Origin of the sequence: Planomicrobium soli (assembly GCF_003014655.1) — a bacterium.
GTDB lineage: Bacteria > Bacillota > Bacilli > Bacillales_A > Planococcaceae > Planococcus > Planococcus soli_B.
Map to the genome: position 1 here is coordinate 57,672 of NZ_PYAT01000008.1, position 57,671 is coordinate 115,342.

55 protein-coding genes, 1 tRNA gene, 1 pseudogene, 1 riboswitch and 2 other annotated features (1 of these 60 only partly in view) are annotated in these 57,671 nt (G+C 44.8%); of the genes and pseudogenes, 6 read left to right on the forward strand and 51 right to left on the reverse strand.

The features are described from left to right. The 3 genes from B0H99_RS11555 to B0H99_RS11565 all read left to right on the forward strand — a co-directional run. Positions 1–617, forward strand: the 3' portion of a protein-coding gene (locus B0H99_RS11555) for an ATP-grasp domain-containing protein (RefSeq protein WP_106533838.1). The gene continues 247 nt to the left of window position 1, outside the view; only the last 617 of its 864 coding nucleotides appear in the window; the start codon falls outside the window, past its left edge; it ends in the stop codon at positions 615–617. Next, on the forward strand, positions 614–1,405 hold the full coding sequence (locus tag B0H99_RS11560) for an ATP-grasp domain-containing protein (protein WP_106533839.1): 792 nt from the start codon (positions 614–616) through the stop codon (positions 1,403–1,405). Before B0H99_RS11555 ends, B0H99_RS11560 begins: the two co-directional genes overlap by 4 nt. Before the next feature lie 251 nt (positions 1,406–1,656). After that, positions 1,657–2,748: an NAD(P)-dependent alcohol dehydrogenase gene (locus B0H99_RS11565; protein ID WP_106533840.1), complete on the forward strand. Its 1,092-nt coding sequence runs from the start codon at positions 1,657–1,659 to the stop codon at positions 2,746–2,748. A 39-nt stretch (positions 2,749–2,787) separates the two neighbouring features. Here B0H99_RS11565 and B0H99_RS11570 read toward each other — a convergent pair whose 3' ends face one another. The 17 genes from B0H99_RS11570 to B0H99_RS11650 form a co-directional block, all read right to left on the reverse strand. Continuing rightward, the gene (locus B0H99_RS11570) at positions 2,788–3,102 is read right to left on the reverse strand and encodes a DMT family transporter (RefSeq protein WP_106533841.1); all 315 of its coding nucleotides are present in this window, start codon (positions 3,100–3,102) and stop codon (positions 2,788–2,790) included. Next, positions 3,103–3,444 carry a DMT family transporter gene (locus tag B0H99_RS11575; protein ID WP_106533842.1) on the reverse strand — a complete coding sequence of 114 codons (342 nt, stop codon included), beginning with the start codon at positions 3,442–3,444 and terminating at the stop codon, positions 3,103–3,105. A 22-nt stretch (positions 3,445–3,466) separates the two neighbouring features. Then, positions 3,467–4,048: a TetR/AcrR family transcriptional regulator gene (locus tag B0H99_RS11580; RefSeq protein ID WP_106533843.1), complete on the reverse strand. Its 582-nt coding sequence runs from the start codon at positions 4,046–4,048 to the stop codon at positions 3,467–3,469. A 241-nt stretch (positions 4,049–4,289) separates the two neighbouring features. After that, entirely contained in the window at positions 4,290–6,926 is a 2,637-nt protein-coding gene (locus B0H99_RS11585) for a valine--tRNA ligase (protein ID WP_106533844.1), read from the reverse strand. A 94-nt stretch (positions 6,927–7,020) separates the two neighbouring features. Beyond that, positions 7,021–7,245, reverse strand: a binding site (T-box leader). Between the two features lie 21 nt (positions 7,246–7,266). Then, positions 7,267–8,316: an AbrB family transcriptional regulator gene (locus B0H99_RS11590; protein ID WP_106533845.1), complete on the reverse strand. Its 1,050-nt coding sequence runs from the start codon at positions 8,314–8,316 to the stop codon at positions 7,267–7,269. Between the two features lie 158 nt (positions 8,317–8,474). Beyond that, on the reverse strand, positions 8,475–9,761 hold the full coding sequence (gene hemL / locus B0H99_RS11595; protein WP_106533846.1) for a glutamate-1-semialdehyde 2,1-aminomutase: 1,287 nt from the start codon (positions 9,759–9,761) through the stop codon (positions 8,475–8,477). After that, positions 9,762–10,742 (reverse strand): porphobilinogen synthase, encoded by a 981-nt coding sequence (gene hemB, locus B0H99_RS11600; protein ID WP_106533847.1) that lies wholly within the window; start codon positions 10,740–10,742, stop codon positions 9,762–9,764. It lies immediately after the preceding gene. Continuing rightward, positions 10,735–11,439 (reverse strand): uroporphyrinogen-III synthase, encoded by a 705-nt coding sequence (locus tag B0H99_RS11605; RefSeq protein ID WP_106533848.1) that lies wholly within the window; start codon positions 11,437–11,439, stop codon positions 10,735–10,737. The genes hemB and B0H99_RS11605 overlap by 8 nt, the downstream gene beginning before the upstream one ends. After that, on the reverse strand, positions 11,432–12,361 hold the full coding sequence (gene hemC / locus B0H99_RS11610; RefSeq protein ID WP_106533849.1) for a hydroxymethylbilane synthase: 930 nt from the start codon (positions 12,359–12,361) through the stop codon (positions 11,432–11,434). Before hemC ends, B0H99_RS11605 begins: the two co-directional genes overlap by 8 nt. Positions 12,362–12,378: 17 nt before the next feature. Then, positions 12,379–13,209 (reverse strand): cytochrome c biogenesis protein CcsA, encoded by an 831-nt coding sequence (ccsA, locus tag B0H99_RS11615; protein ID WP_106533850.1) that lies wholly within the window; start codon positions 13,207–13,209, stop codon positions 12,379–12,381. Positions 13,210–13,293: 84 nt separating this feature from the next. Beyond that, positions 13,294–14,667: a glutamyl-tRNA reductase gene (gene hemA / locus B0H99_RS11620; RefSeq protein ID WP_106533851.1), complete on the reverse strand. Its 1,374-nt coding sequence runs from the start codon at positions 14,665–14,667 to the stop codon at positions 13,294–13,296. A 493-nt stretch (positions 14,668–15,160) separates the two neighbouring features. Continuing rightward, entirely contained in the window at positions 15,161–15,742 is a 582-nt protein-coding gene (yihA, locus tag B0H99_RS11625) for a ribosome biogenesis GTP-binding protein YihA/YsxC (RefSeq protein ID WP_106533852.1), read from the reverse strand. Next, entirely contained in the window at positions 15,739–18,066 is a 2,328-nt protein-coding gene (gene lon, locus B0H99_RS11630; RefSeq protein ID WP_106533853.1) for an endopeptidase La, read from the reverse strand. Before lon ends, yihA begins: the two co-directional genes overlap by 4 nt. Before the next feature lie 377 nt (positions 18,067–18,443). Continuing rightward, positions 18,444–19,715, reverse strand: coding sequence for an ATP-dependent protease ATP-binding subunit ClpX (gene clpX / locus B0H99_RS11635; RefSeq protein ID WP_106533854.1), 1,272 nt, complete (start codon positions 19,713–19,715; stop codon positions 18,444–18,446). Positions 19,716–19,887: 172 nt separating this feature from the next. Continuing rightward, entirely contained in the window at positions 19,888–21,207 is a 1,320-nt protein-coding gene (tig, locus tag B0H99_RS11640; protein ID WP_106533855.1) for a trigger factor, read from the reverse strand. A 102-nt stretch (positions 21,208–21,309) separates the two neighbouring features. Then, positions 21,310–22,290: a tetratricopeptide repeat protein gene (locus B0H99_RS11645; protein WP_106533856.1), complete on the reverse strand. Its 981-nt coding sequence runs from the start codon at positions 22,288–22,290 to the stop codon at positions 21,310–21,312. A 184-nt stretch (positions 22,291–22,474) separates the two neighbouring features. Next, positions 22,475–22,870 (reverse strand): hypothetical protein, encoded by a 396-nt coding sequence (locus tag B0H99_RS11650; RefSeq protein ID WP_106533857.1) that lies wholly within the window; start codon positions 22,868–22,870, stop codon positions 22,475–22,477. A 143-nt stretch (positions 22,871–23,013) separates the two neighbouring features. Here B0H99_RS11650 and B0H99_RS11655 point away from each other — a divergent pair, with 143 nt between their 5' ends. Further along, the gene (locus tag B0H99_RS11655; RefSeq protein ID WP_106533858.1) at positions 23,014–23,691 is read left to right on the forward strand and encodes a hypothetical protein; all 678 of its coding nucleotides are present in this window, start codon (positions 23,014–23,016) and stop codon (positions 23,689–23,691) included. A gap of 40 nt (positions 23,692–23,731) precedes the next feature. Here the strand turns inward: B0H99_RS11655 and B0H99_RS11660 are convergent, their stop codons facing one another. From B0H99_RS11660 to B0H99_RS11710, 11 genes are all read right to left on the reverse strand, one after another. Continuing rightward, on the reverse strand, positions 23,732–24,289 hold the full coding sequence (locus B0H99_RS11660) for a class I SAM-dependent methyltransferase (RefSeq protein WP_106533859.1): 558 nt from the start codon (positions 24,287–24,289) through the stop codon (positions 23,732–23,734). 247 nt (positions 24,290–24,536) lie between these two features. Next, a complete protein-coding gene (locus B0H99_RS11665) occupies positions 24,537–25,133 on the reverse strand; it encodes a DsbA family oxidoreductase (RefSeq protein WP_281258873.1) in 597 nt (198 codons plus the stop codon). 208 nt (positions 25,134–25,341) lie between these two features. Beyond that, a tRNA-Arg gene (locus tag B0H99_RS11670) sits at positions 25,342–25,415 on the reverse strand. Between the two features lie 99 nt (positions 25,416–25,514). Then, a complete protein-coding gene (locus B0H99_RS11675) occupies positions 25,515–26,120 on the reverse strand; it encodes an XTP/dITP diphosphatase (protein ID WP_106533860.1) in 606 nt (201 codons plus the stop codon). Continuing rightward, complete coding sequence (gene rph, locus B0H99_RS11680) at positions 26,117–26,866, reverse strand: ribonuclease PH (protein WP_106533861.1); 750 nt, start codon at positions 26,864–26,866, stop codon at positions 26,117–26,119. The genes B0H99_RS11675 and rph overlap by 4 nt, the downstream gene beginning before the upstream one ends. A gap of 142 nt (positions 26,867–27,008) precedes the next feature. After that, positions 27,009–27,812: a glutamate racemase gene (gene racE, locus B0H99_RS11685; protein ID WP_106533862.1), complete on the reverse strand. Its 804-nt coding sequence runs from the start codon at positions 27,810–27,812 to the stop codon at positions 27,009–27,011. A gap of 17 nt (positions 27,813–27,829) precedes the next feature. Beyond that, entirely contained in the window at positions 27,830–28,282 is a 453-nt protein-coding gene (locus tag B0H99_RS11690; protein WP_106533863.1) for a MarR family winged helix-turn-helix transcriptional regulator, read from the reverse strand. A 72-nt stretch (positions 28,283–28,354) separates the two neighbouring features. Next, on the reverse strand, positions 28,355–28,822 hold the full coding sequence (locus tag B0H99_RS11695) for an acyl-CoA thioesterase (RefSeq protein ID WP_106533864.1): 468 nt from the start codon (positions 28,820–28,822) through the stop codon (positions 28,355–28,357). Positions 28,823–28,940: 118 nt separating this feature from the next. Next, the gene (sdhB, locus tag B0H99_RS11700; protein ID WP_106533865.1) at positions 28,941–29,711 is read right to left on the reverse strand and encodes a succinate dehydrogenase iron-sulfur subunit; all 771 of its coding nucleotides are present in this window, start codon (positions 29,709–29,711) and stop codon (positions 28,941–28,943) included. 18 nt (positions 29,712–29,729) lie between these two features. Further along, positions 29,730–31,478 (reverse strand): succinate dehydrogenase flavoprotein subunit, encoded by a 1,749-nt coding sequence (sdhA, locus tag B0H99_RS11705; protein WP_106533866.1) that lies wholly within the window; start codon positions 31,476–31,478, stop codon positions 29,730–29,732. Between the two features lie 45 nt (positions 31,479–31,523). Continuing rightward, entirely contained in the window at positions 31,524–32,132 is a 609-nt protein-coding gene (locus tag B0H99_RS11710) for a succinate dehydrogenase cytochrome b558 subunit (RefSeq protein ID WP_181313657.1), read from the reverse strand. 202 nt (positions 32,133–32,334) lie between these two features. On the opposite strand from B0H99_RS11710, the gene B0H99_RS11715 reads away from it, so the two are divergent. Next, positions 32,335–32,736, forward strand: a complete 402-nt coding sequence (locus B0H99_RS11715) for a YslB family protein (RefSeq protein WP_106533868.1) — start codon at positions 32,335–32,337, stop codon at positions 32,734–32,736. A 107-nt stretch (positions 32,737–32,843) separates the two neighbouring features. Here B0H99_RS11715 and B0H99_RS11720 read toward each other — a convergent pair whose 3' ends face one another. From B0H99_RS11720 to zapA, 13 genes are all read right to left on the reverse strand, one after another. Then, positions 32,844–34,058 carry an aspartate kinase gene (locus B0H99_RS11720; RefSeq protein ID WP_106533921.1) on the reverse strand — a complete coding sequence of 405 codons (1,215 nt, stop codon included), beginning with the start codon at positions 34,056–34,058 and terminating at the stop codon, positions 32,844–32,846. 100 nt (positions 34,059–34,158) lie between these two features. Further along, positions 34,159–34,333, reverse strand: a riboswitch (Lysine riboswitch). A gap of 41 nt (positions 34,334–34,374) precedes the next feature. Continuing rightward, positions 34,375–36,168, reverse strand: a complete 1,794-nt coding sequence (uvrC, locus tag B0H99_RS11725; protein ID WP_106533869.1) for an excinuclease ABC subunit UvrC — start codon at positions 36,166–36,168, stop codon at positions 34,375–34,377. Between the two features lie 52 nt (positions 36,169–36,220). Next, positions 36,221–36,535 (reverse strand): thioredoxin, encoded by a 315-nt coding sequence (gene trxA / locus B0H99_RS11730; protein WP_106533870.1) that lies wholly within the window; start codon positions 36,533–36,535, stop codon positions 36,221–36,223. Between the two features lie 619 nt (positions 36,536–37,154). Further along, positions 37,155–38,120 (reverse strand): electron transfer flavoprotein subunit alpha/FixB family protein, encoded by a 966-nt coding sequence (locus B0H99_RS11735; RefSeq protein ID WP_106533871.1) that lies wholly within the window; start codon positions 38,118–38,120, stop codon positions 37,155–37,157. Between the two features lie 211 nt (positions 38,121–38,331). Beyond that, positions 38,332–39,105: an electron transfer flavoprotein subunit beta/FixA family protein gene (locus B0H99_RS11740; protein WP_106533872.1), complete on the reverse strand. Its 774-nt coding sequence runs from the start codon at positions 39,103–39,105 to the stop codon at positions 38,332–38,334. 20 nt (positions 39,106–39,125) lie between these two features. Then, the gene (locus B0H99_RS11745) at positions 39,126–39,899 is read right to left on the reverse strand and encodes an enoyl-CoA hydratase (protein ID WP_106533873.1); all 774 of its coding nucleotides are present in this window, start codon (positions 39,897–39,899) and stop codon (positions 39,126–39,128) included. Between the two features lie 16 nt (positions 39,900–39,915). Beyond that, a complete protein-coding gene (locus tag B0H99_RS11750) occupies positions 39,916–40,500 on the reverse strand; it encodes a fatty acid metabolism transcriptional regulator FadR (RefSeq protein WP_106533922.1) in 585 nt (194 codons plus the stop codon). 131 nt (positions 40,501–40,631) lie between these two features. Next, positions 40,632–42,323, reverse strand: coding sequence for an AMP-binding protein (locus B0H99_RS11755; RefSeq protein ID WP_106533874.1), 1,692 nt, complete (start codon positions 42,321–42,323; stop codon positions 40,632–40,634). A gap of 284 nt (positions 42,324–42,607) precedes the next feature. Next, complete coding sequence (locus B0H99_RS11760) at positions 42,608–43,021, reverse strand: DUF350 domain-containing protein (protein WP_106533875.1); 414 nt, start codon at positions 43,019–43,021, stop codon at positions 42,608–42,610. A 23-nt stretch (positions 43,022–43,044) separates the two neighbouring features. Continuing rightward, on the reverse strand, positions 43,045–45,405 hold the full coding sequence (locus B0H99_RS11765) for an endonuclease MutS2 (RefSeq protein WP_106533876.1): 2,361 nt from the start codon (positions 45,403–45,405) through the stop codon (positions 43,045–43,047). Between the two features lie 12 nt (positions 45,406–45,417). Continuing rightward, complete coding sequence (gene polX / locus B0H99_RS11770) at positions 45,418–47,121, reverse strand: DNA polymerase/3'-5' exonuclease PolX (protein WP_106533877.1); 1,704 nt, start codon at positions 47,119–47,121, stop codon at positions 45,418–45,420. Between the two features lie 60 nt (positions 47,122–47,181). Further along, positions 47,182–47,718, reverse strand: coding sequence for a CvpA family protein (locus tag B0H99_RS11775; protein WP_106533923.1), 537 nt, complete (start codon positions 47,716–47,718; stop codon positions 47,182–47,184). Between the two features lie 10 nt (positions 47,719–47,728). Next, complete coding sequence (zapA, locus tag B0H99_RS11780; protein ID WP_106533878.1) at positions 47,729–47,989, reverse strand: cell division protein ZapA; 261 nt, start codon at positions 47,987–47,989, stop codon at positions 47,729–47,731. Between the two features lie 83 nt (positions 47,990–48,072). Here zapA and rnhC point away from each other — a divergent pair, with 83 nt between their 5' ends. Then, complete coding sequence (rnhC, locus tag B0H99_RS11785) at positions 48,073–49,008, forward strand: ribonuclease HIII (protein WP_106533879.1); 936 nt, start codon at positions 48,073–48,075, stop codon at positions 49,006–49,008. 56 nt (positions 49,009–49,064) lie between these two features. On the opposite strand, the gene B0H99_RS11790 is transcribed toward rnhC, so the two are convergent. The 10 genes and pseudogenes from B0H99_RS11790 to B0H99_RS11830 form a co-directional block, all read right to left on the reverse strand. Continuing rightward, positions 49,065–50,432: a hypothetical protein gene (locus tag B0H99_RS11790; protein ID WP_106533880.1), complete on the reverse strand. Its 1,368-nt coding sequence runs from the start codon at positions 50,430–50,432 to the stop codon at positions 49,065–49,067. After that, on the reverse strand, positions 50,429–50,830 hold the full coding sequence (locus tag B0H99_RS11795) for a hypothetical protein (RefSeq protein ID WP_245894517.1): 402 nt from the start codon (positions 50,828–50,830) through the stop codon (positions 50,429–50,431). Before B0H99_RS11795 ends, B0H99_RS11790 begins: the two co-directional genes overlap by 4 nt. A gap of 9 nt (positions 50,831–50,839) precedes the next feature. Continuing rightward, positions 50,840–50,956 (reverse strand): annotated as a pseudogene (locus B0H99_RS18225) (prepilin-type N-terminal cleavage/methylation domain-containing protein); the annotation flags it as partial. After that, complete coding sequence (locus tag B0H99_RS11800; RefSeq protein WP_106533881.1) at positions 50,947–51,411, reverse strand: type IV pilus modification PilV family protein; 465 nt, start codon at positions 51,409–51,411, stop codon at positions 50,947–50,949. The gene B0H99_RS11800 and the pseudogene B0H99_RS18225, both read right to left, overlap by 10 nt. Before the next feature lie 213 nt (positions 51,412–51,624). After that, positions 51,625–54,024, reverse strand: coding sequence for a phenylalanine--tRNA ligase subunit beta (pheT, locus tag B0H99_RS11805; protein ID WP_106533882.1), 2,400 nt, complete (start codon positions 54,022–54,024; stop codon positions 51,625–51,627). Positions 54,025–54,036: 12 nt separating this feature from the next. Continuing rightward, a complete protein-coding gene (pheS, locus tag B0H99_RS11810; RefSeq protein ID WP_106533883.1) occupies positions 54,037–55,074 on the reverse strand; it encodes a phenylalanine--tRNA ligase subunit alpha in 1,038 nt (345 codons plus the stop codon). A gap of 39 nt (positions 55,075–55,113) precedes the next feature. Further along, positions 55,114–55,341, reverse strand: a binding site (T-box leader). A 44-nt stretch (positions 55,342–55,385) separates the two neighbouring features. Continuing rightward, a complete protein-coding gene (locus tag B0H99_RS11815) occupies positions 55,386–56,153 on the reverse strand; it encodes a TrmH family RNA methyltransferase (RefSeq protein ID WP_106533884.1) in 768 nt (255 codons plus the stop codon). 174 nt (positions 56,154–56,327) lie between these two features. Beyond that, a complete protein-coding gene (locus B0H99_RS11820) occupies positions 56,328–56,777 on the reverse strand; it encodes a small multi-drug export protein (RefSeq protein WP_106533885.1) in 450 nt (149 codons plus the stop codon). Then, a complete protein-coding gene (locus B0H99_RS11825; protein ID WP_106533886.1) occupies positions 56,774–57,274 on the reverse strand; it encodes a hypothetical protein in 501 nt (166 codons plus the stop codon). Before B0H99_RS11825 ends, B0H99_RS11820 begins: the two co-directional genes overlap by 4 nt. After that, positions 57,264–57,479, reverse strand: a complete 216-nt coding sequence (locus B0H99_RS11830) for a helix-turn-helix transcriptional regulator (protein ID WP_106533887.1) — start codon at positions 57,477–57,479, stop codon at positions 57,264–57,266. The genes B0H99_RS11825 and B0H99_RS11830 overlap by 11 nt, the downstream gene beginning before the upstream one ends. Between the last annotated feature and the right edge of the window lie 192 nt (positions 57,480–57,671).

A 57,671-nucleotide genomic window follows, 5' to 3' on the forward strand; every position in this document is an offset into this window, starting at 1 on the left:
TCATCGATCTTTGCGATAATAAGGCAACGCAGTATATCCGGTTGGCATCCCTTGGCTTGCCGATGCCGAAGACCATTATCGCGCCAAAAGTTTATCCGAATTTCTCCATATTGGAATCCGGCTATTTTGAACAGGTTATCGAGCAGCTGGGCTTCCCGTTGATTATTAAGGAAGGCCATGGCTCGTTCGGTATGAAAGTATATTTGATAGAAGATGAAGCTGCTTTTTACAAAAAAGTCGAAGAGCTGCGAGGCATTGATTTTGTTTTCCAGGAATTTATTCATACGAGCCGCGGACGCGATGTAAGGGTGAACATTGTCGGGGGCAAAATCGTAGCTGCCATGTACCGCCATTCAGAAACGGATTTCCGCGCAAACATCACAAACGGCGGCAAGGCCTCCCCTATTGATCTGACCGAGGCACAGAAAAAGCTGGCCTTGCAAGCTGCAGAAGCAGTTGGGGCAATTTTTGCGGGTGTTGACTTACTTTTCGGTGAGGATGAAGAACCTCTTGTCTGCGAAGTGAACGCTGCAGCCCACATCCGCAACATTTTGAACGTTACAGGCGTTAATGTAGCGGATGCGATGATTGCGTATATATTGGAGGACTTGGCATGATCTTGTTGTATGAAGCAGCGGACGCTAAACGCAACATCGGATTTATCGAAGAGTTGCAGAAGTTTGCCGGTTTCGAACTTATTGTATGGGACGACTGGTCGGATTCCGGCTTGGTGCAGCTTGCAGAAAAGTTAGCAGACTCTCTAGTAGTGTTCCGCGTGCGCCGTCCAAAAGCAGCAAGGTTTCTAGAGGACCAGGGCATCCGCTTGGTAAACCGGGCAGAAGTTAACCGCATCGCCAATGACAAATGGCAAGCTCATCAACTGTTTCTGATGTTAGGGGTTCCTGCAATACCAACGTTTCGTGAAGCACCGGAGTTTCCGTGCATTGTAAAAACCGTTGATGGCCATGGCGGCGGTGAAGTGGAAATGGTACGGTCCCGCGAAGAGATGCCACTCTTTAGATCGGAAGTGATTTTTCAGCCTGTTGTCGATCATGAAGCCGACGTACGGGTTTACGTGATTGGTAATGAAATTGTCGGCGCAGTCAAGCGCAGTTCCGTGGAATCGTTTAAAACCAACTTTTCGCTTGGCGGTTCAGCCGAACGGTTTAGCGTTTCGGGTGCGCAGGCAGACGATGTATTGCGAATCGCACGGGCTTTGAACAGTGATTATGTCGGCATCGACTTTTTATTGCTTCAGGACGGCCGGCATTTATTCAATGAAATCGAAGACCCTGTCGGCGCACGGTCGTTTTTCGAGACACATGAGGAGAACATAGCGGAATTGCTGGTCCGGCATTTGGTGGAACTAGAAAAAAGCGCTCCTTTCCGGAAAAAGGATATTTAAAAAAGCAGTTCGCCTTTGGCGTGCTGCTTTTTTATGTAGAAAGTGTGGGAGTGCCGGATGAAAGCTGGATAGTTTATGTAGAAAGTATATTCATGCATGAAGGAATGCCAATAGTTCATGTTAAAACTTAAAAACTTCATGAAGAAAATATTTCCAGGCTTTCACTACTTGTTTCCTAACCTACAAACCAAGCGCATACTCCACCGAAAAGGGGGTACTTTATGAGAATGAAACCAATTAGGAGGGATCAGATGAAAATTCAAGCAGCTGTTACCCATGCCCAAGGTGAAGATTTTAAATTCGAAGAAGTGGAATTAGCAGAACCGAATGCCCATGAGGTATTGGTGAAAATTGTAGCTTCCGGTGTGTGCCACACCGATGCTGTCGCGCGGGATTTGGGATTGTCGCCGTTCCCTGTTGTTCTTGGCCATGAAGGGTCGGGAATCGTCGAGAAAGTCGGGTCGGCGGTAACATCGATCCAAGAAGGCGACCATGTTGTATTGTCATTTGCTTACTGCGGACATTGCGAGAATTGTTTGACCGGTCACCCTACCGTTTGCTTGCGCTTTAACGATTTGAATTTCGGCGGACAAATGCAGGACGGTACAAACCGGATTCATCATCATGATCATGCGGTTTCCACCTTTTTTGGCCAATCGTCGTTCGGAACGTATGCGGTGGCAAATGAGCGGAACGTTGTCAAAGTGGATAAGGAAGTCGACTTGGCGCTTTTAGGGCCGCTTGGCTGTGGAATCCAGACAGGAGCCGGTACGGTGCTGAACCGCTTCAAGCCGGAATTCGGTTCTTCTATTGCGGTATATGGCAGCGGTGCAGTAGGGCTGAGTGCCGTCATGGCAGCAAAAATTGCCGGCTGCTTGAATATCATAGCTGTTGATATCCATGATAACCGCCTGGAACTGGCGAAAGAGCTCGGTGCCACCCATGCGCTAAATGGAAAGAATGTCGATGTCGTAAAAGAAATCAAAGCGATTACAGGCGGAGGAACGCATTATGCAGTCGAAACAACTGGCGTTCCTCCTGTCGTCAAACAATCCATCCACGCACTCCGGCCGCTCGGAGCTTGCGCTATTGTCGGGGTGACCCCTGAAATCACGTTTGATGTCCACAATGACATCATGGCAGAAGGCAAAACGGTAATGGGCGTTATTGAAGGCGATTCGATTCCGCAAGTGTTTATCCCGCAGCTGGTGGATTATTTCAAACGCGGCATGTTCCCATTCGATAAACTGATTAAAGTTTACGATTTTGAACAAATCAATGAAGCGTTCGAAGACTCGAAAAAAGGAACAACGATCAAACCAATTGTAAAAATTGCAGAATAAAAAAGCGCTCCTGATTTTTTCAGGAGCGCTTCTTATTTGTTACGATGTCAGCTTAAGCCCGACAACCGCAGCCAGGATCATTCCGATGAAAGCGAGCCGCTTCCAGTCTTTCGATTCTCCGTATATAAACATGCCGACGAGAGTTCCTCCTACGGTCCCGATGCCAGTCCAGACCGCGTAAGATATGCCCATTGGCAAAGTTTTCATAGCTAACGCTAGTAAGCTGAAACTGATAACAAATCCTCCGACCAAAACGACGTAAGATTGAATGGTCTTGTATTTGATGACCCGGTTCATGCCAATTACGCCTAGCACCTCAAAACAGCCTGCTAAAATCAAGTATACCCAAGCCATTTAAATCGCCTCTTCTTTCTCAGCAGGATCAACCGTGACCAGTTTCAAGCCGATGACCCCAGCCATCAACAATGCGATGAAAAACAGTTTCATGAGTCCCAGCGGTTCGCCGAATATCACGGTTTCGACAAGGACCGTCCCTGCAGTTCCGATGCCCGTAAAAACTGCATAGGCGGTTGCAACCGGCACTTTCTCCAGCGCCTTGAGCAGCACCACAAACGAAATATAAATAAGCAGCGCAATGCCCATCCATACAAATATGCTAGAAGCATGCTTTAAACCCGTCGCCCATAAAATTTCGATCATCCCTGCAACGATCACATACATCCAATGTGTGTTCATGTTCTTCACTCTGCTTTCCTAATTAATCTTTTGAAACTCCACGCCAGTAAAAATGCCAAGACGCGTCTAATCTTTTTTCTAAACGCTCCGGGCCGCCATAAAGCATTTCCACAAAAACGCTGTCCAGTACTCCTAAAAAAGCAACAGTTGCTCTTTTTGTGTTGATATTGGCACTCAATACTCCTTCTTCTACCGCTTTTCGAAGAATTGGTTGAATCAATTTCTCCAGTTCATCCAAGTATGTATAAACTTTTTCCATAACTTCATCATACAAATGGGCGGGCGGAAAAAACGAAATGCGCAGCCAAAACTTGGTGTCCGTGTTTTGCTCAAAGCGGTCTTTATGATGCATTAGAAACTCATATAAAAACTTGTCGACCGGCAGCGATTGATGGCTTTCGATAAATTCTTTTGCAGAAGCCCATTCGTTAGCCGCTACATTGCCGAACACTTCCAGAAACAGTTCATCTTTGCCTTTGAAATACGTGTAGATGGATTGCTTTTTGATGCCGACATCTTCTGCAATATGCGCCATCGATGTTCCGTCATAGCCATGTTCTGCAAAACGGTTTTGTGCAGCTTTTTTTAATTGAACCAGCGTCATATTTTCACCCTTCCGAACGTTCGTCAGCTAACTATAACAAATAGGATTTTTCTTGTCAATTTCTTCTGCTTTCTTGTAAAAACGCTGTAACTAAACTTAGGAATTTTCTCTATGCTTGTAGAAAACTTGAACTTTCATGAAAGGCTGCTAATAGTTCATGTAAAAACCGGAAAACTTCATGAAGCAAATTTTTCCACCTATAAAAAACCCGCTTTCCATTTCTGGAAAGCGGGTTTGCTTTTTACAATGCTTTTAATTCTTCCATGCGTTTTTCTACTGTTGAATGTTTTTCCAAGTAATCGGCTTCTTTTTTGCGCTCTTCAGCTACAACCGCTTCCGGCGCTTTGGAAACAAAGCGTTCGTTCGACAGTTTGCCTTGAACGAGCTTTACTTCTTTTGCCCATTTCTCGAGTTCTTTCGACAGGCGCGCTAGTTCCGCGTCCACGTCGATCAAGCCTTCAAGCGGCATGAACAGTTCCGCACCGGATACAACAGCTGACATCGATTTTTCTGGCGCTTCGATGTTCTCGCCGATCGTCAACGTTTCCGGGTTGCAGAAGCGTTCGATGTATGCAGCATTCGCTTCTAGAACCGCGTGTGTGTTGGCATCTTTTGCTAGGATCGTCAACGGCACTTTTTTGCTCATCGGCGACTGTACTTCCGCGCGGATCGTGCGAACCGAACGGATAATGTCCACCAACAGCTTCATGCTTGTCGCCTCTTCCTGATTTGTCAGCGACTCGTCGACAGTCGGCCAAGCGGCTACTGTGATCGATTCGCCTTCGTGCGGCAAGTTCTGCCAGATTTCTTCGGTAATGAACGGCATGAATGGATGCAGTAAGCGCATCGTGTTATCGAGAACGTATGCTAGAACTGAACGCGTCGTTTTCTTCGCTTCTTCGTCTTCGCCGTATAATGGCAATTTCGCCATTTCGATGTACCAGTCACAGAAATCATCCCAGATGAAGTTATAAAGCAGCCGTCCCACTTCGCCGAACTCATAGCGTTCAGCCAGAGATGTTACTTGTTCGATCGTTTCGTTCAAGCGCGTTAAGATCCATGAATCGGCTACCGAGCGTTTGCCGGAAAGATCGATTTCTTCATACGTCATGCCTTCCATGTTCATCAAGGCAAAGCGTGAAGCGTTCCAGATTTTATTGGCAAAGTTCCAAACCGACTCCACTTTCTCCATCGAGAAGCGCAGGTCCTGCCCTGGAGATGATGCGGTTGCCAGGAAGTAGCGCAGCGAATCCGCACCGTACTGCTCGATAACATCCATCGGGTCAACGCCATTGCCAAGCGACTTCGACATCTTGCGTCCTTCCGCGTCACGTACCAAGCCGTGAATCAATACATCGTCGAAAGGTTTTTCTCCAGTAAATTCAAGTGCTTGGAAAATCATGCGCGATACCCAGAAGTTGATGATGTCATAACCTGTTACCAGCGCGTCTGTCGGGTAATAGCGTTTCAGCTCTTCATTGTCCGCATCCGGCCAGCCAAGCGTTGAGAACGGCCATAGGGCTGATGAGAACCACGTATCCAGAACGTCTTCGTCCTGCGTCCAGTTTTCTGCATCTTCCGGCGCTGTGCGGCCTACATAGATTTCGCCAGTTTCGTTATGGTACCAAGCCGGGATTTGGTGGCCCCACCACAATTGGCGCGAAATGCACCAGTCGCGGATATTTTCCATCCAGTGAAGGTAGGTTTTTTCAAAGCGTTCCGGCACAAAGTTGACGCCGTCTTCTCCCTTTTGCAACTTCACCGATTCGGCAGCTAACGGCTGCATGTCAACGAACCACTGGGTTGACAGATACGGTTCAACTACTGCCCCGCTGCGTTCCGAGTGCCCAACAGAATGCAAGTGCTCTTCGATTTTGAAGAGAACATCCATTTCTTGCAGGTCTTTAACGATTTCTTTCCGGCATTCGAAGCGGTCAAGCCCTTCGTATTTGCCGGCGTTCTCGTTCATCGTGCCGTCTTCGTGCATGACCAAGACACGCTCCAAGTTGTGGCGATTGCCGATTTCAAAGTCGTTCGGGTCATGTGCCGGCGTGATTTTCACCGCTCCGCTTCCGAATTCCATGTCTACGTAATCATCCGCGACAATTTTCATTTCCCGGCCGATGATTGGCAACGTAACCGTTTTGCCGATCAAGTGCTGATAACGCTCGTCTTTCGGATGAACCGCTACCGCAGTATCCCCAAGCATTGTTTCCGGACGCGTCGTCGCAACCTCAATATGGCCTGATCCATCCGTCAGCGGATAGCGCATGTGGTAAAACGCGCCTTGTACATCTTTATAAATAACTTCGATATCGGAAATCGCCGTTTTTGTTGCCGGATCCCAGTTGATGATGTATTTGCCGCGGTAGATAAGCTTTTTCTCATATAGTCTTACGAAAACTTCTTGAACCGCATCGGATAAACCTTTATCAAGTGTAAAACGCTCACGCGAGTAGTCTAGGCCAAGGCCAAGCTTTGACCATTGCTGGCGGATAAAACCGGCATAATCCTCTTTCCATTTCCATGATTCTTCAAGAAACGCTTCGCGCCCTAAATCATAGCGGGATTTTCCTTCTTCGCGAAGCTTCCCTTCAACTTTTGCCTGAGTTGCAATCCCGGCATGGTCCATGCCCGGCAGCCACAAAGCATCAAAGCCTTGCATGCGCTTCATCCGTGTCAGGATGTCCTGCAACGTTGTATCCCAAGCATGCCCCAGGTGTAATTTGCCTGTTACGTTTGGCGGCGGAATCACAATGGTATAAGGCTTCTTGCCGCTTTCGGGTTTGGCTTCGAAGAATTTGCCTTCGAGCCACCATTCATAGCGGCCTTTTTCAATTGCTTGCGGATCGTACTTGGTTGACATTTGTTCAGTCATTGAAAATTCCTCCTTTTAGTGGTTTGCGACGCTAATACCGGCTCTACTAGGCTATAATACCTAGTTCGACCAAATAAAAAAACTCCTGTCGTCTTTAAAGGACGAAGGAGTTTGTTCGCGGTACCACCTTTATACACAGACCTAAAAAAGCATCTGGCTCTCAAGTTCGATAACGGATTTCACATCCGGTTTCCGCTACTCGAATTTCACGGAAACTGCTCAGAGGTGACATTCAAATGCTTGTCCATGAAAGCCTTTCACCATACAGCCTTCTCTCTAAAATGTACGCACATTCTACTATCCTCTTCAACGCATCAGTATAGAATTAAATCCATTGTACTCAATGACCCGTTTTAGCGTCAAGTTTTTTTACCACAAAGGCAATGATTGGTGATGCCAGAAGAAGAATGAAGAATAAACGGAACAGATGAAAGCTTGTAATAAGCGCCACATCCCCACCAGAAGCCAGTGCCGTAATCGCCATTTCCGCCATCCCTCCTGGTGCCGCACTCAAAAAGAAATCCAGAAAGAGGTATTCCGGCAGCCAAATGGCCAGCAAATAAGCAATCAACACCGAGAAGCCGATCAGCAAAATGTTGTTTACTACAATTGCCATGCCCATGCGCAAGTTCATTTTTTCCCGCAGCTGCTCCATCTGCAAGCCGAGATTTGCGCCGATAAACACTTGCGCAAGCGCCACAAGCCAATAAGGCAATTCAATCAGATGATGGCCGGTAAGGGACTGGACGAGCGCCATCGTAAAAATAGGCGACAGCACCTCAGCAGCTGGAAAATGCACTTTTTTCATAAGCCAATAAACGGACAATCCAATCCCGAGGGCAGCGAGAAAAGGCGGCCACGAAAATACGAACGCTTCTGGAACCAATTCGCTCGCATTCCTGCCGGCAAGAAAAACTGTCAGAAACGGCACGATTGAGATGACCATAAAAATGCGGACCGTTTGCATCATTGTCACAACAGTTACGTTGGCCGATTCGACTTCTTCTGCAATGACAACCATCTGCGACAATCCGCCAGGAATGGAACCTAATAAGCTCGTCGCCAGACTTTCATTCGCCATTCGCCGAAACAACAGGCCCAGGCCTAAGGAAAGTCCGACAATCGCCAGCGTCATGAAAGCCATATACGGCAAATCGAACCACATGAGTGCGACGGTATCTTTTGTGAACGAAGAGCCGATTTGGACACCGAGCAGAACAAGCCCTGCTGTCCGCAACACCTTTGGCCAATAAAATTTGATCGTTGTAAATTGGTTCAGCAGCAATAGGACGAACATTGGCCCAAGCAGCCAAGGCAAAAACATGCCTACTTCAAAGAAAATCCAGCCTGATAAAAATGCAATCAAAGCGGTTATTAAAAATGGGTTCAAAGGAATTCCAACTTTCGCTTTACGAAATATCTTATATGAATAGTTTACAGGAAAAAGAATCGATTATCAGCCTTTTAATATCGGTCTTAATAAAACTTAAATCAAAAAAATAAAAACCGGAACGCCCACATAAGGACGTTCCGGTTTTTTACTCTTTATTAACGTGCCAATTTAGCGAAGACAGTATGGAATGCTTCGACGGTCTTGGCAATGTGCTCTTCTGTATGGGCGGTTGACAGGAACATACCCTCGAACTGGGAAGGCGGCAAGAAAATGCCTTCTTCCGCCATCAAGCGGTAGTAATCAGCAAAGAGTGCCGTGTCGGACGTTTTTGCTGAAGCAAAATCGACAACCTCATCATTTGTAAAGAAAAAGCCGATCATCGAACCTGCACGGTTTACCGTGTGCGGAATGTTGTATGTCTCAGCCGCTTCACGGAAGCCTTTTTCCAGCTGGTCGCCGCGCTCGATGAATGTCTCGTAAGAACTTTCGTCCAAGCGGGACAAGGTTTCAAATCCTGCTGTCATGGCAAGCGGATTGCCGGACAAAGTGCCAGCTTGATAAATCGAGCCGCTTGGCGCTACTTGTTCCATGATTTCGCGCTTGCCGCCGAATGCACCGACTGGCAGCCCTCCGCCGATTACTTTGCCAAGGCATGTCATGTCAGGCGTTACTCCAAAATGCCCTTGGGCGCAGTTATAACCTACGCGGAAACCGGTCATGACTTCATCAAAGATCAACACCGTGCCATTTTCAGTCGTCAAGTTGCGCAGTTCTTGTAAAAATCCTGGTTGAGGCGGGACAACGCCCATATTTCCGGCAACCGGTTCAACGATAACTGCCGCAATATCCTCACCGAATTCCTGGAACGCCAAACGGACGCTTTCAAGGTCATTATACGGAACCGTAATTGTGTTTTGTGCCACCGATTCTGGCACACCCGGAGAGTCCGGCAAGCCAAGTGTCGCGACACCTGAACCGGCTTTGATCAGAAGGCTATCAGCATGGCCATGGTAGCAGCCTTCGAATTTCAGAATTTTGCTGCGGCCAGTGTAGCCTCTTGCTACACGCAGCGCACTCATCGTCGCTTCCGTACCGGAAGAAACCATGCGGACCATTTCAATCGACGGCACGCGTTCCATCACGAGTTTCGCCAATTCATTTTCAAGCAATGTCGGTGCTCCGAACGAAGTGCCGGATACAGCCACTTGCTGGATCGCTTTGACCACTTCAGGATGTGTATGGCCAAGGATCAGCGGCCCCCATGACAATACATAATCGATGTATGTATTGCCGTCGATGTCAGTGATCGTTGCGCCGCTTCCGGACGCCATGAAAATCGGATCCATATTGACCGATTTGAATGCGCGGACCGGTGAGTTGACACCGCCAGGCATTAATGTTTTCGCTTCTGCAAATGCTGCAATCGATTTTTCGTAGCCCATTTATTTCTCCTCCAACCAGCGTGCGGCATCTTTTGCATGATATGTCATAACAATATCTGCGCCTGCGCGCTTCATGCTTAATAGCGTTTCGAGTACCATTTTCTTCTCATCCACCCAACCGTTGATCGCTGCCGCTTTGACCATGGCGTATTCGCCTGATACGTTATAAGCGACGATCGGCAAATCGTAGTTGTCGCGCACTTCACGGATGATGTCCAAATACGAAAGAGCGGGTTTGACGATCATGAAGTCAGCGCCTTCTTCGATATCAGAAGCTGCTTCGCGAAGTGCTTCCAATCGGTTTGCCGGATCCATCTGATAAGTTTTGCGGTCGCCGAATTGCGGTGTTGAGTGAGCAGCTTCACGGAACGGGCCATAATAAGCGGACGCGTATTTCACGCCATAAGACATAATCGGCACATTTTCGAATCCTGCCTGGTCGAGTCCGAAACGGATTGCTGCCACAAAACCGTCCATCATATTCGATGGTGCGATAATGTCAGCACCTGCTTTTGCTTGGGACACAGCTGTACGAGCCAAAAGATCAAGCGATTCATCATTCAGGATAACGCCGTTCTCGATTACGCCGCAGTGGCCGTGGTCTGTGTATTGGCATAAGCATGTATCTGCAATCACCACAAGTTCCGGATGGCGGGCTTTGGCAAAACGAATTGCTTCTTGTGTAATGCCGTGGTCATGGTAAGCCTGCGTTCCGATTGCGTCTTTTTCATTTGGCACGCCGAAGAAAATGACAGAAGGAATGCCAAGTGCCACGACTTCATCCAATTCTTCCCCTAAACGGTCCAATGAAAAATGGAACACGCCCGGCATTGAAGAAATTTCTTCTTTAATGTTTTCGCCTTCCACCACAAACAACGGATAAATGAAATCCTCTTTATGCAGGCTTGTTTCGCGGACCATCGAACGAAGATTTGCTGAACCGCGCAAACGGCGGTGGCGGTTGAAATTCAATTCATTCATCTAAACAACTTCCCTTCACAATTTCATTAAGTGCATCAAGTATCGTGTATTTTTCAGGAATAAAATCAACATGGCCTCTATTTTGAAGAATGGCGTCACGTGTAACATGACCGATAGCGGCTACTTTGATGCCTTGCCAATCGCCTCCTGCTTCCCGGTAAGCCGAAACAGCAGAGGGACTGGCAAATAGGACGACTGCATTTTTTATAGCAGCCAGTTTTTTTGCGTTATCGATATTCAGCGTCGTTTCGTAAATCACCCATTCGTCGACGGGCATGTCCATTGACGCGATCGTATTTTTGGCAAGCGATCCTTTGATAAACAAACAAGGTGCCTTGCCGGCCGCTCTTGGAAACTCTTCTATAAACCGGTCGGCGCTATAGACACTCGGCATAAAATCGACGCGGCAGCCATGTTGCTCCAGCACTTCAGCTGTTTTTTCCCCAACAGCTGCAATTTTGCTGTTGACCGGAACATCAAGCATGCAAAACGCTTCCGCACTGTTGCGGCTAGTGAAAATGAGCCATTCATAGGCAGTGAAATCCGGCAGTTCCGATTGGCGGATCGCAGTTGCAATCAGGGGCAAATAAATCGCAGTGCCGCCTAGATTCCTGACTCGGTCCATCGCTTCCAACGGCTCTTTCGAACCCGTGAAAATGACGGTTTCTTGCAGCAGCGGCAAGCTCTCTTTAGACATGGTTCTCGGCTTTGACTTTTTGGATCAAATCATAACCGCCTTGTGAGCTAATGCGTTCTGCAACAATCCGGCCAGTTTCAATCGGATCTTGGCCGACGATAGATTCTTTATACACTTCCAGAGAATCAGGGGAAGATATCAAACCAGTAAACGAGATATCGCCATTCGAAACAGTCGCATACCCCGCGATTGGCACTTGGCAGCTGCCGTCCATATCTCGCAAGAATTTGCGTTCTGCTGTTACGGCAAGCGCTGTGTTCTCATCATTGACTTTCGCAAGTTCAGCAAGCAATTCTGTATCGCCTTCACGGCACTCGATAGCAAGTGCACCTTGCCCGATTGCCGGCAAGCATTCTTCCACTTCAAGGAATTCCGTCACGATTTCATCTTTCCAGCCCATGCGCTTTAAACCGGCAGCCGCTAAAATAATGGCATCATATTCACCGGACTCCAATTTCTCCAATCGTGTGTCGATGTTTCCGCGGATCCACTGGATATCCAGATCCGGGCGCATTAGGAGCAATTGGGAACTGCGGCGCAGGGAACTTGTTCCAACAACCGCTCCGACAGGAAGGTCCAGAAATTTTACATGGTTGTTCGAAATAAATGCATCACGGGGATCTTCACGTTCCGGAATACAGCCAATGACCAAGCCTTCCGGCAAAACGGACGGCATATCTTTCATGCTATGGACAGCAAAGTCGATTTCATTGTCGTAAAGCGCTTGTTCAATTTCTTTAACAAACAACCCTTTGCCGCCGACTTTCGATAATGTTACGTCTAAGATGCGGTCGCCTTTTGTAACAATTTCTTTGACTTCGAACTCAAACGGCGCTCCTGCCGCTTTCAGCTTATCGATAAACTGGCCAGTCTGCGTCAATGCCAACTTGCTTCTTCTTGAACCTACAATAATTTTTCTCAAGTAAATCCTACCTTTCCCTAATACCAAAAATGAAAATCAGATAGCCGGCTTCCTAAAAAGAAATTGACCAGCAACAGTAAAAATGCGTAAATATGGGCTCTCGCATAGTTCATTCCGTTCAGCGAGCCGCCTCTGTGGCGGAATAGCAACCAACTGTAGACAACCAGCAGAATGAACGAACCGACAATTTTTAGATCGAGCAACGAAAATTCTTCGAGGGAGATATAGGCCCATTGAAGGCCAAGGATAAGCGAGACGAACAGAAGCGTAATGCCAACCAGGATGGAAATGGTCATACCTTGCTCGGTTTGGCCGAGCGACGGCATATTGCTCAGTTGTTTTGTCCATTTTTTCTTTTTCAGCAGCCTATATAGGATCATATGGAGCGCCGAAAAAACAAACGCTAACGACAAGGCCGCATAGGACAAAATCGCAAATGTGATATGGATCAGTAAAAGTTCCGACACAAGCGCTTCCCCTATCGGTGAACGTTCGATCTGCACAGGCGCAAACGTATGGATCGTCATAAAAATAAAACCTATAATATTGATAAAAAAGACAGCAAAATCAAATTTATAAAAAATGCGCAAGATGATCGACAGCGTCACTAGAAGCCAAGCGTAAAAATAAATGCCTTCAAATAAGGTCAAGATTGGAAACCTCTGTGTTTCAATAATATAGAACACAAGAAAGGCTGTCTGCATGGCCCAAACAACCCCCAGCAGAACCATGGCAATCCGGCTTGCCCTATTTTCTTTATATAAATAATCGATAAAATAAAAAACAAGGCTGACTGCATATAGAATAACCATAGCTTCGTGCAGCCTTGCCATTGTTATGTCAGCCATCCTATTCCCCTTCGTTTCCATAGTTAAAGGCGTTCCGTCTCTACATTTTAACATATAGATTCGAAAACGCCTCTTTTAGAAAGCTTAAAATGAATATCTGGGAGTTTCTTGTGTAGAATGTTTTTTCTCTTCAGCAGCTGCTTCGGCTTTTGCCTGAACAGCCTTTGTTTGTTTTTCAAATTCCGCTTCAACTTCATCTTCGATTCCAAAGATCTGCTGGAAAAGCTCCAACTGCTCGCGGGATTTCGGCGCACCGGCCAATTCCTTCGCTTGCAGGATCGGGTCTTTCAACAATTGGTTGATAATCGATTTTGTATGCTTATTCAGGATTTTCTTTTCACGGTCTGTCAAATCCGGCATTTTGTTTTCAATGCTGGCCATTGTCTCTTCTTGGATCGTCAACGCTTTTTTGCGAAGTGCGGAAATCACCGGCACTACACCAAGCGTAGTCAACCAGTCGTTAAACTGTTCCGATTCCTGATCGATCATTGCCATGATTTCATTGGCTGCACGTTCACGTTCCGCTAAGTTCGCTTCAACAATCCCTTGCATATCATCAATATCGTACAAGAAAACATTCGCCAAATCACCGACAGCCGGATCGATATCCCGAGGCACGGCAATGTCCACCATAAACAACGGCTTGCCTTTACGGATTTTCTCGATATGCTGCATCAATTCAAGATCGATGACGAAATCTGTTGCTCCTGTAGATGAGATTAAAATGTCAGCATCCAACAATGCACATTGCAATTCGTTCATCGATTTGGCGCGCCCACCAAACTTGTCAGCCAATGTTTCAGCTTTTTCGAATGTACGGTTAATAACCGTCACCTGGTCGGCTCCGCTTCCTTGCAAGTTCTTAATCGCAAGTTCGCCCATTTTGCCCGCACCTAAAATAACGACATGTTTGTTTTTCAGGGAACCAAAAATCTTCTTGCCAAGTTCAACCGCTGCATACGAAACCGATACGGCGTTCTCACCAATCGCTGTCTCCGAATGCGCTTTTTTAGCAAGCGTAATCGCTTGTTTGAACAATTGGTTAAATACCGTACCGGTTGTGCCGTTTTCCTGGCCGGCAAGAAAACTGTTTCTTACCTGTCCAAGGATTTGGGTTTCGCCAAGCACCATCGAGTCGATGCCTGCAGTCACACGGAATAAATGCTCAACCGCCTCGTCTTTTTCGTGCACAAATAAATACTGAGAAAAGTCCTCTTGCGGAATGTCAAACCAGTTCGCCAAGAATTGCTTCACGTAATAACGCCCAGTGTGAAGCTGGTCGACCACCGCATAGATCTCAGTCCGGTTACACGTTGAGACAATAACATTTTCCAATATGCTTTTTTGTTCTTTTAGCGCTTGCATCGCATTCGGGAGTTCGGTTTCAATAAATGAAAGCTTTTCCCGGATCCCTACGGGTGCAGAGCGATAGTTTACCCCGACTACTAGTGTATGCATGGGTCAAAACACCTTTCACGTTCCATATTTCATATCTATTATTATACCACTTTAACTGGTTTATAAGCCTTTTAATTGTGAACAAGCGATGAAAATCCGCTTCTTTATAATTATTATAATGTAATTTTACCAAAGCTTTTCTTGAACAACAAGGATATTGCTCTTATTCGAAATTGTGAGAGAACTTGGGGATTTTCTGCTTTTGAAGGTGCTTCTATGGAAAGAAATTTTGTTATTGTAGCCTTATTTATATGGTTCTAGATGCTTAAATAGAACTTCTATGGCTTGTTATTTCGCTATACAGGAATTCCGCAAAACAACTTCGATTTTGCCCACCAGCCGCCTAGCCTCTTCACCGTTTTGAAAAAATCATTCGCCTGCATCGTCAGAAACCATCCGCCTGAAGCAATTTCTTTAACCCTTTTTTGAATACAGTGAAATAAAAAACTGCAGATCCTCTCGTCTTACAAGAGGATCTGCAGTTTCTATACACTTACATTCTTTTTTCGATTTCTGCCCAAGCGGCATCTTTTCCAAGGCCGGTCTCGGATGAAAAGACGATCAATGGATCGTTCTTATCCATATCCAGCGTTTCACGGACGATCTTTTTATGCTTGTCCCATTTGCCTTTAGGAATTTTATCCGCTTTAGTCGCAATGATGATGCACGGAATATCGTAATGCTTCATGAAATCGTACATATTGACGTCGTCGCGGCTCGGCGGATGGCGAAGGTCGACAATCTGGATCACCGCTTTAAGCTCTTCGCGGCCAGTGATATAGCGTTCGATCATTTTGCCCCAGGCCTCGCGCTCCGACTTGGACACTTTTGCGTAGCCATAGCCCGGAACGTCGACGTAAAACAATTTTTCTTCGATCTTATAGAAATTCAAGGTTTGTGTTTTCCCCGGTTTTGAGGAAATGCGTGCCATGCTCTTGCGGCCGATCATTTTGTTGATGAACGAAGATTTTCCGACGTTCGAGCGGCCGGCCAGTGCGAATTCCGGCAAGCCGTCTTCCGGGTATTGTTCCGGACGGACAGCACTTATAACAAGTTCTACATTATGGACTATCATTGAGTTTCTCCTTCTAATGCGATTTCTAATGCTTCATCCGCCTGAGAAACAAGTTTGAATGTCAGTTCTTCTCGGACGGTTTCCGGAATATCTTCAATATCCCGTTCGTTGTCGATTGGCAGGATGATGGTTGTTAGCCCGGCGCGGTGAGCACTGAGCGTTTTCTCTTTTACTCCGCCAATCGGCAGCACGCGTCCGCGAAGAGTAATTTCACCCGTCATGCCGACTTCACGCCGGATCGGGCGTTTTGACAATGCCGATACGAGTGCAGTGGCAATCGTGATGCCGGCTGAAGGGCCATCTTTTGGCACAGCGCCTTCAGGCACGTGAATGTGAATATCTTGGGATTCATGGAAATTCGGGTCGATTCCAAGAGATTCGGCTTTTGCTCTTACGAACGACAAAGCGGTTTGTGCCGATTCTTTCATGACATCCCCAAGTTTACCGGTCAACTGCAGTTTTCCTGAACCTGGCGATAACGATACTTCAATTTGAAGTGTATCGCCGCCTACCGTCGTATAGGCAAGCCCGGTTGCGACGCCGACCTGGTTTACAGTTTCGGCCATGCCATAGCGGAATTTGCGTTTGCCCAAGTACTCTTCGACTGCCTCTTCTTCTACAAGCACATGTTCTTTCTCACCGGAGACAATCTGTTTTGTCACTTTCCGGCAAATCGAAGCAATCTGGCGTTCCAGTCCACGAACTCCCGCTTCCCGTGTGTAGTAACGGACAACCGCAAGAAGCGCAGCATCGTCAAATTGCAATTGCTCTTCGGTCAAACCATGTTCTTTCAGCTGTTTCGGAGCCAAATGGTTTTTCGCGATTTTCTGCTTTTCGGCTTCTGTATAGCCGGCAATCGTAATAACTTCCATCCGGTCGCGCAACGGACCTGGAATCGAGCTCAAATCGTTTGCTGTCGCAATGAACAATGTGTTCGATAGATCGTAAGGTTCTTCTATATAATGGTCGCTGAACGTGTTGTTTTGTTCGGGATCAAGAACTTCCAGCATGGCCGATGATGGGTCTCCCCGGAAATCATTGGACATTTTATCGATTTCGTCGAGCAAGAAGACCGGATTGACTGTCCCTGCCCGTTTCATGCCCTGGATAATCCGGCCTGGCATAGCACCGATATACGTACGCCGATGACCACGGATTTCAGATTCGTCACGTACGCCGCCAAGTGATACGCGGACAAAGTTGCGGTCGAGCGACTCGGCAATCGACTTCGCCAGCGATGTTTTTCCTACGCCCGGAGGTCCGACTAAACAAAGGATCGGGCCTCTAAGCGACTGGGTCATCTGCTGGACCGCTAAATATTCCAAGACGCGCTCTTTGACACTTTCTAAACCATCGTGATCGCGGTCGAGAACTTCTTCCGCATATTTGATGTCCAAGCGGTCTTCAGTTGATTGCGACCAAGGAATCGTGACGAGCCATTCAATATATGTGCGGATAATGCCGCTTTCTGCAGAAGCTGATGGCAATTTTTCATAACGATCCAACTCTTTCAATGCAGCTTTTTGGGCGGATTCTGGCATACCGGCATCTTCAATGCGTTTTTTCAAATCGACAATTTCACCTGATTTGCCGTCTTTGTCGCCAAGTTCCGTTTGGATGGCCTTCATCTGCTCACGCAAGTAAAACTCCTTTTGCGTTTGCTCCATTGCTTTTTTAACGCGCTGATTGATGCGTTTTTCCAGGTCGATAACTTCTTGTTCATTGTGCAAGCGGCTGATAAGCATTTCCAACCGCTGGCTGACATCGAATGTTTCCAGAATTTCCTGTTTGCCTGCCAATTTCAACGGCAAATGAGAAGCGACCATGTCAGCCAAGCGGCCTGGTTCTTCAATGTCCGCCACTGTATTGTATGTTTCAGTCGTCACTTTCTTCGACGCTTTGGCGTATTTCTCAAAATGCTCGAGCAGCAAACGCATTAATGCATCTTGTTCAGCGTCGCGTTCATCTTCATCAGGGAAAGAAGTTACTTCAACAAGCGAAAAAGTTTCTTCTTCCTCGTAAGTTTTCCATTGGCCGCGTTCTAAACCTTCCACAAGCACACGGATTGTACCGTTTGGCAGTTTGAGCATTTGTTTTACATAAGCAAGCGTTCCGACTTTCTGAAGGTCGTCCTTGCCTGGCTCTTCAGTACCCATTTCTTTTTGTGTTGCCAAAAATACGATGTTGTCTTCAAGCAAAGCATGTTCCAGTGCAGCTACCGACCGTTCCCGGCCAACGTCAATATGCAATACCATCGTCGGGAACACGAGGAGCCCGCGCAACGGTAAAAGCGGCACACGTTTTGTCACTTTTCTTTTAGCCATGGTGAAAGCCACCTCCGTAAGATTTAATTATTGCTTCTATTAGTTAAAGGCAAACAACTATGTTTTTCGGTGTCCAGTCATTAGCAGCCAGCTTTTCGTACTTTCAAGCCGCTCGACTATACTTTCTAAACAAGCCGCTTTATCAGCATGTCATATCCCTTCTGAGAAACAGAAGGATGCCTCACCTTTTCTTTAAAAAAAGGCTGACTTTTGAACGCACGGATGTGCACGATCAAAGTCAGCCCGTATCATCCTTTTTCCCGCTTTTACGGTCAGAAAATTTCTGCTTTAATTATATCAGTAAAGCACTACTGCCCGAAAAGCCTGAATTTCTCGCTGCTAACCAAGAGAAATTCTATCCCATGGTTAGCGCTGCATTAAGCGGATGTTTTTTCGTTATTATCACCAATGTATTCCGAACCGTCTTTTAAGATCAATTTCGGCTGTACGTTATTGGCAACTGTCTCTTTTGTAATGATGCATTCGACGATGTCTTCACGAGACGGCAAGTCGAACATAACTTCAAGCATGATATTCTCAATGATTGAACGAAGTCCACGTGCGCCTGTTTTGCGTTCAATTGCCAATTTGGCAATTTCCACAAGAGCGGCGTTTTCGAACGTCAATTCAACATCATCCAGTTCCATCATTTTTTGATATTGTTTGATCAGCGCATTTTTTGGTTCAGTCAAAATCTGAACCAACGCATTTTCATCCAATTGCTCAAGGCTCGCCAATACCGGCAGACGGCCGATGAATTCAGGAATCAGACCGAATTTTAGCAAGTCTTCAGGAATCAACTGGCTAAGCAGTGATTTTTCATCCAGCTCTTCTTTGTTCGGATCCGCTCCGAAGCCGATCACTTTATTGCCAAGACGGCGTTTGATGATTTGGTCAACTCCGTCAAAAGCTCCACCAACGATGAACAAGACGTTTGTCGTATCGATTTGGATGAATTCCTGGTGAGGATGCTTGCGTCCGCCTTGCGGTGGCACGCTTGCAGTTGTGCCTTCCAAGATTTTCAGCAAAGCTTGCTGCACGCCTTCGCCTGAAACGTCGCGTGTAATGGATGGGTTCTCGGATTTCCGGGCAACTTTATCGATTTCATCGATATAGATGATCCCTTTCTCAGCGCGTTCCACATCATAGTCTGCAGCTTGGATCAATTTTAACAGAATGTTTTCAACGTCTTCGCCGACATATCCAGCTTCTGTTAACGAAGTGGCATCAGCAATTGCAAACGGCACATTCAGTATGCGTGCCAACGTCTGAGCAAGCAAAGTTTTCCCGCTGCCTGTTGGTCCGATCAAAACAATATTGGACTTCGACAACTCGACGTCATCGATTTTGCTATTTGAGTTAACGCGTTTATAGTGGTTGTAGACCGCAACAGCGAGCGATTTTTTCGCTTTTTCCTGCCCGATTACATAACCGTTAAGAATGTTTAATATCTCTTTCGGCTTTGGCACTTCCTTGAATTCCACTTCTTCTTCTGTACCAAGCTCTTCTTCTACGATTTCCGTACACAGCTCAATACATTCGTCACAAATATAAACACCTGGCCCTGCAACCAGTTTACGAACCTGCTCTTGTGGTTTGCCACAGAACGAACATTTTAAATGGTCTTTTTCGTCATTGAATTTGAACAATGTATTCACCCCTATTCAAGCCATTATCTTACAAGATTCTATTCAATTCAGCAACTAATAAGATTTGGGCTAAAGTTATATTGCTATGCACTAATAGTACCTTATTCTATGTAGAGTAAAACAAGGCGCGTCTCCGCGCCTTGTTTATAGGTCTTGCTTATGTGGGGCTATTTTATTCAGCGTCTGCGTCTGCAGCTGCGCTTTCGTTCTCAACGAATTTTGCGTTTTCAAGCAAGAATTCAACTGTGTTTTGCATACGGATATCGTTTTCAAGCATTTCAGTGCCGCCTAGAGCAGTTTTGATCGCTTCGATGTGCATGTTGAACTGGCCAGCCATTTTCTCAAGTTCGTTGTTGATGTCTTCAGAAGTTACTTCAATGTTCTCAGCAGCAGCGATTGCTTCAAGCGTCAACGAAATACGTACGCGCGTTTCAGCATCTCCGTGCATTTGGCCGCGAAGAGCTTCTTCGTCCTGGCCAGAGAATTGGTAGTAAAGGTCAAGGTTCATGCCTTGTTGAGTCAAACGTTGTTCGAAGTCCTGCATCATGCGGTCCATTTCAGTGTGGATCATTGCATGCGGAAGATCGATTGTTGCATTAGCAGCAGCTTTTTGCACAAGCTCATCGCGAAGAGTCGTTTCAGCAGCTTGTGTTTTTTCTGCAGTTAGGTTTTCTTTCATTTTCGTGCGCAATTCTTCAAGGCTTGCTACTTCCGGATCGATTTCTTTAGCTAACTCGTCGTTTAGCTCAGGAAGCTCTTTGCCTTTTACTTCGTTTACTTTCACTTTGAATGTTGCAGCTTTTCCTGCAAGTTCAGCAGCGTGGTATTCTTCAGGGAAAGTAACTTCCACTTCTTTTTCTTCTCCGGATTTTACGCCGACCAATTGGTCTTCAAATCCAGGAATGAAAGAGTTAGAGCCGATTTCAAGAGAATAATCTTCTCCTTTACCGCCTTCGAATGCTTCTCCGTCAACAAAACCTTCAAAGTCGATAACAGCTGTGTCGCCTTGAGCGATTGCTTCGTCTTCTTTTACAACCAGTTCAGCAAAACGGTCTTGGTTTTCTTTTAATTGGTTTTCGATTTCTTCGTCAGTTACTTCAGTATCTTGTTTTGATACTTCAAGGCCTTTGTATTCGCCAAGCTGAACTTCCGGTTTAACCGTCACTTTAGCTGTAAATACAAGCGGTTGGCCTTTTTCTAATGTCGTGATGTCGATTTCAGGACGGTCAACAGGGTTGATTCCTGCTTCTTCAACAGCATTTGCATAAGCATCTGGCAAGATGAAGTCTAAAGCATCTTGGTAAAGAGATTCTACACCAAAGCGTTTTTCGAACATTTGGCGAGGCATTTTCCCTTTGCGGAAACCTGGTACGTTGATTTCTTTTACAACTTTTTTAAACGCTTTGTCTAGTCCTGCGTTTACTTGTTCTGCAGGCACTTCAACTGTTAAAGTTCCTGTGTTACCTTCTTGCTTTTCCCATTTTGCTGACATATATAAGCCCTCCAAACATTTTCTACAAAGTCGTATCACGTTTTTATACGGTTTTTGACAACCTCCATATTATAGCATAGATGTCGTCAGGTTCAACTATTTCTATCCATTCCGCCATTCGAACCATTGTTCGGCCGTTATGATAAGGTTCGCCAAGTTTTCGTCACCTGTAAAGGTTTCTTCTCCAGTGAACAACAAATCCAAATAACTTAAATACGCTTCTGCGATTTCAAACGGCTCGTAACCTTCCCACTGGAATGGGTAAAACAAGTAAATATGCCGTTCGAACAGTTCCTGTGCCATCCCCAAACGTGTCGGGTCTTGCACCAATGCATCTTCTAAATTTCGTTTAACCGCATTCAAACGGTTATTATTGATTGGATCTGGCAATGCCGCAATGGAAAACGATCCTTCGAAATGGAATTTTTGAATATGCACAGAGCCACGTATTTTTTTCTGGTGCAGCATGAACAATATGTATGTTTTTGTTAACATGTCGACATTCGGATGCTCGACAATCTTAATCAAATAATCCTTCATCGCCTTATAGGATTCGAGCGGCAAGTCCATGATGAGCCGTTCTTGTTCTATAGGTGTTAAGGTCAAGAAGTGGTCCAGCGAATAAAGTGAAGTCGCCACTTTTTCAATTGGCGCACTGGATACGATTCGTTCGTTAAGATCACGGAGTTGCCGGAACTGCTCGAGCCGTTCTTCCGGCAGCACTTTTTCTTCTATTAATATTTCAATCATTTGTTCCGCTTCTTTATATTCCCGGACTTGCATCAATATGCTTATGTATAATTCCATCGTCTCCAAATAATGAATCGGCCCAATTTTTAAGAGCTCCCTGCAAACATCCAGCGCTTCTTCGTAATCGCCAAGCTCAAATAAACTGTATGCATACGCCCCAAGAGCCGCTGCATTATCCGGTTCATAGGAAAGCACCTGATACAATTTGTCTCTGGCTTCATCGTAATTTTCGTTTTTCAAAAAATTCATGCCGTCTGTCAGCAGGCGATTGATCGTTGTCGGAAAAACAATCACATTGCCTTTGCGCTTCAAATCCCTGTATTTTTTACGCATCTACCCACCTCATTTGTACAAACTATCATATCATATCGGCATTTTCCGGGAAAATAATAGCCGATTTTTCCACCATGTTTTTGCTCGGAAAATTCTATGCGTATAAATGTTCCTTACTAGGGGAAATAAACTTAAGCGTAATAAAAAGCCTTCAATAAAGTAATGCGAAGGCCACGTGTCTCAGTTATTCGATTATTGTTGCAGTTATTTTTGGAGAACCGGATTCCGTTTTGCCATCAAATGATCCATAGACTGTAATTTCTTGGCCGTCCTGAATTTTCACAGTGCTGTTGTTGCTGACCACATATGTCCCTTCACCTTCAGAGTCTTGTGTCGTCAATAGGAATTCATCGCCAATATCTGTACCAGTGATCGGTGAAGCAATTCCTTCCGCTTTTACAACAGTTCCTGCCGGTATCGAATCATCATTGGCAGCCACAAAGTCAACTTCCACCGCTTCTTCCTTCAGCCCTTCTTCCGTTTCCTTCTCCACATCAGAAGACCGTCCGCCTTCCGCTTGTTCTCCGCCACAAGCTCCCAGCAGCAAGGAAACGGCTAACAAAAGACTCGCTTTCTTCATATTGCCACCTCCACTTTCCGCCCAGCAAATGATTTTATTGATAAGGCACCTTATATATTTTTTGTATACCCGCATAATGCGGTTAAAAACAGATATACGATGAATCTAAATTCTTATATACTGTTTAAAAAAGGAGAATAAACGTGAAAATTAAGACTAAATTATTTCTTTTTTTGTTTGTTTTTCTCCTCGCCTCATGTGGCATAGGTCAGGAAACAAAAGAAGAAGATAATAGAACTGCAGAAAAGGTGTCCGCTAAAACCGCTGAAGAAGCGCCATCTGCCGAATCGGAATTTAGCGCCGCTGATCCAGGAGAATGGCAAAAGTCGAGCAATGGAGAATTTCGGTTGGCAAGCTACGGGTTGAACGAGGAAATAGCCTTGGATTTTTCTGAGACCCCTTTTATTCCAGTAGAAATGGGGGCAATGAACGTAAGCGTGCAAGATGTATCAGTAATAGATTACAAACCTGGTGAAGCACAGAAAAGGGTCGTTTTTGGCGATACAGACATAGTCCGTGTAATTTCTGCATACATGGTCATTAATAATTATTCGGATATGGATATCCTTTTCGACCCGGATGAGGCATCACTCCTTACAAATACCGGAGAAACTCTTCACCCTTTGAAGCATTGGACGTGGACAATTGACGGCAATTTCACTGCCGGTGCTACGAAAGCAGTAAGTATCGCTTGGGCGCTGGAAGACACGGAAAGCGAACTAACTTCAGTGCGGATCGCCTTTGCTCCTCCCGTTTCCAAAACAACAAATGAGGAACTTTCAGGCCCTCTTGAAATCGAAATTGAAATTGTGCCCTACTAATAAAAAAACGATCCGCAGCCATAAAGCTGCGGATCGTTTTTTATCTTGTGCATTTAAACACAAATGCTGGCGGCATGTTGAGGGTAACTTTATTGACTTCTATACCACTAAAAAAGGTATTGAAATATTTCTGTTTGAATTTCGTGTATTGGAAGGTGATAAACTCACCTTCAACAGCCAGCACGTTTTGTGTTTCTTTAAGAATATTGGCAGATACGGTTTTAGGCAAGCTGGCAAACGGCAAACCCGAGATAATATAGTCAGCTTTTTCAATAGAGTGTTTTTTCAAATAATCACTTACTTTTTCAGCGGAATCATTTAAAATGTAGACATTTTTAAGACTTCCGTATTTCAGTTTCAACAAGCGATAAAATTTTTCATTTGTTTCAAATACCAATAATTTAGTATCAGGCCTTTTTTTCTGGATGATCTGTTCTGTAAACACCCCTGTGCCAGGACCATATTCAACAATGCATTCTGCATGTTCAAATTTGATGGGAGCTATCATTTGTCGAGCAAGCAATTTGGAACTCGGCACCAAGGCTCCAACTGATCGGGGGTTTTTCACGTATTGGCTTAGAAATTGCATTGGGATCATAAGCTTCCTCTTTCCTTAGTAAGAATCAACTAAACTGACAACTCTTTTTTCAAGGACATTTGTTTTAAAGGTTAAATTCAGAAAACTTTTAATCGCTTTTTAAATATACCACGTTTCTTTTCAGTCTCCAAGAAAATCAGAGCATATTACTAGGATTTATTTAGAAGAAAAAAATCCCGGCCTACTTGGCCAGGATTTCGATTGCTTTTAAATTTACCGATAAAAAGAAAAATCGAACCTTCGGCAATTAACCTGTGGCTTCATCTTCTGCAATAACTTGTTCTAATGCCTGGACAAAAAGTTCAGTCGGTTGAGCTCCTGTCAACGCATATTTCTTATTGATCAAATAATAAGGCACTCCTGTTACGCCGTACTGGGCGGCAGTCCGTTCGTCTGCACGAACTTCATCAGCCATTTCATCACTCGCCAGCATTTTTGAGACAGCTTCCTTATCCAAGCCTACTTCCCCTGCGAGCTCTGCCAATACTGCATGATCTCCGATATGTTTGGACTCCGTGAAATAAGCCAGCAGAATCCGCTCGGTCATTTCTTTCATCAATCCTTGCGCTTTTGCAAACAGCGTTAACCGGTGAGCGTCAAAGGTATTTGTCAAAATCAATGTGTCCATTTGATAATCGAGCCCTAATTCGTTTGCCATCCGGACCATATTTTCTGTATTCGCTTTGGCTTGTTCGATGCTCATGCCGTATTTTTTCGCAAGCATTTCGTACATGTTCTCTTTTATGTCCCGGCCGATTGTCGGGTCCAGTTCAAAACTTCTATAAGTTACTTCAATGGGATGATCAATCTTCTTAATGGCGTCTTCCAGACGCCGTTTGCCAATATAGCAAAACGGTCAAGCAAAGTCAGTCCACATTTCGATATGCATAGTTATCCCTCCCATATATGGTTCCTTTTAAGGATAGAGGATCTTTTTGGATTTTTCACGCGATATGTTTCGGTATCGATTCTTCCCTGATACAAAACAGGAAATCTTCAAAAACATAAAAACACCTGACATAAAGGTCAGGTGTTTTTATGTACGCTGTAGATGTCCCAGGAGGGATTCGAACCCCCGACCGACGCCTTAGAAGGGCGTTGCTCTATCCAGCTGAGCTACTGAGACGATACTTTCTTTAACGAAAGACAATTCTTATTATAGAAATCATTTCAAGAAAAGTCAACGCTATTTCAAAAAAATATTAAAGAAAGTTTTTCCAAAGTTTCATTCCATGTCGCCCATCCATTTTGGCATAGCCCTTTTTAGTTCCCGAAGGGCATTCCCGCGATGTGAAATTGCTGCTTTTTCTTCAGGGGAAAGTTCGGCCATAGACTTGTTGATAGTCGGCACAAAAAAAATCGGATCATACCCAAAGCCATTTTCGCCGCGGCGCTCATGCAGAATGTGGCCTTCGCACGAACCGGAAAAGGTGATGGTCTTTTGCCCCGGAGCTGCGACAGCCAAAACACACCGGAACCGTGCCGTGCGCTCTTCATCTAAAACGCCGTCCAGCTTTGACAGAACTTTATCGATGTTGGCGTAGTCGCTTTTTTCACCGCCTGCATAACGCGCTGAATAAACGCCTGGTTCGCCGTTTAACGCATCGATTTCAAGTCCGCTGTCATCCGCTATCACAGTTGTTTGAAGAGCCTCAGCGACCGCCTCCGCTTTAATAATCGCATTTTCCTCGAAGGTTATGCCTGTCTCTTCGACGTCCATCTCTTCAGCAATGTCGCGAAGCGTCAACACTTTATAACCAAGCGGCGAAAGCAGCGTTTCAAAGTCTTTTGCTTTGCCTTTGTTTTGGGTAGCAATAATCACCCGTTTCATAAATTCGATTCCACCTCTTCGCCGATGCGTTTTGCAACATCACCCAATACTTGTTTTTGCAAGGCGATCAACTGCTGAATGCCCGCTTCTCCAAGGTCAAGCAATTCGTTCAGTTGAGCACGCGTAAACGTCGACTCTTCCCCAGTGCCTTGCAGCTCAACAAAGTTGCCAGCTCCTGTCATGACAAGATTCATATCAACTTCAGCAGATGAATCTTCTACGTAATTCAAATCCAAAACAGCTCCAATTTCAGGAACGATGCCGACGCTCGTTGCCGCTAAAAAGTCTGTGACCGGAAATGCTGTTAGATTCAGTTTGCCAATTGCCATGGTCATTGCTACAAATGCACCTGTTATCGAAGCCGTGCGTGTACCGCCGTCCGCCTGGATTACGTCGCAATCAATCCAAAGCGTGCGCTCTCCCAACTTCTCCAAATCCACGACTGCGCGCAGCGCACGACCGATCAAGCGCTGAATTTCCATAGTCCGTCCACCGATTTTGCCGCGGGACGCTTCCCGCTGATTGCGGCTATTGGTCGCACGCGGCAACATGGAATACTCTGCCGTAATCCACCCTTTGCCCTGCCCTCTTAAAAACCCGGGAACTCTGTCTTCAATCGTTGCCGTACAAATCACTTTTGTTTGGCCGACTGTAATCAATACCGAGCCCTCCGGATGAATCAAATAGTCCACATCCATCTGCACCGGGCGCAGTTCATTTACGTTTCTTTCGTTTATTCGTGTCATGGAAAATCCTCCTTATGTTTGCCCAAATAGCGTACCATATTTGAAGATGAACAACAAAAGCCTGGCAGTTGCTCTGTTATGCTTCTGCATCGTTTTGTTATCAAAAAAAGTGCTCAACAAGCAAAAAACCCGACTGTACCAGTCAGGTTTTTGGAAAGCGGATAGAATGGATGATCGGTTCTTCGATTTCCAGCCATTTCTGTATGATTGCAGTAAATATCGGAGTTGAACCGGACGTATAAAAATGATGAACAGGCGGCTTTGTCCGTGTAGCGCATTGGTTAAGATATTCTAAATGCCTTTCGACGTCTTTAGCAGTTTCCTCTGCTGAAGAAAGCACATGGACGCCTTTGCCGAACGCTTCTTCAATAAACGTTTGAAGCAAAGGGTAATGGGTGCAGCCGAGTATGGCCGTATCAAACGATTCGCCTTCAAGTTCTGAAAGCGTCTCCCTAACCATATCACGGGCAAACTCGCCTTCGTATTCATCACTCTCCACGAGCGGCACGAATTTCGGGCATGCCAACTGAACGACGTGTGAAGAAGAAACGAGAGACTTGATGGCTTTTTCATAAGCCCCGCTCTTCACTGTCCCGAGAGTCCCAAGAACTGCAATCTCTTTTGTGGAAGATGAAGTTACCGCAGCGCGTGCGCCAGGGAAAATAACACCGATTACGGGAATCGGCAAGTTTTTCTGAAGCGAATTAAGAGCAGCTGCAGTTGCTGTATTGCATGCGATAACAAGCAATTTGATCTTTTTTTGCATTAAAGCAGTCGCCATTTGCCACGTATACTTACGAACCTCTGCAATTGGGCGGGGGCCATAAGGGCATCTGGCATTGTCACCGACATAGTAAATCTGTTCATTCGGCAAAAGTTTCATTATTTCTTTTGCGACAGTTAGGCCGCCTACTCCTGAGTCTATAACACCGATTGGCGCGTTCACCGTTAATCTCCTCAATCCTATTTCATGTTAGTATGCAACTTTTCCAGAAGGAATGAAAATTGCTCTACTTCTTCTTGCGTAAAATCGGCAAGAACCGTTTCAAGATACTCTTGTCTTTTTTGAATCACTTCTTCAATGATGCGTTCGCCTTCTTGCAGCAGCTTGATGCGGACAACACGGCGATCTTGTTCTTCGCGGATGCGCATGACCAAGTTATTTTTTTCCATACGGTCGACCAAATCGGTCGTTGTACTGAATGCCAGATACATTTTGTTCGACAAATCGCCGATCGTCATATCACCGTGTTCAAACAGCCATTGCAAAGCAACAAATTGCGGAGGCGTGATGGTGTAGGAATTTAATATCTCACGGCCTTTTTGTTTGATAATGCCGGAAATATAACGCAATTCTTTTTCCATAAATGCTACCCTTTCCGGGTCATGGGTGTGTTTTCTCGTGTCATTAGCCATTATTCGTTTCACTCCTTAAGAACGGATCTTACTTCTATAGTGAAGGTTTTTTATCAATATGGCAAGAAATCCTTAAAGTTTCGCTGCCGCAACCCGGTTATTTTGTAAAAGCTCTTTTTCTTGTTCGCTCCAAGGATGGCTTTTTCCTGTCTCTTTTGAGATTTGGACCATGGCGCCCCGGCCGGTAAAGCACGTTTCCTCTTTTTCATTAGTTACCCAATAATGGATATCGATAGACGAGTTTCCTAATGAATGAATTTTCACATGAACATTGAGTTTTTCATCAAAATATACTTGTTGAGTATAATCGACTTGGATATCTGCGACAACCGGAAATAATTTACTTTCTCCTGTTAGCCAATTCTGCATCAAGCCCAACTTTTTCATATATTCGATCCGGGCAAATTCGAAATATGTTATAGGCACTGTATTGTTAACATGTCCGAACATATCCGTTTCCGAAAAACGCACATGTACCGGTACAGAAAAAGAAAAGCCTTTTTTCCAGCTTGCAAAATCCTCAATATAAGTTGCTTTCATATTACGCTCCTTTTTAAATAGATGTTTGTTTTGTTAGTATAGCAAAAATACACCAAAAGGTCTGAAAACAATAGATTAAGACAAAAAAAACCTCCGCTAGGCGGAGGTTACTGATAAACTAGTCAACCATTCTGTCGCTTCCGAAGAAGTTGCGGAACATTTGAACAGTTGTTTCACGGTTCAAAGCTGCGATTGAAGTTGTCAAAGGAATTCCTTTAGGGCAAGATTCAACACAGTTCTGAGAGTTACTGCAGCTTCCAAGTCCGCCTTCGCCCATAATAGCGTTCAAGCGCTCATCACGGTTCATCGCACCTGTTGGATGCGCATTGAAAAGACGAACTTGTGAAAGTGGAGCAGGTCCGATAAAATCGGATTTTTCGTTTACGTTCGGGCATGCTTCTAAGCATACGCCGCACGTGATGCATTTAGACAGCTCATAAGCCCACTGGCGTTTACGTTCAGGCATGCGAGGGCCTTCTCCAAGATCATGTGTCCCATCGATCGGTACCCAAGCCTTAACTTTTTTCAACGACTCGAACATACGGCTGCGGTCAATGACCAAGTCACGGACAACCGGGAATGTTTTCATCGGCTGAAGCCTAATCGGCTGCTCCAACTGATCGATCAAAGCAGTACACGACTGGCGTGCTTTGCCGTTGATGACCATTGAGCATGCTCCACAGACTTCCTCAAGACAAGCCATGTCCCAGTTTACTGGAGTGGTCTTTTTCCCTTCCATGTTAACCGGGTTGCGGCGGATTTCCATCAACGCCGAAATGACATTCATGTTCGCGCGATATGGCACTTCGAACTTTTCGAAATACGGTTCATCGTTCGTTGAGTTACGGCGTTCGACTTCTATAATAACAGTTTTTGCTGCTTCACCCATGGTAAAATTGCTCCTTTCTTAGGCTTTCGCTGAGTAATCACGTTTCCGTGGCGGAATCAGCGAAACGTCCACTTCTTCATAATGGAAAATCGGTGCTTCGTATCCATTGAATTTAGCCATAGTTGTTTTCAGGAATTCCGCGTCATTGCGTTCAGGGAATTCCGGTTTGAAATGAGCTCCACGGCTCTCATTGCGATGCAGTGCGCCAAGAGTGATCACTCTAGCTAAATGTAGCATATTCTTCAATTGGCGGGCGAACATAGCACCTTGGTTGCTCCAAAGCTGCGTGTCCGTCATGCTGATATTTTCAAATCGTTGTAGCAATTCTTGAATTTTCTCGTCTGTCTTCTGCAATCTATCGTTATAACGCACCACTGTTACGTTATCCGTCATCCATTCACCAAGTTCTTTGTGAAGAACATAAGCATTTTCTGTACCATCCAGTGCTAACAGCTCTTCCCACTTGCGCTGTTCTTCAGCTGCATGCCAATCAAAAATTTCTGGAGAAAGATCTTCAGCAAGCTGATCTAAGCCTTTGATATAAGTTAATGCATTTGGTCCGGCAACCATACCGCCGTAAATCGCTGACAACAATGAGTTTGCACCCAAACGGTTTGCACCGTGCTGAGAGTAATCACATTCACCAGCTGCAAATACGCCAGGAATATTAGTCATCTGTTGATCGTCGACCCATAGTCCGCCCATTGAATAATGGACTGCCGGGAAGATTTTCATTGGAACTTTACGTGGATCGTCGCCAGTGAACTTCTCATAGATTTCAATGATTCCGCCAAGTTTGATGTCCAATTCTTTCGGATCTTTGTGCGAAAGGTCCAAATACACCATATTCTCGCCATTGACCCCGAGTTTTTGGTTAACGCAGACATCGAAAATTTCACGGGTAGCAATATCACGCGGCACTAAATTTCCATATGCCGGATATTTTTCTTCAAGGAAATACCAAGGCTTGCCGTCTTTATAAGTCCAGATCCGTCCGCCTTCTCCGCGGGCTGATTCTGACATCAAACGAAGTTTATCATCGCCAGGAATCGCAGTCGGGTGAATTTGGATAAATTCGCCGTTTGCGTAATAAGCGCCTTGTTGATAAACGACCGAAGCTGCTGAACCGGTATTGATGACCGAGTTCGTCGATTTTCCAAAGATGATTCCAGGACCGCCAGTTGCCATAATTACAGCATCTCCGCGGAATGCTTTAATTTCCATCGTAGTCATGTTTTGGGCAGTAATGCCTCGGCTGATTCCGTTTTCATCGATGATCAAACTCAGGAATTCCCAGCCTTCGTATTTAGTAACCAAGCCGTTCGCTTCTTGGCGGCGGACTTGCTCATCTAAAGCATAAAGCAATTGCTGGCCGGTAGTCGCGCCGGCAAAAGCCGTTCTATGGTGCAGCGTGCCACCGAAACGACGGAAATCAAGTAAACCTTCAGGAGTACGGTTGAACATAACCCCCATGCGGTCAAGCAAACGGATAATTCCTGGCGCAGCTTCCGCCATTGCTTGAACCGGCTTTTGGTTCGCTAGAAAATCTCCGCCGTATACTGTGTCATCAAAGTGAATAGCGGGAGAATCCCCTTCACCTTTTGTATTCACCGCTCCGTTGATCCCGCCCTGTGCACATACAGAGTGAGAACGTTTTACGGGAACGATTGAAAATAATTCGACGGGTGCTCCTGCTTCTGCAGCTTTGATAGCAGCCATTAAACCTGCAAGGCCTCCGCCGACAATAATAAGTTTGCCTTTCGCCATTTTGGTATTCACTCCTCTTTTAGTTCACCAGTAATGGAAGCGCTCTTAAACGAACGCGAATAATGCTCTGATACCAATAACCGATAGTACAACAAATATGGCCAGCACTGCATAGTTCGAATAGCGCTGTGATTTTGCGGATTGCGTGATTCCCCAAGTAACTAGGAAAGACCAGAATCCGTTCGCCAAGTGGAATGTTGCAGCCAACACACCTGCGATATAGAAAGCTAACATGAATGGGTTCGACAAAATTTCCGCCATCATATTAAAGTCGGCCTCTGCATTGCCCAAAGCTACTTGGAAACGTGTTTCAAAAACGTGCCAAGCGATAAAAATTACAAGGAAAACGCCTGTATAGCGTTGCAAGACCAACATCTGGTTACGGAAATAACTGTAGTGGCCCACATTGTGCTTTGAAGTGAACGCTATGTACAAGCCATAGAATGCATGATACACCAGCGGTAAATAGATAACGAAAATCTCCAAGAAAATAACGAACGGTAAGTTCGCCATAAAGTGTGAAGCATCGTTAAAAGCTTGTTCACCTTGTGTTGCGAAATGATTGACGATCAAATGCTGCGTCAAGAACACACCAATCGGAATAATTCCTAATAATGAGTGCAACCTGCGCAATAAAAATTCACGATTTTCCAAAACTTTTACCCTCCTCAACCCAATAATAGGCAGCAAAAAAAGCAATCGATATGTTACGAAAGCATCCATTGACTGCAACTAGCATCATGATACAATAATATGACATATTTATTGTACTCCCCTAAAAAAGGAGCGTCAAGGCAACCAAGCCTTTTTGCAAACATTCTTATTAGTATTTTATTATAGTGAAAGTAGGTTAACCATGACTGAAACAAATACAGTTTTAAGCGAGCATTTCGGTTACGAATTGATCAGGGACCATCTAATATCAGAGATTTTAGGGTCTCATGAGACGGAAATACTCTACTGGGCAGGAAAATCTCTTGCTCGCAAGTTTCCTTTATTTTCGGTAGATGAAGCTCCAGACTTCTTTGCCCAAGCTAATTTCGGCGAATTAACTCTTGAAAAAAAGGCTAAAGATGAAACTATTTTTACCCTTATCCCATCAAAAATAGAAAATCGCTGCTTTAAATTAGAAGCAGGTTTTCTAGCGCAGCAGCACCAGAAAATTGGCGGCTACTTGACAGAAGCCTACGAAGAAGTATTCCAGAAAAAGAATTTGGTCCGTATTACCTTGAAAACAGACCTTCGTGAACGTGTCTAAACTATGACAAATGTGGAAATCATACCACATAAGCTGGTTTCTATTTTTCTTTATGCTCTATAGTTTTATCCAAAAACAAGACCCGACAAATGTCGGGTCTTGTTTTCTTAATATGATAAACCGTAAGCATCATGGAGAGCGCTGGCGGACTTCTCCATGTCGCTTTCCGGCACGACGACAGAGACTTTGATTTCAGAAGTGCTGACCATTTTCACCGGGATATCTTGCAGGCGCAGAATGTCGAACATGCGCGCTGCAACGCCGGGATTGGATACCATTCCGGAGCCGACGATGGAAACTTTGGCCAAGCCAACCTCGTAATTCAAGTTTACGAAGCCGATTTCATCCCGATATGATTCCAGAACACGTTTTGTTTCTTCCAGGCTTTCTTCCTTGATGGAAAACGATACGGATGGGGGAATTTCTTCTGAAATGCTTTGGACAATAATATCGACATCGATATGATGTTCAGCTAGTTTCATGAAAATTTTAGCCAGCGAACCGTTGAACGGTTTTTCATAGCTGGCCGTTACACGGGCAATGCCCCGTTCGAACGCGACGCCTCTGACGATTAGATTTTTCTCCACTGTGATCACCTCTTGTATGATTGTGCCCGGTTCATCTGAGTAGCTCGCTCGCACCGACAACGGGACATTGTTGTTTTTAGCAAATTCAACTGCACGCGGGTGCAATACTCCCGCTCCCAGATTGGCAAGCTCCAGCATTTCATCGTAAGAAATCTGTTCCAGTTTGCGGGCGCCGTTAACATAACGCGGATCTGCCGTATAAACACCGTCGACGTCTGTATAAATTTCACATTTGTCTGCATTTAAAGCAGCTGCGAGCGCAACTGCTGTTGTATCGGAGCCTCCTCGGCCGAGAGTCGTAATATTGCCGACTTTATCAACCCCCTGGAAGCCGGCCACTACACAGAAAAAGCCATTTTCCAGAACTCGTTCCAAACGTTCCGTATGAATTTGCTCGATGCGTGCATTGCGCGGGACGGATTCGGTTTCGATGCCGGCTTGCCAGCCTGTAAACGACAGCGCTTCATGGCCGAGCGCTTTGAAAGCCATCGCCAGCAAAGAAATTGTCACTTGTTCTCCTGTTGCCAGCAACATGTCCATTTCACGCTTCGGCGGCTCTGTCGAAATTTCATTGGCTAATGCCACCAGTGTATCCGTTGTTTTTCCCATTGCCGAAACGACAATGACCACTCGATTGCCTTTTTCTTTTTCCAGTATCGCACGTTTTGCAACGCCTATAATTTTTTCCGGCGTCGCAACAGAAGTGCCGCCGAACTTCATCACTACAGTTTTCATTTTATCCACTCCCACAGTTAATGTGGCTCTCAACAAAAAAAGAGGCAGCCCGCCGCATATGCAGCAAACTACCTCTTTTATCATGTACGAAAAAACGTCCATGTGAGATAGCCCTCCAGAGATCTACTCTGACAGCCCTGCACTTCTTAAATGCAGGACCAGCATGCGGCTTTACAGTCCACCACACACTTCGGCGACCGCCCCTTTTCCCATTCTTCACAGATTCTGTCCATCTCTGAATGGGTACTTTTGACGTTCGCACCTCTATCACCACTCGTTACAAGTGATTTAATTATGTTATTACGATAACATACTCTTATTCCGTTGACAATGGCTGTTCAGTGAAATGATTGCGGATGGAAACCGCTAAACTTACCGGCATGCCGGCTTCTTTCAGTTCATCTACAGAAGCTTCTTTTATTTTTTTCACGGAACCGAAATGCTTAAGCAATTGCTGTTTGCGCTTTGGCCCGACGCCTTCTAAATTATCCAGTGCCGAAGTGATGGCATTTTTCCCTCTTAACTGGCGGTGGAATGTAATAACAAATCGATGCACTTCGTCTTGAATGCGCTGCAGCAAATAAAACGCTTCGCTTGTCCGTTTGAGCGGCACCATTTCGATTGGTGAACCATACAGAAGCTGCGACGTTTGGTGTTTAGCATCTTTGGCAAGCCCTGCAATCGGAATCGAGAGCCCGAGCTCGTCCTCCAAAATTTCACGTGCCGACTCGATTTGTCCTTTTCCTCCGTCAATGATGATCAAATCGGGCAATGGCAGATCATCTTTTAGCACGCGGGTATAGCGACGGCGTATTACTTCGCGCATTGCTGCATAGTCATCCGGCTTAGACGCATTGCGCGTTTTGTATTTGCGGTAATCTTTTTTCGACGGTTTGCCATCGATGAACGTAATCATCGCAGATACGGCATCAGCCCCTTGAATATGGGAGTTATCAAATGCTTCAATGCGCAGCGCCGTTTCGATGTTCAGCGCTTCGCCAAGTTCGACACATGCCCCGATAGTCTTTGTTTCTTGCCGCTCAAGCAATTGGAATTTTTCCTTGATGGCAATTTCTGCGTTTTTCTTCGCCAATTCCACCAATTCTTTTTTCTTGCCCCGCTGCGGCACCAGTGTCCGGATTTCGAGCCACTCTTTGATCAATTCTGCATCTTCGCCTTCCGGCAACAAAATCTCGTTCGGCTTTACATGATGCGATTGCTCATAAAATTGGCCAAGAAAAGTCTGGAACTCCTCTTGCGGGTCCCGGTACAGCGGAAATAAAGATACATCGCGTTCAATAAGTTTCCCTTGGCGCACGAAAAATACTTGGACACACATCCAGCCCTTATCGACAGCATAAGCGAAAACATCCCGGTTCGTAAAATCATTCATCGCCATCTTCTGTTTTTCCATGACGGTTTCAATATGGGAGATTTGGTCACGGTATTCCTTGGCCCGTTCAAACTCCAGGTTTTCCGCAGCTTCCGACATTTTCTCCACCAATTGCTGCTTCACTTCCCGAAAGCCGCCATTTAAGAATTTGGTAATGCCTTCGATCATATTTTGATAGGTTTCCTGCTCGACCGGTTTAATGCAAGGCGCAAGACATTGCCCCATGTGATAATACAAGCACGCGCGATCCGGCATTGTATGGCATTTCCGGAGCGGATAAAGCCGATCAAGCAGTTTTTTTGTCTCGCTTGCGGCATACGCGTTTGGATAAGGCCCGAAATACTTGCCTTTATCCTTTTTCACCTGGCGGGTTGTAATCAGCTTTGGATGGCGCTCTCCCGTAATTTTCAAGTACGGATAGGTTTTCCCATCTTTCAGCATGATATTGTATTTTGGATCGTATTTTTTGATCAAATTCAATTCCAGAATAAGGGCTTCCTTATCCGAATTTGTCACAATATATTCGAAATCAACGATTTCATTAACAAGGCGCTGAGTTTTCGCATCATGGCTTCCGGTAAAATAAGAACGCACACGGTTTTTCAGAACCTTGGCTTTGCCGACGTAAATAATAGTATTTTGGCGGTCTTTCATTAAATAACATCCCGGCTGATCGGGAAGAACCGCCAATTTATGCTGCAGCAATTCACTTTTCATCTTCTCTCACCCTATTAAAAAACCGGGCGCCATCTCTGGACCCGGTTTAGAATTATGCGTGTTGGTTAACCAATTCAGCTAAAGCTTCTTTTGGTCTGAATCCTACAACTTTATCAACTGTTTCTCCGTCTTTCATCAATAAAAGTGTCGGGATTGACATGATGCCGTAGTTTCCAGCTGTTTCTTGGTTTTCGTCGACGTCTACTTTGACGATTTTTACTTTGTCGCTCATTTCAGCATCCAATTCTTCAAGTACTGGAGCAATCATTTTACATGGTCCGCACCAAGTCGCCCAAAAATCGACTAATACTAAACCTTCTGCGATTTCTTGTGAAAAGTTCTGATCTGTGCCGTGTACAATTGCCATTAATAATTCCTCCTTATTTTGTAAACCCTAACTATAAACCGATTATAGCATGTGAATATTTCACTAGCCATTTTTTTGCTTACTCTTATTCTACCCGCATATTTCCATACTAAACGAAAAGCGGCCTTCCCTTAAGAAGGCCGCTTTCCAGTCTGTTGAGAAATCCCACAACAGGTTAATTAATGAAGCTTCAGGCGGACGCGTTCCGCGGGCTCGCGCCGAGCCGCTTCGTCGCTTCGCGACTCCAGGGTCTCGACTGACTCGCTGTCCCGCTGGAGCCGCTGCCTTTCGCTCAGGTCCCTAGAGCAAGAATGCACCACCAGGCATCTTGCGCTTGCTTAGCTAAGTCATGGAACATGAATAGAAGACTTCTCCCCCATTTACGGAGGTTGCCCAACCGGGCCGGACACGAAGACTCCTGTGGGAGCAGTGACAGAGTGGAACGATGGAGCGACACGAGCTGAAGACCCTGGACTGAGCACCACGAAGGAAGCGGCTGAAGCCGGGCCCACGGAAAGATAAGTGGCCGGGCCGGTTGGATTTATGCATCCTCATTCCTTAAATACAGACTTTGACTACAGTCTGAAGTGGCCTTCCATTGAGAAGGTTGCTTTTCTTATTACATTACTTTACGGAATTCTTCTGTGAGCATCGGAATGACTTCAAACAAGTCGCCGACAATGCCATAGTCTGCTACTTTAAAAATATTCGCTTCTGGATCTTTGTTGATGGCCACGATTACTTTTGAGTTGGACATGCCTGCTAAATGCTGGATTGCTCCAGAGATTCCAGCTGCAATGTACAAATCAGGTGTAACTACTTTGCCCGTCTGGCCGATTTGCAATGAATAGTCGACGTAATCTGCGTCACACGCCCCACGAGAAGCTCCTACCGCTCCGCCAAGAAGGTTCGCTAATTCTTGAAGCGGCCCAAAACCGTCTGCACTCTTGACTCCACGACCTCCAGCAACGATAACTTTCGCTTCTGAAAGATCGACGCCTTCCGCTGATTTGCGGACAACATTCTTAATAATCGTACGCAAATTAGTGATGTCAACAGACAGTGAACTTACTTCGCCAGAACGCTCTTCGCGTGCAAGCGGCGCAATATTGTTTGGTCGGACAGTCACAAATGTAAATCCTTCTTTGATTTTCTTTTTCTCGAATGCCTTGCCGGAATAAATCGGGCGGATGAAGACCGCATCGTCTCCTTCACCTTCGATTGACGTCACATCGGAAATTAAACCAGCCTGCAATTTAGATGCAATTTTAGGCGATAGATCTTTTCCGACCGCTGTATGGCCGAAAACAATGCCTTCTGGATTTTCCTGTTCAACAACAGCCATGAATGCCTGGCCGTATCCATCAGATGTATAGGACTTTAAATGCGGGTGTTCAACCGTTATGACACGGTCTGCTCCATAGTTGACAAGTTCTGCGCCAAATTCGCTGACAGCATCCCCAAGCAGCACCGCAACTACTTCTCCTCCGCCAGAAATTTGTTTCGCAGCAGCAATCGCTTCAAACGATACGTTGCGCAATGCCCCTTCGCGCGTTTCGCCCAATACTAATACTTTTTTCGACATAGTCCGTTTACCCCCTAAGTTGATGTGAAAAAACAATGCTTGAATTAGTTGAACTGAAGAATAAGATTCTAATAAGCCACTTTGGCTGTTTTGAACACGGCTTTTATCATGAGCCTGCGAAAACGTGGCTGTTTTAAGGAATATCCACAGTCCAACCCATTAAGTTCAATAGATATAGATGACTTCAGAACCGATTATTATCTGTTTACTATTAAATTACTTTCGCTTCGTTTCTTAATAAGCCGACCAGTTCGGTTACTTGCGTAGACAAGTCGCCTTCTAGTACACGGCCAGCCGCTTTTTTCGGCGGAAGGTAAATTTCAAGTGTTTCCGTTTTCGGTTCTACATCTTCTTCTTCGATATCAAGGTCGTCGATTTCCAATTCTTCGAGTGGTTTCTTCTTCGCTTTCATGATTCCTGGAAGTGATGGGTAACGCGGTTCGTTCAATCCTTGCTGGGCCGTGACCAATAACGGCAACGATGTTTCAAGTTCTTCTGCATCCCCTTCGATATCGCGGACAATTGTCACATTAGTGCCATCGATTTGAAGACTTGTAATTGTCGTTACGTAATTGATGCCTAGCAGATCGGCAACGCGCGGTCCGACTTGGCCAGATCCTCCGTCAATCGCCACGTTTCCAGCTAAGATCAAATCCGCTTCTTTGTCTTTCAGGTATTCAGCCAATATGTATGCTGTTGTGTATTGATCCATTTCTTCAAGATCATCTTCTGTATTAATCAAGACTGCTTTGTCAGCACCCATTGCTAGCGCTGTACGCAGTTGCTTTTCTGCTTCTTCGCCACCGATTGTGATTACGGTAACTTCGCCGCCATGGGCGTCACGGACGGTAATCGCTTCTTCAATCGCGTATTCATCGTATGGGTTGATGATAAATTCCGCTCCGTCATTCTGTATTTTACCGTTAGCGATAACCAGTTTTTCTTCTGTGTCAAACGTGCGTTTCAATAATACGTAAATATTCATGAACATAAACCTCCCGAGTATTATTTCCCTTTGAATTGTGCTTCACGTTTCTCCAAGAAAGCCTGAATGCCTTCTTTTGCATCTTCTGATACAAAGACTGTGCCAAACGATTGCGCTTCCGCTTCTACCCCTTCAAAATAGGAAGCGTGTTTCGCGTATTGCAGCATGTCGATCGCCGCTTTTACAGATACCGGGCTTTTCTTCGCAATTTTTTTTGCAATTGTAAGCGTTTGCGAAAGTAGTTCCTCTTCGGCGTATGCGCGGTTAGCCAGCCCGTACTGTGCAGCTTCGGTTCCCGAAATCGGATCGCTCGTCAACAGCATTTCCGCCGCCTTTGCAACACCGACGAATCTTGGCAGTCGTTGTGTACCTGCAAAACCAGGAATTAGGCCCAATTGAAGTTCCGGCAATCCCAGTTTAGCATTTTCAGAGACAAAACGCATATGGCAACTCATCGCCAATTCCAATCCGCCGCCAAGAGCCGCTCCATGTATGGCAGCAATCACCGGCTTATGGAATGTTTCAACCCGTTCAAAAACTTTTTGGCCACTAGCAGATAACTGTGAAAATTCCTCGCCAGAACCAACTTGAGTAAATTCTTTTATATCTGCTCCAGCCGAGAAAAATCTTCCTTCTCCGTGCAAAACTATCGCACGAACTTCATCATCTTTTTCTACTTGATTGAGCAGTTCGTCTACTTCCAGTATCAGCGCCCGTGATAAAGCGTTTGCCGGCGGACGGTTGATTGTTGCGACTGCGACGCCTTCTTCCTTTTTCCAGCTAATGAATTCCATTCGATGGGCCCCTTTCTTATGTGCGCATTCCCTTCATCAACATTCGATGAACTTTAGGCGCCAATTCGACTAAATCATACTTTTGGTCATTCATGACCCAAGTAGTAATCGTCTCATCCATTGTACCGAAAACCATTTGCCTTGCTAAACGAATGTCCATTGTTTTATCGAATTCCCCGTTTTCCATTCCCAAAATCAAAATTTTATCCATCAACTTCAAATATTCTCTTAACACGCCATTTATTCTCATACGTATTTCGGCATTAGATTGCCGAAGCTCGAGTTGAGTGACAATTGCGAGATGGATGTCACTTGCAAGCAAACTAAAGTGGCTTTCGATCATTGAACCGAGCTTTTCAGACGCGGTACTTTCTTTTGAAAGGATTTCTTCCAGTTTGCTGACGAACATTCCCATTTTTTCTTGAAAGACCGATATAAGAATGTCTTCTTTGTTTTTAAAATACAGGTAAATTGTTCCGTCTGCCACACCCGCTTGTCTGGCAATTTTGGACACCTGCGCTTGATGGTAGCCATTTTCAGCTATAACTATCACTGCAGCATCGACAATCTGCCTGTATTTCGGCTTGTCTTTTTTAACCAACTCATCACCACCCAAAAAAATATGAAAATATGAATGGCGGTTCATTCATATTTTCATATTATAATTTATGCCTTGCGGTGTCAAGTTATATCCCGCTCCTGCTGCAGTAGGCATATTAATTATTCCTTCTTTTATGAAGGTATGGCTTCGCTTTGCTTCGCAATCTCTTCATCTACTAGTTTACGGCGCAATATTTTACCGACGGCTGTCTTTGGCAGTTCAGTACGGAATTCGTAGATACGTGGAACCTTGAATGCCGCTAAATGTTCCCGGCAATAGCTGTCGAGCTCTTTCTCTGTTAAATTATACCCTTCTTTTTGGACAATGAACGCTTTGACCGTTTCACCGCGGTAAGGATCCGGTATGCCAGCCACAACACATTCTTGGATCGCTTCATGTTCATATAGCACTTCCTCAATTTCACGAGGATAAATATTGAAGCCGCCAGCAATGATCATATCTTTTTTGCGGTCAACGATGTAAAAATGGCCGTCATCTTCCATGTATCCAAGATCGCCTGTCAATAACCAGCCGTTTACGATAGTTGCAGCCGTTTCTTCCGGCCGGTTCCAATAGCCTTTCATCACTTGCGGCCCTTGGATGGCAATTTCACCTATTTCACCGTTCCGTACAGAATCTGTCGTTCCCGGACGAAGAATTCGGCAGTCTGTGTCTGGATAAGGGAAACCGATCGACCCTTTTGCGCGTTCTCCCCATAGAAGATTTGAATGGGTGACTGGCGAAGTTTCGGTCAAACCGTATCCTTCTACTAATTTCCCTCCGGTAATTGCTTCAAACTTTTCTTGTACTTCTGCTGGCAGCGGCGCAGAACCGCTCAAGCAAGCTTCTATCGAAGATAAATCATACTTTGAAATATCCGGGTGGTTCATCAATCCGATGTAGAGAGTCGGTGCTCCCGGGAATAATGTAGGCTTTTGCTTGCTGATTGTTTTCAGCGCCGTTTCAGGATCGAATTTCGGCAGCAAAACCATCCGGTTGCCTTGCATAACCGAAAGGATAAGCACAGTAGTCAATCCATAAACATGAAACAGTGGAATAATGCCCATGATTGTTTCTTCGCCTCTTTTGCATTTGTAAAGCCATGTATCGCACATCGTAGCATTAGAGATAAGATTTTTATGGGTCAGCATAACCCCTTTTGGCAATCCGGTTGTTCCTCCCGTATATTGAAGGAGCGCCAAGTCTTCTTCAAAATCGAAAGCTGTTTTTTTCACTTCAGAAGAAGCGCCCTTCATGATTTCCGTAAACAGGTGGTTGATGCCCCGGTGTTCCACTTTGACCGTTACACCATGCTGCCGCTTCTGGATAAAGGGATAGATGATATTTTTCGGGAATGGAAGATAATCTTTTATGCCTGTAATGATGAGGTTCTCTAAACTTGTATCATGAACTACTGAAGAAACACGTGGGAATAATAGATCGAGGGCTATGATCGCCCGTGCGCCACTGTCTTTCATCTGATAGGCAATTTCCCTTTCGGTATAGAGCGGATTCGTCATGACAACTACGCCGCCGGCATACAGAATGCCGTAAAAACTGATGACTGCCTGTGGACAGTTTGGCAGCATAATAGCTACTCTGTCCCCTTTTTCGATGCCTAGATTTTGTAAGTAATTCGCAAATTTCAAAGAGGATTCGTGCAATTCCTTATAAGAAATATCTTTTCCCATAAAATGAATAGCTATTTTCTCGGGGAATTGTTCATATGCTTGTGTAAGATATTCCTGAACCGGAATTTTTGGATAAGAAAGCGTATGCGGCACTTCTGGCGGATAATGAGCGAGCCAAGGCTTTTGTATCATTCGTCATACCTCCTATTTGATTAAATTCGTGCGAATATTCCTATTTTTATTATAAGTAATAATGATACCGCTTACAATCGATTTCTAAAATTAGTAGATTTATTTTTTCTTTCAAGCTCAAGCCAACCAAATAGTGCCTTATCCTTTTATATAAATGAAAGCAGGCAGCCAGAAAGTTTCTGGCTGCCTGCTTCTTATAGAAATAAAAATACTAAACCGATAATAATGAAAACTGCACAGCAAACAAATAAAATTTTAATCAAGTTTTCCATTTGGTCCAACTCCTAAGAAATACTGGCACCGACGACATATGACAATCCGACGGAAATCGTCAACGAAATAAATCCGACAGAACGGTTGTCCTTTTCGATTTCATCGTCTACATTGAATTTTGGGGTCAGAAATTCAAACAAGACGTATGCGAAAATGAGCAGCGTGAAACCATAGAGGCCCCACCCAATCATTTGCAGCAACGTATTATGCTGTTCAATGGAAAAGCGAAAAATATTCGTTACACCGAAAATTTTTCCGCCGGTCGCCATGGCGACCGCTACATTTCCCTTTTTGATTTCTTCCCAATTTTTATACTTTGTTATTACTTCGAAAATTGCCATTGAGACGATCAAACATAAAACAACTACACTGAAATATCCAGCTGTTTCAACAAGCGGATGGGTCCAAAATCCGGTTTCCGACATGGTCTATTCTCCCTTTTCATAAATCACTTTAGTTCAGCAACAGTAACGCCTGATCCGCCTTCGCCCGCTTCCCCGAAGCGGTAACTTTTCACGCGCGGGTGTTTCTTCAGGTATTGCTGTACCCCTTGGCGAAGTGCCCCTGTGCCTTTCCCATGAATAATCGACACTTGATGATAGTTTGACAATAAAGCATCATCCAAGTACTTTTCAACGCGGGCAAGCGCATCTTCATAGCGCTCTCCCCGTAAATCAAGCTCCAGTTTCACATGGGAATCACGGTTCTTCAATGTCGCCATGGTGCGGGTTTCTTTTTGTTTTTCAGGTTTTGTATAAGACAAGTCGGATTCTGGCAACCTCATTTTCAAGATGCCGATTTGGACAGTCCATTCGTTATCGGATACTTTTTCAATCAGCGTGCCTTTTTGGCCGTATGAAATCACTTTTACTTCGTCGTTCGGCTTCAAACCTTGAGGTTGATTGGCTTTTGCCGCTTTTTTCAAAATGCGGTTTTCCGGCATTGCTGCTTCCAATCGTTTTTTTGCATCGATCAACTGATGCTCTTTCACGCTTGATGCCTGGTCCATTTGCATTTTTCGCAAATCGGACATGACCGCTTCCGCTTCGCGTGTTGCCTGCTCCACGATTTTACGGGCTTTTTCTTTCGCTTTTTCTTCTAAGCGCTCTTTTTGATTTTCGTATTGTTTCAACTGATCTTCCAGCTCTTTTTTCAATCGTTCCGATTCTAAAAGAACTTCACTTGATCGTTCTGCGTCCCGTTCAGACTCTCTGCGGCTCTTTTCAAGAGACGCAATCATGGAATCGACTTCATGGCGGTCAGTGCCTGTAAAACTTTTCGCGTGGCTGATAATATGTTCCGGCAGTCCGAGGCGTTTCGATATTTCAAAAGCATTGCTTCGGCCTGGGACTCCGATTAAAAGGCGATAGGTCGGACTAAGCGTTTCCACATCAAATTCGACACTGGCATTGGCCACACCAGGCCGGTTAAAGCCATATGCCTTTAATTCCGGGTAATGGGTCGTAGCAATAACACGCGCGCCTCTGCCATGCACTTCATCCAATAGCGAAATGGCAAGCGCCGCACCTTCTTGCGGATCTGTCCCTGCTCCCAATTCGTCAAAAATAACGAGCGAGTTTTCATCGAACTTGGTCAAAATGTCAACAATGTTAACCATATGGGAAGAAAATGTACTTAGGCTTTGCTCAATTGATTGCTCATCGCCAATATCAGCAAATACTTGGTCAAACACGGCGAGTTCCGAGCCATCAAGTGCCGGAACCGGCAAACCGGCCTGCGCCATCAGTGTAAAAAGGCCGACCGTTTTTAGTGTGACTGTTTTACCGCCTGTATTGGGGCCGGTGATGACGATTGCCGTAATATCATTACCAAATTCAATATCATTCGCCACCACTTCGTCAATCGAAATCAGCGGATGGCGCGCTTTGCGCAAATTGATATAGCCTTCTGCATTCATTTGCGGTTTCGAGCAATTATTTGCAGCTCCATATTTCGCTTTCGCCAAAATCAGATCGATTTCGCCAAGCACTTCGACTAAAACAAACAGTTCATGCGCAACTTCCTGCACTTGGGCTGACAGCACTTGCAAAATACGGTCAATTTCTTCTTTTTCGTTCACTTTCAACCGGCGAACTTCATTGTTTGCCTGAACCACTGCATCCGGTTCGATGAATAAAGTTTGGCCTGAAGACGATGAATCATGGACTATTCCGCCGTAATGGCTGCGGTACTCCTGCTTGACCGGAATAACAAAGCGGTCATTGCGGATCGTGACAATGGAATCCGACAGCATTTTCGAGGCGTTTTTACCGCGCACTAAGCTTTCCAAACGTTCCCGCACCCGGCTTTCCTGAGAGCGAAGCTGTTGGCGGATGGTACGGAGCGCAGGGCTTGCACTGTCCAGTACCCCGCCGTTGTCATCGATGCACATATTGATGTCGTGTTCTAATGATGTCAAAATCGGCATCGATTCTTTTTTCTCCAGGAAATGGGGAATGTCAATTCCGCCTTCTTCCTGGATGGCTTCAAAAAACTGGCGCAAAATCCGGCTCGCACGGATGGTCGATGAGACTTCCATCAACTCGACCGGGCTAAGCATACCGCCGATTTGAGCGCGTTTGGCATGCATGCGAATATCAAAAATACCGCCCATTGGCACGTTGTTTTTGACACGAAGCACATTTGCCGCCTCATCCATCTGATCAAGCAAAATCTGGACTTCATTTATATCTGTCGATGGCACCAGTCCATCGACATGTGATTTACCGAGCGAAGAGGTACAGTAGCGCGCCACTTCGTCCCGAATTTTATAATATTCAAGCGTCCTTAGCGCACGTTCTGCGATCAAAGGAGACACCTCCTATTTTTTCAGGTATTCTTGCAATTTTTCAAGCGGCCATGTATTGACCACGTGATCTTTTTTCAACCAAGCCTTTTGAGCATGCTTGACGCCTGTTTCCATGACTTCAAGTTGGTCTATGGCATGGGCATCGGTATTGATCGCTACTGGCACGCCTTTTTCTTGTGCCATTTCCAAATGCTCCACGGCCAAATCCAGCCGGTATGGGCTTGCATTCAGTTCTACGATTTTACCATATTCCTTCGCCCAGTCCAGCAATTGCTCCATGTCCGGATCATATCCGCTCCGCTGCCCGACAATTCGGCCAGTCGGGTGGGCAATCATGTCGACATGCGGATTTTTCATCGCGGTTAAAATACGCGCCATGATTTGTTCCTGCGGCTGCTGGAAGCTCGAGTGGATACTGGCAATTACAAAGTCCAGCTGTTCCAGCACCTCATCATCAAAATCAAGCGAACCGTCCGGCAAAATGTCCATTTCCGTACCGGACATCACTTCAATGTCATTATATTTTTGATTTAGTTCACGGATTTCAGCGTTTTGCTTTAGTAAACGTTCCGGTGTTAACCCGTTCGCCACCTTTAAATAATGCGAATGGTCAGTAATGACCATATACTTATAACCGCGATCCCGGCAAGCTTCCACCATTTCCGTCAGTGAATGGGCACCGTCCGACCATGTTGTATGCATGTGCAAATCGCCTTTAACATCCGACAATTCGACCAGCAGCGGCAGTTCTTCCAAACGATCAATCTCCCGCCCGTCTTCACGTACTGTCGGCGGAATAAACGGCAAATCAAAATGGGCATAAAAATCGGTTTCGGATTCGAACGTCTTGACCGACCCATCCGGTTGTTCCACGCCATATTCGCTGATTTTCTTATTTTGCGATTTTGCTAGCTGCCTCATTTTAACATTATGGTCTTTTGATCCCGTAAAATGATGAAGGGCAGTCGCAAATTCTTCCGGCGCAACCAAGCGGAAATCCACATCAATCAATTCTTGGAAGTTTACTGTGACGGAAACTTTCGTATCACCTGAGGCAATTGTTTCCTCTATTGGAAGCGCAGCAAGCAATTGTTCTTTGACGCCCAAAGGATCCCCTGTCGCGATAATGAAATCAAGATCTTTACTCGTCTCTTTTGTCCGTCGGTAACTGCCGGCGACCGAGAATTTCGATACATCTCTAATTTTTGACAACACGTCTTCAATAAAATGGACCGCATCTTCCGTACGCCAAATCGGATGTCGCCCCGGTTTCGAATCGAAATCTTCCAGCTCTTTTAAAATCTTTTCTTCCGACTTCGGCCCAAAACCGGGCAGCTTCTGGATGTCATGTGCGATGCATGCCTGCTTTAGGGCTTCCGCCGAATCGATGCCCAGCTCTTTATACAGTTTGGCGATTTTCTTGCCGCCCATGCCTTGAATTTTCATAAGGGGCAGAAGCCCTTTAGGCACTTCATTTTGCAAGTCTTCCAACACAGTCGACTTTCCATCTGCCATCAATTCCAAAATAACGTCGCCAGTTCCTTTTCCGATGCCTTTTAGTTTGGTGACATCCTCGATTTCATCCAGGCTCCGTTGATCCAGTTCAAGCGCTTGTGCAGCTTTTCGAAACGCCGACACTTTGAACGGATTCTCTCCTTTCAATTCCATATATAAGGCGATTTTTTCTAGCGTTCTGATGATAATTTTTTTATTCATACAGAAACCTCCAGTTTTAGACTTGAAAAAAACTTCTCTCGGTGAGAGAGAAGTTTCTACTTACATATAAATATACCACCATTCTTTTACTTTCTCAGAGAAATAAGGTGTGTGTTCCAGCATGGTCTGTGCAATGCCTGAACCCGCCAAATGGTTTTGAATAAAGTCCATCGGAAGCAAAGCCAGTACATAGATGAAAATAAACAACAATATGTATACTTCGATCAAGCCAAGGATTGCTCCAAGAATCTTGCTGATAAAGCCAAGCAACGGCAAATATTTCAGGAAATCAAACATAGACGCCAGAATCTGCAAAGCAAATTTTACAGCAAAGAAAATCAAAGCGAATGCAAATAGCTGGTAGAACGTTTGGTCCAAGTCCAATTGCTCGATGGCAATTGTAAAGCGGGAACCTTCACTAACAGCTGGGTATGGAATCCATAGCACAAAATATTCGGCGAGTGGTTTATAATAAAGATAAGCAACAACCAGCGCTATGATAAATCCGACCATGTGGATCAGCTGAACCACAAGGCCCCTCTTGGCCCCGACAATAAGTCCGCCCAGCAATAAAATTAATAACAATATATCAAGCATGTTCGTCAACTCAACCCTTCAGTTTTCGGAGTTCGAATTCCAATTGTTCCACTTGTTCTTTTAGTTTAAGATAATCATTCGTGGCATTAACCGCAGTTAAAACAGCAAGCTTTGAACTGTCAAGAGATGGATTCATCGCATGGAATTCACGCATTTTCTCATCAACCATCGACGCGACCAGGCGCATGTGCCCGGAAGTTTCGCTGCCTACCATTTTATAAGTATGGCCGTATATTTCAACTGATGTGCGAATTTTTTGTTGATCCGACAATGCCCCATCCCCCTTTAGAATTCTATACATAATCATACCATGAAAACAAGCTGCTTGTGAATCATAAGAGAGGAGACTTACCCATGTCAAATGTCGTTCTAAAATTACCAGAGGAAAGTCTTCTGCAAATCATCAGCCACTACAGAAACCAGCAAACGGCAGCCAAAGCCCAGTACATACGCTTTACTGCCAAGCTGCCTGATGCTGTTATAACAGTCTACACGTCCGGAAAAGTTATGTTCCAAGGGGGTGGCGCAGAACGGGAAGCCGGAAAATGGAGCGCCGAGAGCCAATCCACTGAAAAAATCGCTTCTGCTAAAGGCGACGTCTTGCCCGAAGGTTTCGCAACGCGCTCAGTATTGGGATCTGATGAAACGGGTACCGGAGATTTTTTTGGCCCCATTACTGTCGCCGCTTGCTTTGTGCCTTCGAATAAGATTGAACTCGCCCACGAACTAGGGGTCAAGGATTCGAAATTATTAAGCGATGATTACATGCGTAAAATCGCGCCGGACTTAAAAGAAACTTTTATTCATAGCGTTCTCACACTAAAAAATGAAAAATATAACGAAGTTCAAGCAAAGGGCTGGTCACAAGGAAAAATAAAGGCTTTGCTCCATAACCAGGCGCTAAAGCTCGTCCTGCGGAAGATGGCACCCGAAAAGCCGGACGCCATTCTCATCGATCAGTTTGCAGAGCGCGGCGTCTACTACAATCACATTAAAAATGAGAAAGAGATTATCCAGGAAAATGTCCTGTTTTCTACCAAAGCGGAAGGCCTCCATGTATCGGTCGCCTGCGCCTCGATCATTGCGCGGGTCGCTTTTTTGGAAGAAATGGACCGTATGAGCCAGGAGGCCGGCATCACGCTTCCAAAAGGCGCTGGAAAAGGGGTGGATGAAGTGGCGGCGAAGATCCTTTTGAAAAAAGGTTCGGATTATTTAAAGTCGCTGACGAAGTTCCATTTTGCGAATACGAAGAAAGCCCAGACTCTAGCTAATAAAAAAAGCTCCCATTAAGCAAGAAAAGTTCTGCTTATCCATTTTTCAGAAATGGATAAGCAGAACTTTTTATTTTAGTACTGGACATCTAAGCCCACTTCAGGAGCAGTAAATTGCTGAAACTGATGGCTCCACTGTCGCTCCACTGTCGCTATACCACATTTTTCGTAAAAGTCGGTCACATTTAATTCTATAACATCATTTCTGCCAGGAACTAAGTCGAATGGTGATGCAGCAGCTGAGACATGATAATAAATAAAGCCAACCGAAGAATTCAGAACTCCAATCTTTCCTTTTAAATTATTTAATTCTGATTGCGGCAAATGAGAAAGATTTAAACATATTTTTCCCTGTGTAAGTTTTATGTCTTTCATGCTGTTTATTATTTCTGTTGCGGAATTTCCAAGTAAAACCATGGTTCCCGTATAGTTATTATAAGGTTTATCAGAGGAAAAAGAATTGAAAACAAATTTCGGAAGACTGTTGTTCATAGGACTTGTCGTTTCTACTCTGCCATTATGGTACCAGGCGAAACTTTTTAACTGATTGTTGAACTCAACTTTCATCGGAGTTGTTGACTTCGAATAAATGTTAACATCCGTGAATGATGAAAGTACACAAACCCCACTTTTTATTTCATCACACAAAGCGACTGAAGGATTATCCACAACAATTCTAAGGTTTTTTAAATTTCCGGCTGGTACATTTGCCAAAGCATCTTTTAGTTTAACGTTCCCGGTAATCCGGCATGGCGCAATACTGGTAGGATTAGCAGCAAAATTACATACTGGCAGATCAGCTTTCCATTCAAATACTTCAGTTACTTTAGTGTGCACTTGTTCTACTGCAGCATCAATTACGGTTGGAAATGGGATTGTGATGCTCGTCATCAATTGCTTCGATCTAGAGCCGCTTGTTCCAGTAACTGATAAATCGATTACAAAACTTCTAATATCTTTGTTGTATACTATCTCGCTAAAGGAGCCGCATTGATTTTCTGGTTCAGTTAAATTATGTTTCACTGTTCCTGTATCATTTATCGGTATTTCCCCTCTTGCGATTTGGTTGTTGATATTTGAGCATATCATAGTTTGATAAATTTTTATGGCGGAGTTTTCAATTTCTTTCTCTATTACAGATTTGCACTGATCTTTATCAACTTTTGAATAACAGTTATTGTAGTTTTTTAGTTTCTCGCTAATTTCAGTGTTGGTGGTAATTGCTTTATATGTAGTGTCAAGTTCTTTTTCGATTGTATTTGTGTAATACTCTACACCCATTTCAGCAGCAGTCACCGCCATATTTCCTTGATCAACTGTCTGTTCTTGCTTTGCATGGCTCATTGAAGATTTGATAAATACAGCAGACATACTCAGGAACAATACAATCAACAGCAAAGCAACAACCAAGGTATACCCACGTTCTTCCTTGATCTTCTTCAAGTTCCACACGCTCCTTCAACCGTTCCGTTTGACCCTTTAGCGGTTTTGATTCTAGAAATCGTAGTGTCAATTTCAACTACAGCTTTATCTTTACTTACTATTAATTTAAGATTCAAATCACATTTTTTAGGGTTGCCTTTAAACCCATGAGCGTCAATTTTATATATATAATTGCTTTCTGTAACTAGTGTCTGGCTTTGTATTTCAGAACATTTGGTTGCTGTACCGATTTTGTAAGAGATAAAAAAGAGTTTACCGTTTTCATTTTTTAAATTATAACATTCACCGTTACGATGTTTTTCTGTAATTTTAGCAATTACGAGATTTGCCTCTTGCTGCATACGTACTTTGTCCGATGCTGAAACATTATGTTTGAAACCAATAGAAAATGAAACCATCAGGGTCCCAATAATAACGGAAGCTATTAAAATTGCAGCTAGAAGTTCTATTAGCGTTATACCTTCTTGATTTTTAATATGCTTGCTGATAATTATGTTCTCCCCCAGTCTAACCTCTATTTCGATTCAATATAAGCGTAAGTTTCACTATTAAGTTTGTTTCCTGTTTTCACCATCAAATGGACTTGATATAATGTTTCGACATTTGCTTTGCCTTCTAATTTCGGGTTCTCGTAAAATCTCAATTCATAAATATAACCATTTTTACTCTTAGTCAATAAATAAATCGTATGACCGTTTTGGTCTTTTGTAGTATAAGTCGAATCTATCAAATAACTGTTTTCCTTAAATTTCTCTAGTATTTTATCTGCTGCGAGTGGATATTGGATTCCCTTAATTTCGTTAATTTCTTGTCTAGCAAGATTCATTGTATCTAGCTTCGTATACGTTTTTTCATTGAATAGGGACATTTGTGAGAATACACCCATAATCCCGATAAATATTACTCCCAATAAAACAAGTGTCGCTAAAACCTCTACGAGTGTCAGCCCTTTATCATTACAGCTTATTTTTCTCACCATGTCCTCCGCTCTCAATATCTTTAATCATTTAATGATATACAGTTTTTACAAGATATTCTTTTCTCTTTTCCAATTTTAACATATAGAAGCGATTTTACTAGTTCTTTTTACCGGTTCTAAACGACTACCTACCTTCATTTAACAATCTTTTTTTCACAGAGAAAAAAGCGGAATCATAGAGATTCCGCTTCCAACTAAACCAATATTCCTATTTTAACTTCTCAATTCCGCTCCAACTTCAGTTAAAGCCTTCAACACTTTTTCATGTACGGTTGTCACTTCTTCGTCCGTCAACGTTTTTTCCGGATCGAAATAAGTTAAAGAGAACGCTACGGATTTCTTGCCCGCTTCCATTTTGTCGCCTTCGTACAAGTCAAAGACGCGGACATCTTTCAATAATTTTCCGCCTGCAGTACGAATCACTTTTTCTACGGTGCCCGCTTCCACGATTTTCGATAGGACCAATGCGATATCACGGGAAATGGACGGGTAACGCGGTACTGGCGTATACACGAGCGCTTCCGATTTTTTATGAAGCAATTCCGCTAAATTCAGCTCCATAACGATTGTTGTTTTCAAATCGCGTGCTTTTTGTTCAGTCGGATGAAGCTGCCCCAGTATACCAATCCGTTTTCCATCAAGCATGATGAAAGCTGTTCTTCCCGGATGAAGGCCGTCCATCCCTCCGCGCTCAAATGCTAATTCAACACCCATTTTTTCAGCCAAGCCTTCTACAATGCCTTTCAGCACGAAAAAGTCGACTGCTTTGCGTTCGCCTTGCCAGCTATTATCAAGCCATAGGCCAGTCATTACTACCGCCAAATGTTCTTCTTCGTTCAACAATTCATCTTCGGTTTTCAGGAATACAGCTCCTGTTTCGTACAACGCTACGGCATCACTTCTTCTTGCCGTGTTATACGATACCGATTCCAGCAGATGTGGAAGCAAGCTTTGGCGCAAGGTGCTGCGCTCTTCACTCATCGGCATCAACAGTTTTGTCGTTTCTGTTTCCGTCAATGCGAATTGCTTAGCCGATTTTTCTGAAGTTAATGAGTAAGTTGTCGCTTGAAGCAATCCAGCACCTTCCAGCAACGCGCGGACAATACGTCGTTTTTCTTGGTACGGTGTCAAGCCGCCTGGTGTTGTTTCCATTTCTGGAAGCGTTGCTGGAATTTCGTCATAGCCATAAAGGCGTGCGATTTCTTCAACAACATCTTCTTCGATTTGAATATCCTGGCGGCGCGTCGGCACCGAAATCACTAATTGGCCGTTGACCGCTTCTGTTTTGAATTTCAAGCGATTCAAAATATCCAGCATGTCTTCAAAGCGGATTTTCATTCCTAACCGCTGGTTAATGAAGTCCGGAGATACAGAGACCACTTTTTCTGCTCGGTCAAGAGCATCAAATACGACTGATCCTCCAAGTACTTCCCCTCCAGCAAGTTCAGCGAGCAACCCTGCTGCACGCTCGGCAGCCGGAATCACCCGGTTCGGGTCAACGCCTTTTTCAAAACGGGAACTAGCATCGCTGCGAAGGCCATGATCTTTTGACGTTTGGCGAATAGAACCTGGTGCGAAATAAGCCGATTCAATGACTACTGTTGTGGTCGAATCGCTAACTTCCGAATTGGCTCCGCCCATCACTCCTGCTAAAGCTACCGGTTTATCACCATTTGTAATGACCAAGTTATGCGGATGTAGTTCGCGTTCTGTGTCATCAAGCGTCGTTATTTTTTCGCCCACCTTCGCATGGCGGACTGTGATGTTTCCGGTTTCCAACAAGTCATAGTCAAATGCGTGCAGCGGCTGGCCGTATTCCATTAATACATAGTTTGTTACATCAACAACATTGTTTAGCGGACGAACTCCTGCAGCCATTAAACGCTGCTGCAGCCACATTGGCGATTCCTGCACTTTGATGTTGCGGACCACTTTTGCTGCATAAAGCGGATTTGCTTCAGGGTCGTCTATGCTTAGCGTCAGCACAGACTCTGCAGATTCTGCCGCTTCTGGATATGAAATCTCCGGCAACTGGACTTCCTCCGTCAAAATTGCCCCAACTTCATACGCGACACCGAGCATGCTCATCGCATCTGCACGGTTTGGCGTCAGCCCAAGTTCTAAGACCGTGTCATCCAAATCAAAATTCGTGATAACATCCGTTCCGACTTCTGCAGCTTCCGGCAATACATAAATGCCTTCTGCGTAAGCTTTTGGCACGAGTTTCCCTTCGATGCCAAGTTCCTGGAGCGAGCAGATCATGCCGTTCGATTCCTGTCCGCGGAGTTTCGCTTTTTTAATTTTGATGCCTCCCGGCAAGTTTGCACCCGGACGTGCCACAATAACTTTTTGGCCTGCTGCGATATTCGGCGCGCCGCAGATGATTTGAGTCGTTTCTTCACCAACGTTTACTTGGCAGATCGACAATTTATCCGCTTCCGGATGCTTTTCACATGTTTCCACATAGCCGACCACGACATTCGTCATGCCAAACGAGCGATCGATGACTGCATCGACTTCGATTCCGGACCGCGTAATTTTTTCAGCCAGTTCTTGCGCTGGCAATTCTTGTAGATTAACGTAATCTTTCAACCATTTTAAAGATACGAGCATTCTAGTTCCTCCTTAAACTTCAGTACGTTGGAATTGGGATAAAAAGCGGACATCGTTCGTGTAGAAGTGGCGAATATCTTCAACGCCGTATTTCAACATCGCAATTCGCTCCGGCCCCATGCCGAAAGCAAATCCAGTCAGGCGTTTTGAATCATAGCCAGCCATTTCAAGTACATTCGGGTGCACCATTCCTGCTCCCAATATTTCAATCCATCCGGTTTTCTTGCAGACGTTGCAGCCAGACCCGCCGCACTTGAAGCACGAGATGTCCATTTCGACAGACGGCTCCGTGAACGGGAAGAAGCTTGGACGCAAACGGATTTCGCGATCGTCGCCGAACATTTTCTTCGCAAATACTGACAACGTTCCTTTTAAATCGCTCATGCGGATATCTTCTCCGATAACCAAACCTTCAATTTGCGTAAATTGATGGGAATGTGTCGCGTCATCATTGTCTCGGCGATATACTTTCCCCGGGCAGATGATTTTGATCGGCTCTCCGCCTTTCGCTTCCATTGTCCGCGCTTGTACCGGAGATGTATGGGTACGCAGCAAAATATCTTCTGTTATATAGAAGGAATCCTGCATATCGCGTGCCGGATGGCCTTTTGGCAAATTCAATGCTTCAAAGTTATAATAGTCTTTTTCAACTTCCGGACCTTCCGCGATTTCATATCCCATTGAAATGAAAAGATCTTCAATTTCTTCTACGACACGCGTTAATGGATGCGAATTGCCAGTCTTTACAGGACGGCCTGGCAGTGTAATATCAATTGTTTCACTTTGCAATTTTTCATTGATTGCCGCTTCTTCCAGAATCACCATTCGTTCTTCTAAAGAGGCCGTTACATCTTCACGTACGACATTTACAAGCGCCCCCATTTTCGGACGTTCTTCGGCAGGCAATTTCCCCATGCCTTTCAACAGATCTGTTATCGGCCCTTTTTTTCCAAGATACGCCACTCGTACATCATTCAATTCTTTGACGCTTACCGCTGAGGCAATTTTCTCCAGCGCTTCGGTTTTCAATCCTTGCAATTGCTCTTCCATTGTTTCTCCTCCTTTGAACATAAAAAAGCCCCATCCCTAAAAAGGGACGAGGCATTATTCGCGGTACCACCCTAGTTATTGCGCATGCGCAATCACTCATTTGCATAACGGCTCTTCGCCGGCCCATCTTTACAGCATCTCTGCTGGTCCCGGTGGGCAGCTCGCGGGGTGAACTTCCGAAACGTTTGCATATCCGCACTTTCAGTCAAGGTGCGGATTTCCTGGGATGCAAGGGCGAAACGTACTTTTCCCGGTCATAGCTTTTCTTATTTACCTTTTAAGTATACGAAACATTTCCAATGAATTCAACATTAGCTTTTGGCAACTAAACTGTACAGCAGAATCCCTGTAGCAACCGCCACGTTTAATGATTCAGCCGGACCATATAGCGGCACGACCAGATTTTGGTCAGTCTCTTTTAATAGAAGAGGATCGACGCCGCTGCCTTCGTTGCCGACAATTAAAGCGAATTGCTCCTTGCTTTCCACTTCATGCACGGGAGTTGCATCAAGCAAAGCTGTGCCGAATACCGGAAGCTGACGCTGTTTCAAACTAACGACCCATTCGGATAGCTCACCTTTGACGACAGGAATTTGGAAATGCGAACCTTGTGCTGAGCGAACAGTTTTCGGGTTGAATGGATCCGCGCTGCCTTTGCCTAAAATCACTGCATCGATTCCGCTTGCAGCAGCTGTACGGATCATCGTACCAATATTGCCCGGGTCCTGCACCGCATCAATCAACAATAACTTGTTCCATGTTTGCTGCTCGCCGCTAGAATATCCAGGTTGTGCGCAGTGTGCGAAAATGCCTTGCGAATGTTCCGTTTCGGAAATTTCCTTTGAAACAGCAGCCGTCACCGAGTACTGAGGCACACCCGCCACATCCCAATCTGCAGGGATGTCCACACCTTCACGGACAATCAGCGATTTTACCAAGCTTTTCTTTTTTAATGCCTCTTCGGTCAAATGAAAGCCTTCCACCAGAAACTCCGCAAATTTATCACGTTCTTTCCGGGTCGTACCAAGCTTTTTCCAATGCTTGACGAGCGAGTTTTGCACCGATTCAATTCTTTTCATGTATGGTTCACGCCTTTATTTCAGAATAGCTCCAGTATAGCATATTTAAAAAAGCACAGGCGTCCCTATAACCCCGTCAAGCGCTGGAGTGCTTGGGGAGTACAAAGTACTTTTCGAATACAAGCAATCCAGGCTGCGACCTTAAAAAGGCAGGAGCCGGAATCTGGACAATGCTCATAATTCGCTAGTGAAAAAGTCGAAACCGAGCGCTGTTAAGATGCCGAATGCCAGTGACCACAGGGCAATGCTGACTGTCAGCCAAATGGTCGTATTCTTTTTTGTCGCCCCGAGTGTCATGCCAATAAACGCGGCGATATGTGTGCCGATTAAGATCGGCCCTAATAACGCGAGGCCCGGCAAGCCATATTTGTTCCAGATCCGTTTGGCACGCTCGCTTTTTTTATCGGTCGTTTTTCCTTTTGCCTCTTGGCGTTTCGTGTACCAAATTTTGAATCTGTCAAATCCTACAATAAGTGCAAGTACGGTCACCATATTGCCGATAAATGCCACAAGTATTACCCAAAATGGCGATAAACCGGCTACGATGCCAAGCGGGATAACCAGTGCAATCTCCAGCCATGGAATGGCTGCTCCTAGAAATACTAAAAAATATTCATAAATCATTCAGCTTCCTCCTTAAAGTGTTTGCGGACTTCCAAGTAATAAATCAAATACTGGATAAACGCAATTGCCAGAATCCCGAAAATGATCACCAAACGTGACAACGGCATAATAATAATAATTGTTGTGAAGACCGGCAGCGCCCATGTGTAATACGTGTAGACTTTTTGTACGGCTACTCTCGTAATATGCGTCATTCCTTCATCCTGCTCCAAATATTCAAGCGGACGGATCGACAAAAGGGAAATTTTTTGGTTCGGTTTTTCTTTGTTGTGTTTTTTTACTTGACTGAAAAAGATTGTTATCAAAACGAGATAAACTACCATTGCCCCAAAAATAAGCAGCCCTTCAAATGCTCCAATTTCAACGATAACACTTTGGTTTGAGCTCGTGTTTACTCTTTTTGTGGATGGTGAATTAATGCCGTATGCAAATACCCCGAGCAAGGCAATAAAGGCCATCATCCATAATGGGTATTTCAAGCGAAAATCAGTTTTCATCTTTTCCCTCTCCTTCTAGCCAGAATAAGTCATCTACTTTTGTCTGCAGCGCCTGCGCCAACTTTAGAGCCAGAAGAACCGACGGCGAGAATTCACCTTTTTCAATAAACGCGATTGTCTGCCGAGTCACATCTACCTGCTTGCCTAAATCGCTTTGCGTAAACCCGTGCCGCGCCCGCAACTCTTTCACCCGATTCTGGAGCATCTGCCTCTTCCTTTCTCATTTAATGTGTAGTTTATATAACATAATGTAATGTATACATAACATTATGTCAAGCATACATAACAATATTTCTTAACCTCATATTCTTTATTTCTTACAGAAAGCGTTTGTATGAAGAATACTTGACTATAGTTGCAGAATATATCCTATTGTTCGCAGAAAACAAAAAAACCC

What these genes read in the sequence shown, in the direction of transcription:
- B0H99_RS11560 (WP_106533839.1), top strand. Translation starts at nt 614, where the DNA reads ATGATCTTGTTGTATGAAGCAGCGGACGCTAAACGCAACATCGGATTT.
- B0H99_RS11565 (WP_106533840.1), top strand. Translation starts at nt 1,657, where the DNA reads ATGAAAATTCAAGCAGCTGTTACCCATGCCCAAGGTGAAGATTTTAAA.
- B0H99_RS11570 (WP_106533841.1), bottom strand. Translation starts at nt 3,102, where the DNA reads ATGGCTTGGGTATACTTGATTTTAGCAGGCTGTTTTGAGGTGCTAGGC.
- B0H99_RS11575 (WP_106533842.1), bottom strand. Translation starts at nt 3,444, where the DNA reads ATGAACACACATTGGATGTATGTGATCGTTGCAGGGATGATCGAAATT.
- B0H99_RS11580 (WP_106533843.1), bottom strand. Translation starts at nt 4,048, where the DNA reads ATGACGCTGGTTCAATTAAAAAAAGCTGCACAAAACCGTTTTGCAGAA.
- B0H99_RS11585 (WP_106533844.1), bottom strand. Translation starts at nt 6,926, where the DNA reads ATGACTGAACAAATGTCAACCAAGTACGATCCGCAAGCAATTGAAAAA.
- hemL (WP_106533846.1), bottom strand. Translation starts at nt 9,761, where the DNA reads ATGGGCTACGAAAAATCGATTGCAGCATTTGCAGAAGCGAAAACATTA.
- hemB (WP_106533847.1), bottom strand. Translation starts at nt 10,742, where the DNA reads ATGAATGAATTGAATTTCAACCGCCACCGCCGTTTGCGCGGTTCAGCA.
- B0H99_RS11605 (WP_106533848.1), bottom strand. Translation starts at nt 11,439, where the DNA reads ATGTCTAAAGAGAGCTTGCCGCTGCTGCAAGAAACCGTCATTTTCACG.
- ccsA (WP_106533850.1), bottom strand. Translation starts at nt 13,209, where the DNA reads ATGGCTGACATAACAATGGCAAGGCTGCACGAAGCTATGGTTATTCTA.
- hemA (WP_106533851.1), bottom strand. Translation starts at nt 14,667, where the DNA reads ATGCATACACTAGTAGTCGGGGTAAACTATCGCTCTGCACCCGTAGGG.
- yihA (WP_106533852.1), bottom strand. Translation starts at nt 15,742, where the DNA reads ATGATAGTCCATAATGTAGAACTTGTTATAAGTGCTGTCCGTCCGGAA.
- lon (WP_106533853.1), bottom strand. Translation starts at nt 18,066, where the DNA reads ATGGCTAAAAGAAAAGTGACAAAACGTGTGCCGCTTTTACCGTTGCGC.
- tig (WP_106533855.1), bottom strand. Translation starts at nt 21,207, where the DNA reads ATGTCAGCAAAATGGGAAAAGCAAGAAGGTAACACAGGAACTTTAACA.
- B0H99_RS11645 (WP_106533856.1), bottom strand. Translation starts at nt 22,290, where the DNA reads ATGCGTAAAAAATACAGGGATTTGAAGCGCAAAGGCAATGTGATTGTT.
- B0H99_RS11650 (WP_106533857.1), bottom strand. Translation starts at nt 22,870, where the DNA reads ATGAAGAAAGCGAGTCTTTTGTTAGCCGTTTCCTTGCTGCTGGGAGCT.
- B0H99_RS11660 (WP_106533859.1), bottom strand. Translation starts at nt 24,289, where the DNA reads ATGATCCCAATGCAATTTCTAAGCCAATACGTGAAAAACCCCCGATCA.
- B0H99_RS11675 (WP_106533860.1), bottom strand. Translation starts at nt 26,120, where the DNA reads ATGAAACGGGTGATTATTGCTACCCAAAACAAAGGCAAAGCAAAAGAC.
- rph (WP_106533861.1), bottom strand. Translation starts at nt 26,866, where the DNA reads ATGACACGAATAAACGAAAGAAACGTAAATGAACTGCGCCCGGTGCAG.
- B0H99_RS11690 (WP_106533863.1), bottom strand. Translation starts at nt 28,282, where the DNA reads ATGGCTAATGACACGAGAAAACACACCCATGACCCGGAAAGGGTAGCA.
- B0H99_RS11695 (WP_106533864.1), bottom strand. Translation starts at nt 28,822, where the DNA reads ATGAAAGCAACTTATATTGAGGATTTTGCAAGCTGGAAAAAAGGCTTT.
- sdhB (WP_106533865.1), bottom strand. Translation starts at nt 29,711, where the DNA reads ATGGGTGAAGCAGCAAAAACTGTTATTATAGAAGTCGAACGCCGTAAC.
- sdhA (WP_106533866.1), bottom strand. Translation starts at nt 31,478, where the DNA reads ATGGCGAAAGGCAAACTTATTATTGTCGGCGGAGGCCTTGCAGGTTTA.
- B0H99_RS11715 (WP_106533868.1), top strand. Translation starts at nt 32,335, where the DNA reads ATGACTGAAACAAATACAGTTTTAAGCGAGCATTTCGGTTACGAATTG.
- B0H99_RS11720 (WP_106533921.1), bottom strand. Translation starts at nt 34,058, where the DNA reads ATGAAAACTGTAGTGATGAAGTTCGGCGGCACTTCTGTTGCGACGCCG.
- uvrC (WP_106533869.1), bottom strand. Translation starts at nt 36,168, where the DNA reads ATGAAAAGTGAATTGCTGCAGCATAAATTGGCGGTTCTTCCCGATCAG.
- trxA (WP_106533870.1), bottom strand. Translation starts at nt 36,535, where the DNA reads ATGGCAATTGTACACGGCACAGATCAGAACTTTTCACAAGAAATCGCA.
- B0H99_RS11735 (WP_106533871.1), bottom strand. Translation starts at nt 38,120, where the DNA reads ATGTCGAAAAAAGTATTAGTATTGGGCGAAACGCGCGAAGGGGCATTG.
- B0H99_RS11740 (WP_106533872.1), bottom strand. Translation starts at nt 39,105, where the DNA reads ATGAATATTTACGTATTATTGAAACGCACGTTTGACACAGAAGAAAAA.
- B0H99_RS11745 (WP_106533873.1), bottom strand. Translation starts at nt 39,899, where the DNA reads ATGGAATTCATTAGCTGGAAAAAGGAAGAAGGCGTCGCAGTCGCAACA.
- B0H99_RS11755 (WP_106533874.1), bottom strand. Translation starts at nt 42,323, where the DNA reads ATGATACAAAAGCCTTGGCTCGCTCATTATCCGCCAGAAGTGCCGCAT.
- B0H99_RS11760 (WP_106533875.1), bottom strand. Translation starts at nt 43,021, where the DNA reads ATGTCGGAAACCGGATTTTGGACCCATCCGCTTGTTGAAACAGCTGGA.
- polX (WP_106533877.1), bottom strand. Translation starts at nt 47,121, where the DNA reads ATGAATAAAAAAATTATCATCAGAACGCTAGAAAAAATCGCCTTATAT.
- B0H99_RS11775 (WP_106533923.1), bottom strand. Translation starts at nt 47,718, where the DNA reads ATGCTTGATATATTGTTATTAATTTTATTGCTGGGCGGACTTATTGTC.
- rnhC (WP_106533879.1), top strand. Translation starts at nt 48,073, where the DNA reads ATGTCAAATGTCGTTCTAAAATTACCAGAGGAAAGTCTTCTGCAAATC.
- B0H99_RS11795 (WP_245894517.1), bottom strand. Translation starts at nt 50,830, where the DNA reads ATGGTTTCATTTTCTATTGGTTTCAAACATAATGTTTCAGCATCGGAC.
- B0H99_RS11800 (WP_106533881.1), bottom strand. Translation starts at nt 51,411, where the DNA reads ATGGTGAGAAAAATAAGCTGTAATGATAAAGGGCTGACACTCGTAGAG.
- pheT (WP_106533882.1), bottom strand. Translation starts at nt 54,024, where the DNA reads ATGCTCGTATCTTTAAAATGGTTGAAAGATTACGTTAATCTACAAGAA.
- pheS (WP_106533883.1), bottom strand. Translation starts at nt 55,074, where the DNA reads ATGGAAGAGCAATTGCAAGGATTGAAAACCGAAGCGCTGGAGAAAATT.
- B0H99_RS11815 (WP_106533884.1), bottom strand. Translation starts at nt 56,153, where the DNA reads ATGAAAAGAATTGAATCGGTGCAAAACTCGCTCGTCAAGCATTGGAAA.
- B0H99_RS11820 (WP_106533885.1), bottom strand. Translation starts at nt 56,777, where the DNA reads ATGATTTATGAATATTTTTTAGTATTTCTAGGAGCAGCCATTCCATGG.
- B0H99_RS11825 (WP_106533886.1), bottom strand. Translation starts at nt 57,274, where the DNA reads ATGAAAACTGATTTTCGCTTGAAATACCCATTATGGATGATGGCCTTT.
- B0H99_RS11830 (WP_106533887.1), bottom strand. Translation starts at nt 57,479, where the DNA reads ATGCTCCAGAATCGGGTGAAAGAGTTGCGGGCGCGGCACGGGTTTACG.